Below are 57,671 nucleotides of genomic sequence, written 5' to 3' on the forward strand. Positions count from 1 at the left end.
ACGAGAAGTTAAGAAAACAGGGCCGTCCCTGCGTAGTTAAAAACTACTTATGGGATGGCCCCATTTACTTTACCCCATGTTATTTACCCTGCCTTGATTTGTTTGCTCCTTAACTGTCCGCAAGCGGCATCAATATCGGTTCCGTGTTCCAGCCGGACGCTGCAGCTCACGCCTTGTTTTTTCAGTGTGTCGTAGAACGCCCGTATCGATTCCCGCTCGCTTCTCTGATATTGACTGTGTTCATCCACCGGATTGTAAGGAATTAAATTCACATTCACGAGCTGCCGCCGATGTGCGATCAGGTCGGCCAGCTCCAGCGCATGCTCCGTCCGGTCGTTTACATCCTTGAGCAGAATATACTCCAGCGTAATCCGCCGTTTCGTTCTTTCCAGATAATAATCAATGGACTGCATTAATTTTTCGATCGGAACGGCGCGATTAATTTTCATGATCCGCGTCCGCAGCTCATTGTTTGGCGCATGCAGCGAGATCGCCAGGTTCACCTGCAACTGGGCATCGGTAAATTCGACAATCTTATCGGCAAGACCGCTGGTCGATACGGTAATATGTCTCGGGCCGATCGCCAGTCCCTTGTGATCTTTAATCACGGTCAAGAAATTCACCAGGTTTTTGAAATTGTCAAACGGCTCGCCAATGCCCATCACCACCACGTGGCTCACTCGTTCATCCCGCTTCGCCTGATCCAGATAAAGCTGCACCTTCATGATCTGTTCCACAATTTCGCCGCCGGAGAGATCGCGGCTTTTGGCCAATAGCCCGCTTGCACAAAAGCTGCATCCGATATTGCAGCCTACTTGGGTGGTGACGCAAACCGACAAACCGAATTTATGTCTCATCAATACCGTTTCAATCAGGTTGCCGTCGCTTAGCTTGAACAAAAACTTGACCGTTCCATCCGCTGATTCCTGCCTGGTATGTTCGGTTAAGGTTTGGATGACAAAATGATCCGCTAATAGTTGAATACACTCTTTATTGACATCTGTCATTTCTGAGAAGTCCGTTACCCGCTTCCTGTACAGCCAATCCCAGACCTGTGCCGCGCGAGACTTTTTGTGGCCGTGCTCCATAAGCCATGCCGTCAGTTGATCCAATGTCAAACCATATATGGATGCTTTATTCATTGCCTGCCCTCTTTTCAAAACGATAATTCAGCTCTCTTCTGCTTCAGCGGCCGAATGGCTTATAGCCTGTTTATTATTGTCCCAAATCTTTTTCATGAAAACAAGAGAGCCGGGCAGCAAATTTCTCCTTAACTGAATTGGCTTATATGACCGGGCCGTCGGAAGCTCAAGCCCGGCCGCTCAAATACCATTACGATGCGATTAAGATTGTACCTCTTTCAGCAGCGCCATGATTCCCTCAAACTGGGGCAACTCGCCGGGGATGATCTTCTTTAGCCGCCCCTCCCCGTCGATCAGAAAGGTAGCCGGCAATCCGACGACCCCGTAACGACCGGCAGCTTCACCGCCCGGATCCAGCAGGATAGGGAACTTTAACCCGTGCTTCGACACGAATTCGGCGGCGCTTCCTCTGGACTCGCCTACATTGACGGCAATCACCACGACGCCGGAAAGTCCGCTGAGATATGCGGTATTCATTCTTGGCATTTCACTTACGCAGGGTTCGCACCACGAACCCCAGAAATTCAGCAGGACGCCCTTGCCCCGGTAATCGGACAAGCTCACTGCGCTTCCGTCCAGAGTGGTGGCCGTGAAATCAGGAGCCATTTTTCCTATCCGTAATGACGAGGAGGATTCAGAGCGGTTCTGAAGCAGCGCATATACCAGGGCCAGTACAATAAGGACGATGACGGAAAAGCTGACCCATTTTCTCCACGCTGTTATCATGGGGCCCTCCTGCTTATTCATCGGGATTCCTGTTCGAATGGACATACAGGCTCGAAAATGCCGCTTGCAGGCTGGAGGAACCCGCCGCTCTCCCGAACGATACGGTCTTTTCTTCCTTTACGATGTGTCCATTTTTCAAAAATACGACGGAATCAGCCGCCAGCTCCGCTACCTGCAGCTGATGTGTGGAAAATACCACGGTATGTCCCTCCTGCTTGGCGAACCTCACCAGCTCAACGAACGAATCCATCCAGTAAGGGTCAAGACCGTTTGTAGGCTCATCCATAATCAGCAAAGGCGGCTTGGCGAGCAGGGCTTGCGCGAACAGTAACCGCTGACGCATTCCCTTAGAGAACGAGGAGACGGATTTGCGTCTCACCTCGATTAATCCCACGAGCTCAAGAACTTCCCTGACCCTGGACATCGGCACTTTGCGAAGCGACGCCCAGAAGGCTAAAGTTTCTTCGGCCGACAGCCCTTGACCGAATAAATAATCATCCGGCATATAACCGATTTGTTCCGCATATTTCAGGCGGTTGTGCCGCCATTGAAGACCGTTAACCTCAATCGTGCCGCGGGTCGGCTGAAGAATTCCCGTAATCATTCGCAGCAGGGTGCTTTTCCCTGCGCCATTGCCTCCGCACAGCGCGAGCACCTGCCCCTGGCGAAGCGACATATCGATCGAATGGATAATCGTTTGGCCTCCGATATCCTTACCAATCCCCTTCAGCTTCAATACGTCCTCACCCACGCGAGCGCCCCCTCTCCCAAATCAGGTTTGCCAGGCTTACAGATACGATAACCCAAGCTGTACATATCAGAATGAACACCCATGTGCCTGAAGGCTTCCCGATCCATCTCACCCATTGGTAATACTCGGGTCCCAGCGCCGCGCCTCCCCCGAGCTTAACGATAACGAACAGCCTCACGATTTCCGCCGGATTTACCAACGTCAGCGCCGTCAAAGCTGGCTTAATCCACAGATAAGGCAGCAATCCGAGTGCTGCGACCAGCAAGGTGGGCCAGCCTATGACGGCAAAGAACCAGATCGCCACGCCGATCGTTAGCGCCTGCCACCGGTTTTTGGCCACGGTACCTATACATATCGCAGCCGCTAAGAATAAGACCACTAGCCCAAAAGAGAAGGCCAAAAAAAGCCCGAAGGTGACAGCGTCCAGACCGTTTCCGAGCAGCGCGCCTATAATGCCCGTCACTCCGTACCCGAAAGCTACGATGGTCATCAGAACAGAGGTTAATCCGACATATTTACCCCACAGGAACGAAAACGTCGTGAGAGGATACGTGGACAAGAGCTGCCAGCTTCCTTCTTCTTTCTCCGCCGTTAGAGAGAACGAGCCGAGCAGCAGCGTCATGAGCGGCAGCAAATACAAAATCAGATTCAGCATGGAAGCCGTGGAGCTGGAATAGCCCTGCATGAAATTTTGCGTATTAATCAGAAGCAGAGATAAGCTGAAAAGAGTAAAAAGGGCCATAAAGGAGTAGGCCCAAGGGTTACGGAATCCAAGCTTTACTTCTCTCAAGGCGATATGAAGTACGTTCATTTGCCATGCATTCCTTTATCTCCGCCGCTCATGCCTCCGTTTGTCTCGGAATGGGCATTTTTGTTATGGTCTCCTCCCATATCCATCATTCCCTTGTTTCGCTCCCAGGAATGTGCGGCCAAATCGGCAGCGGACATTAGCTTGCCCTTTTTTTGACTGTCAATAAATTGCTGTGCTTCGGCTTTATCTTTAAATGAATAAATGCCATAGGCCATTGGCGACTTAAAGGAAGGATCGTACACATACGTGGCCTCTTCATATTTAATCCATTCTTTGTTATTGTAATCCCTGACAAATTGAGTACCGATCTCAGCATCGGCGTTTTGCTTCTTCCATTCGTTCATGCAGCCCAAATCATCGAATTTATAGGTTTTCCCTTCTTTGGTGATCAATTGCACGGCGAAGGCATCGTCTTTCACCTGCATATTGCAAATCGTGCATTTATCCGTCGCTTCATTAATCGGCTGCGCCTGGTACTTAGGTTGTCCGCAGCCGGACAGAACAGCTACAAGCATGAGTACAAAGATCAGAAATCCCGTTTTTTTCATCCTCTTCTAACCCCCAAATAATAAATAGTGAACACTGCCGCAAATAAAAGCATGATCCCCAGCGCAAGCGTATCGGACGAACCCGGGTAGGAAGAACGGGCAGCCTCGGTACGAAAATCCGGCTTGAGGTATGGTGCCTTGTCTTTCGTCCATTCTTCTTTGCCCGCCGTATTGAGGCTTTCCAGAAAAAGAAGACCCGGCGACTGGAAAAATAGCTGGAAGGCAGGCGTTGCCGATGTTAATCTTTGAAAAAACGGATTGATCGCATAAGCAAGATCGCTGAATCCGTCTCCGTTCGTATCGAGACCGCGGAACGCCTCCCAATAGTTTCCTTCAAAGGTGTTGTTCTTGCTCCCGTTCGCTTCCGCTTCAATCACATTGCCGACAAAACGGTTGGCTGTGAAACGATTCCCTTCCGACTCCAGAAATTGCACGCCAACGAAGTTTTGCAAAACGTCATTGTTCTGAAATTCATTGCGGTTCGATTTCTCCACATAAAGACCGACCCGGTTGCCCTCAACCTTATTGTTGAATATGCGGGACGTGTGAACATCGTAGAAAAGCAGCCCCTGCGAGTTGACGTTCTCACTTTGCTTCACGAAAGTGTTATCCCGAACTACGGCGTCCTTCACTCCCATGATCATGGCGCCCGTAACGTTGAAAGCTCCTTGGTTGCCGCTGATCTCCGTGCCGTCGATGTACATGCTGTGAATGCCGTATCTGGAGTGTTCGAAGCGGTTGCCGTTTATATAATTGCGGTGACTGTTTTCCATATAAATGCCGTCATTCATGCTGCTGATGACGTTCCCGACGATTCGGTTGTCATGGGAGTTGAGCAGATCGATGCCGTTTCGCCGATCCGACAGCTTGCCGCCGTCCGGCCGGTCACGGCCTGTCCAACGAATGCCGGAATCGAGAATCTCATGACGACCGCTGTCCCGGATGACGATTCCGTAGGACGCGGTTTGAATATCCAGACTTTCGAGGGTAGCGCCATTTGCTGTAATAAGCACGGCGGCCGTATCCTCCCTGCCATGGTGTACAATCCGCAGCCCTTGTAAAACAACGCCCTCAGCCTGTATCCTGATGGTCGGCACCGATGCATCGCTTCTCAGCTGAACATCGCCATCAGCTATAATCCGTATCGGTTTATTCAACGTTACCGGACCGTTATACATGCCTGCCGGCAGCTTAACCGTCCCGCCGCTTGGTGTCTCATCAATCCGTTGCTGCAGAGAATGTCCCTCCGTAAGAGCAGAGCTGTACGCTGAATCGATTCGAAAAAAAACGATACTAAGAACAGTGAAGATGGTCATCCCCAAGACAATCCCCTGCTTTAAGATCTTGGAGGGCATCATGACACGATTAGCTCCTTCTTCATCGTCATATGACACTCCCCTTGCTGCAGATGATTGTAAATGTTGTATGAACCAGCCCTTTCGAACGTTATCTCCATCTCTTCCATAACGTCCGACATCATTTTCCCCATCTCGCTTCCCCCTTTCCTGCGGATTTCCAACTTTATTGTATTCCTTTCTATTTTTTAAAGCATGACTCAACCGGGCTATTCGTATGAAACATTGTGTGAACAAACACAAGTCTATGAAAAAAAATAGCGATACCTAAGAACTCGGTATCGCTAATCCATCAGTGAGCTTCCGCACTATACTTTTTTGCTTTGGCCGACAAGCCTTTGATATCCCTGAACCCAACGTATTTCTTGCTGTCCTCGTCCCAGATTCGGAAACGAAGGGACCGCAAGCTGGTTCGTAAAGTGATCGTCTGTACATCTTGTAATCTGTGGTTTGAATGATGAGCCCGCTCCAAATAGTAGTTAGGCACCCTTGGGCTCAGGTGATGAATGTGATGAAAACCGATATTCCCGGTTATCCAGTGCAGGACTCTGGGAAGCTTGTAGAACGAACTGCCTTGTAAGGCTGCTTTTACATAATCCCAATTTTCATCGGTTTCATAATAGGCTTCCTCAAACTGGTGCTGTACATAGAAGAGCCAGATTCCGGCTATTCCTGATACAAGAAAAATCGGGCCTTGAACAAGGAGAAACTGCTGCCACCCAATAGTCCAGCAGAGCAAGCCTGCAAGCCCGGCAATGCTGATGTTCGTGATATACGTATTGAACCGTTCCTTCATCCCGGCGCGTTTGCGGTTAAAACGATAATCAATGAGGAAAATGTAGATCGGGCCGAGCCCAAACATGAAGAGAGGATTCCGGTACAAACGATAGACTAGGCGTTTTAGCCATGACGCGGACAAATACTCCGCCACCGTTAGCGTCCAAATATCTCCCGTTCCACGCTTACTCAAGTTGCCGCTGGTCGCATGATGGACCGTGTGAGTGTGTCTCCATTGGTAATAGGGGCAGCAGGTAAGGATACCGGTTATTGTTCCTACCATTTCATTAGCCATTCGGTTTTTGAAAAAGGATTTATGGCAGCAATCGTGAAAAATGATGAAAATCCGGACCAGAAATCCGCCGGCAACCACAGCCGCCGCAAGCGTAAGCCAATAAGAAATGGAAAGACTCCAATAAGCAAGGTACCAAAGCAGAAAAAACGGCCCCAGCGTATTGATGATCTGCCATACACTGTAATTCGTATGCGGTCTTTCGTAAGGTGCAATATCTTCCCGCCAACTTTGTCCCTCGTGTTGTGAGCTTGAAATAATGATCCCTCTCTCTTCATCTCAAAATGTCTATTTGTGATAGGGTTGAATTTCATTTCTTCAGGAGAATAATACAACCCCCAAACTACATAATACGCTAGATTTCGTATAAAGTTTCAACTTTTTTCTAATGCGGGCTTAAAAATATTGATTGGTGATTATTGGAAGAGATATAATTTTTATAAGAATCATTTGTTTTCTGCATCATTGGACAGGAGGGGATCTCCGTGGAGCTCCGGCAATTGCAATATTTTCTTACTGTAGCCGAAGAGCTGAATTTCAGTCGCGCGGCGGAACGTCTTCAAATCACGCAGCCACCCTTGAGCTTACAAATTCAACATTTGGAGAGGGAATTAGGCGTTCTGCTATTTTACCGAAATAATCGGCATGTGGAATTAACTGATGCCGGGAAAGTCTTTGCAGACGAGGTTCGCAAAATGCTGGACTACCTGCGGCGTGCCATAGAAAATACGAAACGTACCCATCACGGTGAAATCGGCAAGCTAACGGTTGGCTTTGTCGGTTCTGCCACTTACGACATTCTCCCCATGGTTCTGCGGGAGTTCCGCAGTCTGTACCCGGATGTCCAAGTGCATCTTCTTGAATTGCCGACACCTAAGCAAATCGAAGCGCTGCGAGAAGATGAAATCGATGTAGGGGTGTTAAGACCGCCCGTTCATGACGAAAACATACGTACCGAAATCGTTTCGTCCGTCCCCTGTGTGTTGGCCGTGCCAAAGCAGCATCCGCTGGTGAATAAAAAAGACATTTCACTTACTGATCTCGCCCCCTACCCCTTTGTCATGTTATCCAGAAAAACGTGGGCAGGTCTTTATGATGAAATTCTGGGTTTATGCAGCCCTACCATCCAGCAGGAAGCTTTTGAGTTTCAAACCGTGATCGGTTTAGTCGCAGCGGGTATGGGGATCGCCGTAGTTCCCCAATCGGCCATGAATTTGCATACTCAGGACGTGGAATACATTGATCTCAACAATCAATTTCCTGCAGCTTCCATGGGTGTGTCGTGGCGACGGAACGATCAATCCCCTTTGGTGAAGGCATTTATCAAGATCGCGATGGAAACGGGTTGAATTCTTTATTTTTGAATTTGAATATTTGCTGCCAGATATCTTCTGCTTTGGGCGGCATAGTGCTCGGCAGACGATCGCAATGACTTCCACTCCTGCTCCGTTAATTCCCGTACAACTTTACCCGGATTACCCATCACTAAGGTTCTTGGAGGGATGACTTTACCTTGCGTAATCAGGGTGTTTGCAGCGATCAAGACTTGTTCGCCGATCACCGCATGGTTCATAATCGTTGAACCCATGCCAATCAATGCGCCATCTTTAATCGTACATCCGTGCAGGATGACGTTGTGGCCAACAGTGACTTCATTACCCACGTTAAGGGGAACATTGGCGTCTACATGGAGAATGCTCCCGTCCTGAATATTGGACCTTTCTCCAATGACAATGGGGGCGTTGTCTCCCCTGATCACCGCATTAAACCATACGCTGGACTCTTTACCTATCTTGATATTCCCGATCAACTGCGCTCCAGGGGCAATATACACGGTTGAATCCAACTCGGGATGATGATTCTCCAACGGAAAAATCATAGGGTCCTCTCCCTCCTTATTTTAAAATTTGACTTCCTAAGCAGATTGATAAACGGCTTCAACCAAGTCAATACGATCAATGGAGGAAAACCCTTTTTACCGGGTTTCCCTCCGAGCCGTTTGGATAATTTTTTCCACCAAGGCTTTCGCATCATTGGCTTCAATGGTTGTTAATTGAATCCGGCAAAAGGGCTTCTCTCTGCATTGTAAACAACGTCTGAAGCAATCGACGACGGCAACGCTCACCTCATCCCGGTAATCCCGTTGAAGCATGTCTATGGCTTCGCCGCTCCCTGCCGATTTGATGTTCCGTTCACAAAACTTGGCCACCCTCATGCCCGCTGCTCCTGTCTGTTCCTGTTATAGAGGATTCACGGAAGGGGTTTCTCTTCCTCTTGATCGTAAAAGGTAAATTGGATATCCAGGGTGCGAAGGTAGGTTTGAAGACCGGCGTCCTGGATCGGGATGATATAGGCGGGCTCCCCGGATTCATTGTGATGGGAATGCCATAACCCCGGAGGCGTCACGAAAGCCTTTCCTGTTTCCCAATCCACACGAACGGGATCGATGATCTTGGCGGTAACGGGGTCAATCTTATCGCCGACCAGCGTATACGTCCCCGGGGCGGCATAAGCTACGAAGTCGAGAGCCACCGACTTATGACTGTGCGGAGCCTGATTGGCTCCCACGGGAACGATGCCAAACATGGCCCAAAGCACATGCGTAATCGTTAAAGTCTGGTCAAATTTCCGGTTGTTTAACAAAATGGAAATCCGGTTCTTTTCATGCGCGTCCGGTGCATCAGTCACTTCTTTCAATTTGGCATTGGCTTCTTCCGCCGTAAAGAGGACCGGCGTGAATCGCGGTTCCGTCGCTTTAGCCCCAAGATAATCGAGAAGCGGGGTATCGAGAATGTAATAGATCGTCGTATCTTCCGTCGCGGTATGCTGGCTGTTCGATCCGGAAGGAAGCGTCATGAAATCGCCTTTCTTCCAGCTGATCGTCTTCCCGTTTAACTCCGTTCTGCCGGCACCCGAAATCACATAGTATAATTCACTGGTTGCGTTGGGGTGTGTCGTGATGGAATCTCCAGCATTGATTCGAATGAAATGGGCGAGAAGCGACGGACTCGTTGCCGGATATTCCGTTCTCAATTCGCTGGAAAGATCCAGCTTAACGATACGGGTTGCGCCTGAGTTATGCAAGTCGGGAGGGAATTCTTTGACGGGTATCGGACTGATGATACCGCTTCCAATCGGGTCCGCCGCGGTACTATATTCATAGAACCGGGCATCCCCCGTCCAATTTTCATTCAAGGTACCGATGGATAAATTTCCTGGCTGTGCAGTTTTAGACATATACAAAACCTCCTGCCATTTTTTGATAATCCTATCGTACCTTTATTCAGAAAAATTGTACAATATATAATTTGTATCATGATGATATGCTTGCTGTATAACTCCGCAGCCGGAAGGCAGACGTTGTCCTTCAACCCCCTACCCTTTCCCTCGGAAAATGAAAGTCAAAATCGCAGCCTTGATCCGCTTGAAGAACATGCCGTCGATACAACCACTTATAACCCGTATCTGTAAATTGCGGCGGACTCCAGCTTTCTTTTCTCCTGGTCAGCTCTTCTTCTGAAACAAGCAGCTCGAGAGATCCTCTTTCCGCGTCCAGCTCGATCCAATCTCCATCCTTCACCAGCCCGATAGGCCCGCCTACCGCCGCTTCCGGTGCAATGTGGAGAACCACCGTGCCAAATGCCGTACCGCTCATTCTGCAATCCGACAGCCTCAGCATGTCTCTGACGCCTTGTTTGAGCAATTTCTGAGGGATAGGAAGCATCCCCGCCTCCGGCATACCCGGCGCCCCTACAGGACCGGCATGTTGAAGCACAAGGATGCTATCCGGAGTCACCTCTAAATCCGGATCATGGATGCGCTGTTCCATATCCTCGATGGATGTAAAGACGACAGCCTGACCCTTATGCTTCAGCAGCTTCTTGTCGATCACAGCCTTCGGCTTGATGATCGCTCCGTCGGGAGCCAGATTCCCCCGCAGCACGGCAATTCCGCCGTTAGGATGTAATGGCGCCTTCAAAGACTTGATAATATGACTATAGTGAGGCTTCGACTGTACATCCTTCAGATTGTCCTTAAGCGTTTTTCCGGTAACCGTCAATTCATCCAGATGCAAAAGAGGAGACAATTCTTTCAGAACTGCCGGAACCCCGCCGGCATAATAAAAATCCTGCATTTGATACTCGCCTGCCGGTCTTAAATTGGCGATAAACGGCGTGGTTTGACTCAACGCTTCAAAACGGTCCAATGTAAGTCCGATCCCCAGCCTTCTGGCGATCGCGATCAAATGAATAACGGCATTGGAAGATCCCCCGACAGCCATCAGGGTACGAATGGCATTATCGAAAGCTTTTTCCGTCATGATATCCGATGGCCGGATATGCTCTTGGACGAGCCGGACAATCGCCTTACCGGTTTCCTTGGCAAGTCTCATCCGCTCATGGACGGTGGCCGGGGCCGCCGCTCCACCCGGCAGCATCATTCCGAGCGCCTCGGAACAGGCCGCCATGGTGCTTGCCGATCCCATCACCATACAGTGTCCCGCTGTCGGAGCAAGCTGTGCATTGATTTCATTGATCTCTTCTTCACTGACGGTTCCGGCTTTATACTCCTGCCAAAAGAACCGGCAATCCGAGCAGGCGCCAAGCGTTTTTCCATTATACTCTCCATTGTTCATCGGACCGCCGGTAAACATAATGGCGGGCTTATTGGCACTGGCGGCTCCCATCAGCTGGGCGGGAGTCATTTTATCGCATCCGCCGATCAGCACTACTCCGTCAATAGGCTGAGCCGTGATCATCTCCTCGGTATCCATGGCCGCCAAGTTCCGATAAAGCATGGTCGTCGGACTCGTAAACATTTCTCCTATCGAAATCGTAGGGAACTCAAGCGGAATCCCCCCGGCCATAATGACACCTTGCTTTATTGCATCCACCATAGGCTGGATGTGACTGTGACACCGGTTAATCTCACTAAAGGTATTGCAAATGCCAATGACCGGTTTGTCAAAATCCTGTTCGTCATAACCCAGATGCCGCTGAAACGCCATTCGTATGAAATGACTGAAGCCGGAATCGCCATAAGATGTATTCGCTTTCACAAATGAATCCCTCCTCATGCAAACGAAAGTTTTATGATACGCGCCATGCCTTTATATCCTGAAAAGCCGGCCAGCAATATAAACTGGTCGGCTTCTATATCATTATTCATGGACTGATTATTTTATTATTCAACAAGCTTCACCCGCAGCCCATGTTCCCCAAGCACTTCAAGCATGGCGGCCTTCGCTTCTTCCTCATCCGGACCGTGGACATGAAGCTCATGTTCTCCGGAATCCGTAAGGGTGGTATACAATCCGAGAAGGCTTTTGGCATCGACAAATTTATTATTATACTTTAATACAATAGAAGATTTGAATTGATTTGCGGCTTGGACTATCCTAACAATAGTTTCTGTATGAGTCGCCATTACCGTTACCTCCCCAATAAAATGAAATTGATCAATCTTTCAAGACCTACCCTTCCACTCCCGTGCCTGTGTTCCGCTGAACAAATTGAAGCAGCTCACGATCCGGTCCGTAGAAGAAAATGGTCTTTCCCCCGTCTGGAGCAGGTTGAGGTTGTTCGCTGTTGAATTGAATGCCTTTTTGGCGGTAATAGTTCATCGCTTCTTCCATATTGTCCACCGTAAAAGCCAAATGATTGACGATTCCCTTGACGGAGTAATCCCCCTGCGGCTCGCGATCCTGAATCAGCTCGATCTCAAAGCCCGGCTGATTTTCGTGATATAGGAAAGCCATTTCCCGTACAGGGTTTTGTCCTTTGAGCCGCAGCTTATATCCGAACATATCCCTGTAATACGCGATGGACCTTTCCAGATCGGTAACGATAATCGCTACATGCTCCGCTTTTTTTATCATGTTCTTTTTTCTCCTTATCCAGTGTTTTGTGAATTGCTGCTCCAATGCTTTAAGACAGTTTAATCGTACAATCGCCGAGCGTTTGTTCTCCCCATAATAGAGCCAGCCGGTCGCCGTCGGAAACAGGCCCTACTCCCTCCGGGGTCCCGGTAAAAATAATATCCCCTTCACCAAGTCCAAAATGAAGCGCAGAATAATCGACGAGCGTCTGCAGATCAAAAATCATATTTTGAATATTGCCGACCTGAACCTGCTCCCCATTCTTCAAGAGAGCAAAATTGGTAGTTTTACACCCTTCTACACCCGGGAAAGCAATAAATTTAGTCAGCACCGCAGAATTGGGAAAGCCTTTGGCCAAGAGCCAAGGATAGCTTTTTTTCTTCAGCTCGTTTTGGACATCGCGCAAAGTAAAGTCGATGCCGACAGCCATGCCGTCCACAATATCGTCTACTTTGATGCCTTTTTCATAGGGTCTGCCTATTCGAATGACCAACTCGACTTCAAAATGAATGGATCCGCGGTCCCCCGGCAGGATGACCTCCTGTCCCTTCGCTTCTGCGAGTGCGTGCGTAGGTTTGGAAAACAGAAAAGGGGCTGTGGGGACTTCATTTTGTAATTCCTTTGCATGTAAAGCGTAATTGCGTCCGACACAATAAATGTTTCGAATCGAGTTCATATCGATTACACCTCTTCATCCTTTATAACTTCATTTATGATGGCGGCATCAATACATTCATACCAATGCTTTGAAACAGATGAAAGCATTTGGAAACGATAGTTCAACATTATCACAGGGTTCATTCGTTGTAAACGCTTGATTTCCCTTGAAAAACCAAACACAAAAATCCCCTTCAGGCAACCGAATCGCATCGTTCTGGGCGATGTCCTTCTTGGATGCCTCAAGGGGAATGAATCTACAGCGGATAGGAGCGGTTTATTTCACGAAACGGACGCGCGCTGTCAGCGGCTGGAATTCCTTATCTCCCGGTTCCGCCGTTTTCTTGCCGAAAGGCAGTTGTGCAATAAGATTCCATTGCTGCGGAATAGTCCATGTTTGTTTGACATCCCCGTCAATCAAGGGATTATAGTGCTGCAGACTGGCGCCGAGGCCTTCCGCATCCAGGGCGGTCCAGATCACGAATTGAAGCATACCTGATGACTGGTGAGACCAGAGAGGAAAGTTGTCTTTATAGGTTGGAAACTGATTTTGCAGCGAATCGATGACGGTCTGGTCCTCGAAGAAAAGGACGGTTCCATATCCGTTGCGGAACCCGTTGATCCGCTGCTCGGTTGCCGAGAAGTCTCCGGTCACGATTTTGCGCAGCGCTTCCTTCGTGATGTCCCAAAGCCTGTTATGATGGTCACCGAACAATACGACAACGCGGGCACTTTGGCTGTTGAACGCGGAGGGCGTATGTTTTACCGCTTCATTCACGATTTCCTGAATACGTACATCGGGTACGGGAGACGCTTTGCTAATGCCATAAATGCTCCGGCGATGTTGGACTGCCGTTAAAAATTCGTTCGCCTTGACTTCAAGGGCCATCGGTAAATTCCTCCTTGGTAGTTATCCTTCATAATCTGACCAAGCGCAGGCTTTACTATTCATCAAGATTTGGCAGTTCATCGTCACGCCGCAATGCTATTCCACCCCGTTAACCAAAGGAACGGAAGGCTTATTCAGGGCTTGTAAATCCAATCCTGAAGATCAAAATCCTTCTTGATAATCCCATTATCAAACAAATATTTTTTGGTGCCTTCAAGCAGCTTCAAGCCATCCTCGGGCAAATCCTCCACAGGCCATTCGCCAATGTCAAAGGAGGCTTTCACAACGTCGACCGGATAACCGGACGATTCGGCATAAAGCTGGTAAAACTCTTCGGCGTTCGACTGAACTTCTTTCGCCGCCCTTTGGCGAATCCCGTTCCACACTTTGACGAATTCAGGGTTTCTCGAAAGATAGTCCTCGCTGACAACACTGACGCTGGAACCGCGAAGATCCGGATGGTTCTTCGCTTCATCAATCGCTTTGTAGCCTTTGCTGATGACCAGCGGACCAAAGCCTGTCGGATAAGCATAGGCTTCAATATCGCCGCGGGCCAACGCCGCTTCGGCGTCCGCCGGAAGCAAATGAACGACCTTGATATCTTTATCCAGCCCTTTCTCAAGAAGCAGGCCTCTGACATAACGGCTCATATATGAACCGTCGGCGGTAGCAATTTTCTTGCCTTTCAGATCTTCCACGGTTTGAGGGCCATCCTTCTTGGCTACAAGCCAGGCATTCATGCCGGATTGACTAATATTAATCAGCTTGGTCTTCAGCCCGACGGAACGGGCATTAATCGCAGGCGTATCCCCATAAATGCCTACATCCAGTGCTCCAGAAGCAAGGGCTTCGTTCAGGTTCGGTCCGTTCGGAAACGATTTAATGGTAATCTCGGTCACACCGTGTTTTTTTAATTCCGATTCCAGATATCCTTTTTTCTGCGCCCAGCCTTCCACCCCGGTAATGGTTCCCTTGTTATTTGGAGAAATATAACCGATACGCAGCGTCGGTTCGAGCGAGGTCCCGGATTCCTTCGTTGAAGCTTGACCGGAGGTTCCGCCCGCCTCGGGCGCTTCCGGCGCTTTGGTGCCGGAAGTTCCGCATCCAACAAGGGCAAAAGCAAATACGGCAGTAAGAAGCAATGTAAAAGTCCATTGTTTACGGAATGGCTTCATTTTCATTTCGATAACCCCTTGTCTGTCTCTTTCTAATGGCTGTGCATACGTTTGAATAAAATATAAGATTCGTCTTCAGAAGCGGTGGATCTGGCTCCTTTATTCCAGCCCACGTCTTTACGATAGCTGCCTAACAAACCGCCATGGATCAGCTCCGATTCATTCAAATCGGCGTCCCGTTCCGCGAACGGCGCTACGTATAAAGCATCCGCGGGGCAGTACAATTCGCACATAAAGCAGCTTTGGCAATCGGATTTCCGTGCGATGACAGGGACGCCGTCCGGTTCGGTTGCCGGATCGAATACGTTCGTCGGGCAAACGGTTACGCACTGGTTGCAGTTGACGCAGCGGTCTTTATTCAGAATTTCGATCACTAGATCGCAGCCTCCTTTTTAGGGTATTGCGAATATTCGGATAATGGTTTGACCCACAGTTGGTCCAGGCCTCCACTGATCAAACGATAATGCTGATTGGGGTCGGAACCCGGATAATCCTCCCGCCGATGCATTCCGCGCGTCTCGCGGCGAACGCTCGCGCTGGCAAACATCCAGCGGGCCGTTGCTGTCATCGCTGCCGCCTCCCTGATCCGGACGATATCGCCAACGTCTGTTTGTACCCCGCGTTTCAATTCGTTCCAGACATGGTTGAGGCGCTGAAGTCCCTTCTCCAGGCCAGCTCCCGTTCTAAACCAATTACGGTCGTATGGAAACACTTCGTTCTGGACAGCCTGAATAATCTCTTGGGTATCCGCGGCTCCTTTTTGTCCCGTTGTAACGGTCACAACTCCTGTCCGTTCGGATACTCTTTGCGCATTGCGCCTGGAAGCGTGAATCCCCTGCTTCAGCGCATAGCGAGCCGCCCCCTCGCCCGACCAATATCCTGAAGACATAGCCCAAGCTGCATTATGGCTTCCGCCGCCGGTAAACCCTCCGCATATCAATTCACGCGTTGCCGCATCCCCGGCTGCATACAGTCCCGGCACTTTGGTCGCACAGGTTTCATCAACGACGTGAATCCCGCCCGTTCCGCGCACCGTTCCTTCGAATCTTAGCGAGACAGGAAACTTCTGTGTGAACGGATCAAGGCCAAGCCGGTCGAAGGAGAGAAAAAAGTTCGGCTGGGCCTTGCGCATCGTCCGCTTAAGCTCGTCATCCGCTTTATCCAGCCGCGCATAAACCGGCTGCGTGAGCAGTGTTCGCGCAATGACCGAACGGCCGCGCTGTGAACCTGCGCCTTCGATGACCCGGCCGTCTTCATAATAAAAGGTAGCCCAGGTATAGAAGGCTGACTTGGTCACCGGGGAGAACGCAGGGCACAAAGAGTAGGCCGTCGAGAACTCCATTCCTGAAAAATCGGCGCCCGCTTCACCAGCCATGAGGTACCCGTCCCCCGTCAGTACATTCGTACCCAGCGCCTTGCTCAGAAAAGCACAGCCGCCTGTAGCGATGATCACTGCCGCGGCGTCGACACGCCACGACTGCTTCGTCTGAATATGGGTTCCTACGGCTCCGGCAACGCCATGCTCATCGGCAAGAAGCTCTAACGCCGGGCTGTGATCGAGGATTCGCACCCCTGCCTTCTTCACCTGTTTTCTCATCAGCTTCATATATTCCGGCCCTTGAAGGCTATTGCGCTGGGAAACTCCCTTGTCATCGGTAGGGAACGGGTATCCCCAATCCGCAACTTGATTCATATTGATATACGTACGATCAAGCACCCGCTTCATCCAGCCTCGGTCGGCCAAATAGCCCCCCAGGGCTTCCCGGCTTTTCATCGCAGTCTCCTGCTCCTGAGGCGTCGGGTTCACATACCACACGCCTGTACCGGACGGGGCCGTAGCTCCGCTCGTTCCGCAGTACCCTTTGTCAACCAGTATGACCTTGGCTCCTTCTTTCGCTGCCGCAACCGCCGCCCATGTGCCGGCCGGTCCTCCGCCGATCACCAAAACATCAGCACTAAGATGGACATCATATCCGCTCATTGTAATCCCGCCTTTATTGTAATAAGATTTTTTATGTGAATAAAAAAGCCCGCAGTGAACTTCCAGCTCCCCTGGTTCTTTCAATTACAGCCGGTCTAACATCCGTTATTCCAAATGAGCGAACCTGCCGCTATCCGGCGGAGCAGGCGGATCTTGGCCTCCATGACCACGCTCTGGCGATCGGCACAACACGGCCCATTTCTTTCATGACCATCGCTTCTTCCTCCTGTTCTACGCTTTATTCGCGAAGTTATGGTGCCACTGAAGCAGCCGCCGTTCGAGAAACTTGGTTACAAGATCAGAGCATTTGCCCAGCAGTGCATATAAGATGACACACAAGACGACGACATCCATCCGCATGAACTCGCGGGCATGGGAGGCCATGTAGCCAATGCCGGAATCGGCGGCTATCGTCTCTGCAACAATCAGCGTGATCCACATGATGCCTAGAGAAAACCGCACGCCAAGCAAAATATGGGAGAGAGCCCCCGGCAGGATGACATGGGTGAACAAGGAGACTCCTTTTAAGCCGTAAACGCGTCCCATTTCGATTAACCCCGGATCTACGGAACGAATACCGTGAAAGGTGTTCAGGTAGATCGGAAAGGCGACGCCCAGGGATACAAGAAACAGCTTTGACGTTTCACCAATTCCAAACCAAAGAATGACCAAAGGAATAAGAGCCAAATGCGGAATGGTGCGGAGCATCTGGACGGTTGTATCGATAAACCGTTCCGCCACCGGAAACAGCCCGTTCAACAAACCGATAAGGAAAGCAATGCTTCCGCCGATGATAAATCCCAGAAAAGCCCTCTGGGTGCTGGAACCTACATATTCCAGCAGCGTTCCGTCCAGCACGACCTCGATCAGCGCCTCCACTACCTCAAGCGGAGTCGGAAGGATGCGCTGTGAAAGAAATCCTGTGACGCCGAGCACTTGCCATACGGCCAATATAAGAACCGGCAGTACCCAGGGCTGCCAGGCGGTTGTGAACTTGCGTTCTGTCATATTCCATCCTCTCCTGGTTTAAAATCGTGTTGATAAAAACAAAGCGACTTCCTACCTTTTTAGTAACAACCTAAAAAGGTGGAAGTCGCCTCTGTGTCGGGTGGACTTACTGATGTTGTCATATAATAAACAATTCTTATTGACTAACTCGGATTAATATGTTGACACTAATATATCACCCCGCTCACAGACAGTCAATATTTTTTTTACAGCAGCGGAATCCATCCGCTTCAATGCGGTACCGAAACCCTTTTAACACCTTACCGACGCCCTGCAGCCCGCCTTTATTTTCGATTCAGCAGATGGCTTGTTTCAGAATTCGTCAAAAAGTAGTAATATAGAACTTGGCAAGCATGACTTAGGAATGGATGAACAGGTTCAGACTAAGGAAAAGAGACTAGATTTTTTGGAGGGTAGTTCGTGAACAAGACGAATGATTTAATGACTGATGCCATGGAGATGCTGGCGGCAACCAGCCGGACCTTTTACATACCGATCAGCGGTTTGGTTCCCGGTTTAAAGGAAGCGGTAGCCTCTGCTTATTTATGTATGCGGGCAATTGATGAGATCGAAGACCATCCGGAGATGGCCCCTGATGTGAAAATCAAGCTGCTGCTCGGGATAAGCAAACACCTGCATGAGCCTGCCGAGCTGGAGTCTCTTTTCTCTCCATATCGTCATACTTTAGATGATGTTACTCTGCGTATTAGCGATTGGGTAAGTCTGTGCCCGCCTTCTATTGCGCCGCGCGTCCTGCAAGGTACGGCGACCATGTCGGAGCAAATGGCCGAGTGGGTGGGCAGAGATTGGAATATACGAACGGAAGAGGATTTGGATTACTACACATACTGCGTGGCCGGAGCGGTTGGGGAACTTCTTTCCGACCTGTGGATGTGGTATGACGGTACCGAAACGGATCGCGCCAAATCGGTAGCCTTCGGCCGCGGCCTTCAGGCTGTAAATATTCTTCGCAACCGTATTGAGGATTCCACCAGAGGCGTGAACTTTTTCCCCGATCATTGGGGCATGGATGAAATGTTCGTCTATACCAAGCGCAATCTGAAACTGGCCGATGAGTATATCGCAGATATTCAGCCCGGCCCGATTCTCAATTTTTGCAGTATTCCGCTGGCACTAGCCCATGCTACCGTCCAGGCTCTGAGCGCCGGTGAAAGCAAGCTGAACCGGGCCGCAGTATTGGAAATCGTAAGCAGGCTGACCGGAGGAGCAAAAGCCTAGAGACTCATTCATATCGGAGAACGGAAGAGCGCGGGCCCGAAGCCCGCACCCGCCATATAATGCTCCGGATGATATTTCCCGGTCAATATTCCCCTTAGGAAATTAACAGATAGAAAGCCATAAGATGGGATGCGGAATCCGAGCTGACACGCGGGTCGTCGGATTCCTGAATTTCCCCGGCAACGCTGCGTTCCGAATGTCGAACCGCACAGCCGCGGCCCATCTTTGGGAAACCGCCACCTGTCTCTTTTCCCTCTTATAATAAACGAGCAAGCTATGCCGTAAGGCCCACACAGAACCTCCGGACAAGTTCCCCCGGGACGTCCGCCACCGACGGATTGCCTCCGCTAATTATTCAACCGCTGTACAAAAACTTGAACGATGACCTCTCCAGCTGTACACCTGCGTAAACACCAATAACTCCCATAAATTGTTGAAGATGATGGCTTCACGATCAATTCCGCCCCTTGTCTCTTTAAATCTTTTTTATTTCAAGTTAACAATGTTATACATCTCCGTTAACAGCCTTCTGACAAATGCTATTTATAATATATAAAAAAAGTGTGGGAGAGAGTCAGATGAAAAAAGGATTCTTGATCATGAGTTTGGCGGCATTACTGATCTCCGGCGGCTGCGGCACAAGCGGACAGCCTTCCTCTGCGCAAGGAGCGCAAGCCACTCCGCAAACAGAGCCGGTTCCGGAAGCAACCAACCCGGTTTCCGGAAAGCTGTCGTTCTATACTTCCCAGCCGGAAGGCGATGTGACCAAGCTGATTGCCGAATTCAACAAGAAATACCCTGATGTTCAAGTCACAAGCTTCCGGTCCGGAACGGAAGAAGTGACTGCCAAAATTGCGGCGGAAAACCAAGCCGGAAAAGTGCAGGCGGACGTACTTTTGCTGGCCGATTCCGTAACCTTCGAAGGCTTAAAGAAGCAGGATCTGCTGTTATTCTACAAATCGCCGGAATTATCTAAAATTCCAAAGGATTTTACAGATCCGGATGGAATGTATTCCGGCACGAAGGTCATGGCCACCGTGCTTGCGATCAATACACAAAAGGCAGCAACCCCGCCGACCTCTTGGAAAGCGCTGGCTGCCGCCGAGACCAGGGATGCCGGCATCATGCCAAGTCCGCTCTATTCCGGCGCCGCCGCATATAATGTGGGCGTCTTTACCCGCACCGAAGGATTCGGATGGGATTATTTCAAAGGCTTGAAAGCAAACAACATTGCCGTTGTCAAAGGGAATGGAGCCGTTCTGAACGCCGTAGCGAGCGGTGAAAAATCGTACGGCATGGTCGTTGATTATCTTGTAGCCCGCGAGAAGGCCAAGGGTGCTCCCGTCGATTTGATCTACCCCGCGGAAGGTGTACCTGTGATTACCGAACCGATCGGAATTATGAAACAAACGGCAAACGAAAAGGCGGCCAAAGCTTTCGTCGATTTCGTTCTGTCCGAGGAAGGCCAAAAATTAGCCTCCGATATCGGATACACGCCGATTCGCGAAGGCATTCCGGCGCCGCAAGGATTAAAGAGCATCTCCGAACTTAAAGTCATCTCCTCGGATATTTCCCAATTGACCAACGACCGCGACTCGGATAAAAAACAGTTTACAGAATTGTTCGGACAATAAGAAGCGGAGATTATCCATCATGATCGATTCGAAAAACGTTCAGCTGGCAAGGGAGGAAATCGGGGAACCCTCCCCCCTCCTCTCTTCCTTCCTTTCACTTACTAAACGAGCGGCTGTTCTGCTGGCCATTCTTTCTCTTCTCGTGTTCTTTATCGTGCCTATAGCAAAATTAATAGGGTTAAGCGCGCAGAGCAGCACCGGTTTTTCGCTGGAACATTATGCGGATATTTTACGGCAGGAACGGTTATGGAAGACGTTGAAGGATACGTTTATTATCGTAGCAGGTTCCTCTTCGGTATCTATGCTGTTAGGCGTCCTAGCCGCGTGGGTGATGGCTTACACCGACCTAAGACATAAAAAAGCGCTGCATATGGCAATGATGCTTTCCTTTATACTTCCTTCCTACGTGTTGACGTTATCCTGGTCTTCCTTCATGGGCACCCAGGGGATCGCCGCACATGTACTGCAATGGTTTAACCCCAATGCCAAGCCATGGAGCATGTACAGCTACGGCGGAATTATTTTCGTCATGGGCATTCATCATTTTCCCCTGGTTTATCTTTTGACCGTTGACGTGCTGAAGAAAATTCCCCGTGATTTGGAGTGGGCGACAAGGGCCGGCGGCGCGGGAAAGCTAAAGACATTTTGTCTGATCACGCTTCCCTTGGCCTTACCCGGATTGACGGCGGGAGGACTGCTTGTATTCTTATCCTCTTTGGACAATTTCGGAATCCCGGCTTTTCTCGGCATTCCGAAAAACATATCCGTATTAAGCACGCTGATTTATGAGGAAATCGTCGGCTTTGGCCCCTCCGCCTTTGCAAGAGGAGCGGTATTATCCGTTATGCTGGGAATGATCGCCGTCATTGTCACCCTTCTGCAATGGCTTGCCGTCAGAAAAATCAAAACGGCGGATACCGTTATGATCGATAACCATCCGCGCTACTCGCTTGGAAAGCACCGGACATGGATAACTGCCGCCGTTTGGGCTTTTCTCGCCATGATAACGGTTGTCCCATTGGTTTCCATGGTCGCCACTTCCTTGAAAAAAGCATACGGGCTTCCTTTTCATCCGGCCAATTTGACGCTCTCCAACTACAGATACATTCTGTTTGAAAATCCAAAAGTATGGCAATCGATTCAAAACAGCCTGATGCTTTCCGTAACAACACTGGCCGTCTGCCTGGTGCTCGGCTCTCTGCTTGCTTATGCCCGGGTGCGCAAGCCTTCATGGATAACCAAATCGGCAGAGTTGGCGGTCGCCGTACCTTACACACTGCCCGGAATTGTATTTGGTTTAGCCATGATTTTTGCCTGGATGGAGCCGATTCCCGGATGGAATCCCGGCATTTACGGCTCGATCCGCATTTTGTTTATCGCTTATGTGTGCCGTTTTCTCATTTTGCAGGTGAGGGCGGGGATCGCTTCCTTTATGCAAATCGATGTTTCGATGGAAGAAGCGGCCCGCATTTTTGGCGCCGGTTTCTGGAAAAAATGGACTTCCATCCTGCTGCCGCTTCTGCTTCCGGGACTGCTTAGCGGCGCGTTTCTTGTCTTTTTGACGGCTTTTACCGAGCTTACCGTGTCTGCATTGTTATGGTCGACAGGCTCTCAAACCATCGGGGTGACCATATTCAGCTTTGAGCAGGCCGGCGATACGCTGTACTCAACCGCCCTGTCCAGCTTGATTGTCATCATGATCATTGTGGGAATGGCGGTTCTGCACACGCTGAACAAGCGTCAATCCAAAAAAGGAGTTCAGCAGCCATGAGCATTCAATTCATCGAAGTCAGCAAAGCGTTCGGCAGCTTTCAGGCCCTGAAATCTTTAAATTTAACGATAGACAAAGGCGAATTCCTCGCGATTCTGGGCCCTTCCGGCTGCGGGAAGACGACACTCCTGCGGCTGCTCGCAGGCTTTGAACAGCCTTCGACCGGAGAAATCTACATGAATCAGACACTCGTGGCAAAGCCGGGCTACAGCCTGCCACCGGAAAAAAGAAGAATCGGGATGGTTTTTCAAGCCTTTGCCCTGTGGCCGCACATGAACGTGGCGGAGCACGTCCGTTTTCCCATCCGTCATCACAAGGAGACACCATCCCATATCCGGAAAAATGAGCAGCACCGGATCGCCAGCGTCCTGCAAATGGTCGGCTTGCCGGAGCACGGTTCACGTATGCCGCATGAGCTGTCCGGAGGCCAAAAGCAGCGGGTCGCTATCGCAAGAGCCATTGCCGCAGAACCCTCGATTTTGTTGATGGACGAACCGCTCAGCAGTCTGGATGCGATGCTTCGCATGGATATGCGCCGTGAAATCCAGTCCGTCCACAGACAAACCGGAACGGCTGTCGTGTATGTAACGCACGACCAAGGCGAGGCCTTGGCGATGGCGGACCGGATTGTCGTCATGAAGGACGGGAATATCGAACAAGTCGGGACGCCGCAAGATATTTACCTGCGGCCGCAAACGGAATTTGTCGCCAAATTCGTATCCAAAGCCAATCTCATCCGAGGCCGGTGGCATAACGATACGTTCGTACCGGCAGGCTCCGACGGTACCGTGCAATGGAGCGGCAGCCGTGTGGCAAGCTATTTTAAATCGCGCGGTCTATATCCGGCAAGACCGGATCAATTGCTGCTGGGCCCGCCCAATCAGACAGGTATTCAGGGCAAGGTGATGAACGTGCAGTTTCAGGGCAAGGAATTTATTTATCATATTCGTTGCGAGGACGGACAATGGGAAATTTGCTCTCCGCTTCACTTTCAGCTGAACGACAAGGTGTCCATTCAATTAGCGGCCGGCGAACAGCATTTGAAATATAACCATATCGGGGTGTTTGCGTGACGAAAAGGCGAAGTTAATTTGTTCGCTGCAAGATGGGATGCCGTTAGTTCGTCCGGGCGATTCAAAAAATACGTTCTGGTCTTCGCGAGAGGAAGGGGCGACTTGTGCCGGCGAAGAACTCGGCGCTTCGGCATACCCTTGCGGCTTCACCGCTGCTCTTTGCCGGAAGCTCTCTTGCGAGATCTTCGGCTGTCTGTGCTCTTCGCGCGAACGCATCGGTTTCCTCTCTCCTTTCCCGCGACTACCCAAGTCTACAGCGTCAGCCCTTGGCGGCTTTGGATTTTGCCTTGGTGTGGAGGCTCATCCGACTAACACTGCCTCAAATTGGGCTCGTGTACCTTGGCCCGTGCTTTTGCCTCCGGCATCCTTCAGATTCCGCCTCGCGGCGGACGCCCTTGCCCTTGGCTAACGGTAGGCGCTCGCCAGCCCCCGTTCGGGACTCTCACCCTAAAGATGACGCCCATGCCATGCTGGGCGTACACAGCAATAAACCGGAGGCCGATGTCCTCCGGTTTATCATCATGGCGCACTATTTTCGACGACTTCCAAGTAAAAGCCATCCACCTCTTGTTCCGCTTCTCTTAGAAGATCAAGCAATTGATCCGCGTATTCACCCAGATGACGTCTGCTGGCTTCTGGATCTATCCATCGGATCGTCAAGGGGAGCCGTACCCATCCCGTCAGGCAATCCCACAAAGCGTCCAGATTGCTGCCATAGGTGTCGGGCAGCTGCAGTTCTTTTTTTAGAAAGTCGTGTAATTGCTGCCGTTCCTTTATGTGACTTCCTTCTAACTGTACCGTATGCACATGCGTCCTCCCCTTGTTATTTTATCCGGGTAAACGTTCGATAATGATCTGTAGTCTTATAGATGAGCCCATCGTTGGAAAAGACGATCCGGTCGCTGCCGCGGGCTCCCTTTTTATAATTGATATCGGCCTCATACCATATTCTCCCGTTCTTCTTGGGAAGCAAGCCTTCGCGGTTTTGAAATACATCGCCGCCTATGCTTTTGCCGGGCGCGACTTCCGCCAGATTGCCCTTTTGCGGATCCCATCCTAATTTTCTGGCTTCATTCTTGGTAATAAAATTATCCGGAAGCTTACCGTGCTTCGAGATGTATTCCGCAACCTCATCGAAACCGGTTAGTGCTGCAGTTTGCCCCGCATGATCTTCACGGTCAACTGCAGGTGCACAGCCGCTCAAACCTATGACGAATGAAACGATGAGCACTGTGCAAAGCCATTTCCATAACTTCATCACTTTCCTGCTTTCCCCCAAACTGATTTGATCTTCATTAATAATGTGGCATATTTTGATCATAAAAACAATTTGTGTTTCAAAGATGTCACATCATCATTAAGGATCGCAAAGTCAAAAATAATATTTGACAAAATTGTGAACAGGCGTAGAATGGAAATAAAGGAGTGAAGATCATGAACGAACCTCAACCGAAAGCGATGAAATTCACCAACACCGTTTCGGCCGCATCCGCCATTTTAGGGCTTATCGTTATTATTATGAGCTTCTTTGTAAGCGGTATCCAAACGGAATATCTTTTATTCAGCGGCATAGGCGTTATCGTCTCGTCTGTATTCGTGTATCTTTTCGGCTTAGTTCTGGGTCTGATGGAGAATGCGGCCCACGAAAGCAGCCGGAGCCTTTCCACCTCGAAAAAAAGGGCTACCCCAAGTCATTAAGACGGGGCGCCCTCTTTTCTTGTTAATGGATATGGTCTCCAAACGACATGACCCATATGGTCCCGAGTACAATGATAATGGCCATGAAAATACCATAAAAAATATTAATGAGCTGCGATTTTCGATCCTCACCCTCATTGACATGCATGAACATGAATAATTGAAGTCCGGCTTGGATTACCGCCAAAGTGCCGATAATCCACATAATGGTATGAAACGGCAAGGATGTTTTTAAGGCCACGCCGGCTGCGGCAAAGGTGAGCACCAAGGATAATATAAATCCAAAGACATGCCCCAAGGGAAAGCCTTTCGCTTTGTTATCCATTTAAGCCACCATCCCTTTTAAATACACGAATGTAAAGATAAAGATCCAGACGACATCCAGAAAATGCCAGTACAAGCCGATAATAAATGTTTTTCGAGCCGTTACCGGAGTCAAGCCTCTTTGCAGAAGCTGAATAATGATCATGATCCCCCAGCCGATCCCCAAGGTCACGTGCGCACCGTGGGTTCCGAGCAGAACGAAAAAGCTGGACAGGAAGGCGCTCGTTTGCATGGTGGCGCCCAAATGAACGTAGTGGATGAATTCGTTCACTTCCATATAGAGAAACCCGATCCCCAGCAGGAAAGTAACTGCCAGCCAACCGATCAAGCCTTTGAGATGATTTCGGCGCATTTCGAAGATAGCTAAACCGCAGGTAAAGCTGCTGGTCAACAGCAATAGGGTTTGAATCATGACTTCTTTGATCATAATAATGTCCTGATGGGTCGGACCCCCTGCATACCGTTCGTAAAGCACGCCGTACACACCGAAAAGCGTCGAGAACAAGACGATCTCAGCCCCGAGGAAAATCCAGAATCCGAGAACATTCATCCGGTTTTGTGCGGTTTGATATTCCAAAGGCTGCGTTGTGTTGACATTAGCCGACATACCGGTTCACCTCTCCTTCCCTGTTTCTCCAAGCCTGCTCCGTCATTTCAATTTCTTCCTTATGCACGTGATAACCGTCGTCGTAGTCGAAAGAGCGGACGATCATTCCGACAATAATGCCTACAGCCGCAACTGCCGCCGCCATGTGCCATTCGAATACCAGAAAGAATCCGGTAATGCCGAACACCACGCACATGATAAACGGAAGTCCCGTATTGCTGGGCATATGAATCTCTTCAATATCCTCTTTTTTAAGTGTCAGGCCTACGTTGTTCTTTTTCATATGCCAGAAGGCATCCTGTGTCGTTACTTCCGGAAGCTTGGTGAAATTATAATGCTGAACCGGCGAAGCGGTAGCCCACTCCAGCGTTCTCGCATCCCATGGGTCACTGGATACGTTGCGGTCCGCATAGCGAATACTCCAGTAAATGTTATAACAGAAGACGGCAAAACCTATCGCCAGGATCACGGAGCCGATCGCCGACACCAGGAACAGCGGAGCGAAGCCCGATTCCGCCGAGTAAGTGTAAGCCCGTCTTACCGCACCGTCCAAACCAAGGAAGAACATCGGAAAGAACGTAATATTGAAGCCGATGACAAACAGCCAGAAGTGCCATTTGCCGATTTTTTCATTCAGCATGTGACCGAACATTTTGGGCCACCAGTAGTATAGGCCGGCAAATACGGCAAATACTACACCTGGAATCAGAACGTAATGGAAATGCGCGACCAGAAAAAGCGTATTATGATACTGATAGTCGGCCGCACCCATGCCCAGCATCACGCCTGTGACCCCGCCGATCACAAAGCAGGGCACAAAAGCCAGCGCCCACAGCATCGCGGTCGTCATTTTGATGCGGCCTTTGCGCATCGTAAACAACCAGTTAAACATTTTGACGCCTGTCGGAACGGCAATCAGCATCGTCGTAATCGAGAAAAACGAGTTGACCAACGCTCCCGCGCCCATGGTGTAAAAGTGGTGCACCCACACGACCATACTGAGAATGGCAATCCCCAGAATGGAAAATACCATCGATTTATAGCCATAAAGCGTTTTGCGGGAGAAGGTCGCAATGACTTCGGAGAAGATTCCGAACGCCGGGAGTATGACAATATATACTTCCGGGTGAGCCCAAAGCCAGAACAGGTTCGCCCACAGCATATCCAGACCGCCGCCGGATAAGGTAAAGAAATGGGTGCCGTACAACCGGTCGAACGTCATCAGGGCAAGCGCCACCGTAAAGATCGGAAAGGCAGCCACAATGATCACGGATGTGATTAATGTCGTCCAGGTGAACATCGGCATTTTCATTAAAGTCATGCCTTTGGTTCTCATTTTGAGAATGGTGACGATAAAATTGATCCCTGTCATCAGCGTGCCGATCCCTGCGATCTGCAGAGCAATGGCATAATAGTTGTTGCCTATGCCGGGACTGAATTCTTTACCCGCAAGGGGGAAGTAGGAAGTCCATCCCGCATCGGGAGATCCGCCGATTACAAACGAGATGTTAAACAGCATCGCACCGCTGAAGAACAGCCAGAAGCTCCAGGCGTTCAATTGCGGGAAAGCCACATCCCTCGCTCCGATTTGCAGAGGAATAATGACGTTCATCAATCCGATCAGGAACGGCATCGCCATGAATAGAATCATAATCACGCCGTGCGTCGTAAAAATTTCGTTGTAATGCTGAGCGTTCAAAAACTGCAATTCCGGCCTGGACGTTTGCGCCTTCATTAACAAGCCGTCCATGCCTCCGCGGAAAAACATCAGAACAGCGGAGATGATATACATAATTCCGATCCGTTTATGGTCGACGGTGGTCAGCCATTCCTTCCACAGCCATCTCCACCTTTTGAGATAAGTCAGTGTTGCGACAATCCCGATTATGGTCAAAAGAATGGCAATCTGAGAACCTAGAATTAACGGATCCCCCGTTATAAAAAACTCATCCCATTTAATGCCCATGATGCCCACCTCCGTCGGTGTTACTCTGTTCTTTCTGCTCTACAGGACTGGTTTCTTTGTTCCCGGGATTACCTTTGTTCCCGGTGTTATCTATGTTCCCTGCGTTCCCTTTGCCTTTGTTCTGATAATTATCTTCTTCCTCAAACACTTTGCCCTGATAACCGTGATACCTGTACAGCTCAGGATGGGTGTACGTCAAGGAATCGGGCTCCGCATGGTTAACCCATTCCAGATGCGTATTGGAAAAAGTCAATCGTCCCAAATGAGTCGGTCTCAACAGCTCTTCATATTTTTCTTCCGTCAGCTTCGGAGCGGTATTGGCGACATCCTTTACCCATTGGTCAAAATCCTCTTGGGTTTGAGCCAACACCTCAAATTCCATATCCGCATATCCCCGGCCGTTGAAGTTGGTGTTCCGGCCTAAATACGAACCGGGATGATCCGCGACAAGATACAATTGCGTCTGCATTTTGCCCATCGTATATTTTTGTCCGCCTAAAGCCGGAACCCAGAAAGACTGCATGGTGCTGGCCGACGTTAATTTAAACAAAATAGGCGTATCCTCCGGTATATTGACATAGTTGACGGTCTCGATCCCCTGCTCCGGATAGCTGAAGATCCATTTCCAATCCGCCGAGGTGACATGAATCGTAATCGGCTTTTTTTCCTCATAGCCCTTGGGGACTTCCTCCAAATCATACAGCGTTGTTACCGTAGGGATCGTCAAGGCGACAACGATGAGGATCGGAATCGCGGTCCAAATGACCTCAAGCAGCGTACTGCCGTGCTCCTCCGGCGGCTCATAATCTTTATTTTCAGGCCTCTCGCGATATTTCCACACAATATAACCGAACAGCCCGAACACGACGACAACGACAAGCAGCATCCAAATCAATGACCAGTTAATCAGCTCCATAATGCTTCTGGCCACAGGTCCCTGGGGTTGAAAAACAACCAGATTCGGTTCGCAGCCGCTTAGCAGCACAACCAAAATGATTGCCAGTGGAGAAAATAGTAGCTTGCGGTAATTCATGGTGGCTCATCTCCTTTCAGAAACAGAGATTGCGAAAAATTTCACAATCTGTTCAAAATCTTTGTGATTCATTTCACTTGATAACTAGATCATAGCACGGCCTTTTCAAGGAAAGTGTTACAGATCGGTTAAAACTGTGACAAATCCGGGAATTTACTTGTTTCATAAAAATTCTGAAGGGAGCCAAACCGATCGAGAAAATGCCGTGTTCATGCGGATCTCCAAAACGGCAAAAAGACATCCTCTCAGGGATGCCTTTATTCTCAAATAGCCATATTAATCTACAGGTGTATATAACCCGGATCGTTCCTTCATCCATTCGAACAAGTGAGAAACAATGACTTTCAATACGGCATAGCCGGGAACGGCCAAGATCACGCCAAGCACTCCGAATAAGTTGCCTGCCGTTAAAATAACAAAAATGATCGTAATCGGATGAATCTGCAGCGTTTTGCCCATAATTTGCGGCGAGATGAATTTGCCTTCAATTAACTGAACAATGGTCCAGATCACGATCATTTTCAGCAGCATGACCGGTGAAGTCACCGTGGCCACGATCAGAGCCGGTGTGATGGCAATCGCCGGACCCAAATAAGGTACGATACTCGTACAGGCCGCTACGATCGCCAGGACAAGGGAATATTCCAAACCGATAATGCGGTAGCCCACGTATAATAAGAAGCCGATGCAGCAGCTGACGATGATCTGTCCCCGGATATAAGAACTGATCTGATTATTCATCTCGATCATCACCCGGTGCGTTTCATCGCGAAGCGCTGTAGGTATGAAGCCCAAAATATATTGTGGGAGCTTTCGTCCGTCCTTCAGCAGATAAAACAATATAAACGGTACGATAATGACAGCCAGAATGGTTTCCGTTACAGCCCCCACAAAGCTTCCGATACTCGCTCCCGCACGATTCACAATTGCGGAAACTCTGGATGACAGGCCGTTCATCCAGTCGGTTGAGCTCGTACCCAGCGTTTGCTGAAGCTGATTGAAAATCGGACTGCCTATGAGCTGCCTGAACCTGGTTTCGAACTCTTTGCTGTATCTGGGGATGTTATCCATCAGCCCGAGTACTTGTTCGCGGATAAGCGGTACAACCGTCACCAGGAGCAGGGTAATCCCACAAATAATGACCAGATACAGAAGGAAGATCGCATAAACCCGTTTGATCCTCTTTCTCTCCATCCAATTGACAATAGGATTGAGTAAATAAAAGGCGATTCCTGTGAGGAGAAGCGGAAGCAGCACGGTCTTGACCAGCACAACGAGAGGCGCGAATACGTAAGGGATTTTGTTTAGTACCAAAATGTTTAAGCCGATCAAAAGCAAGATCATTAAAAACAAGACGAATTTATTATTTAGAAAGAAACGTCTAAACGTATTCGTCCTATGACGCGGATCCCCCATGCGGTTTAATCCTCCTGACTATTCGGCAATGGTTAACTGCGGCATTCACTTTCTACATAGAATAACTTTTATTTGAGGAAAGAACAAGCGACAATTCACAAGAGCCGGAAAGCAGCATGAAATGTGCATAACTTCCATTGTGGATATGTTAGTATGTTTCAAAAAAACGAACCACAGCCTCTATAGATAAGATGTTAATTTTGTGGATAAGCCTGTGGATAATGCAGCTTAAAACCCGTTATTTCTCCATAAAACAAACAGACCGCCCCAAAAGGGACGGCCTCGACAGCTATCATTTTAGACCAATGGGTTTATATGCTCACGACCGGGCCTGATCCGATGATTCCATCGGCTGCCGGATCAATCGAGCGGTTTGGTTGGGCATTTGGGCATCGCCTGATTACCCCGACTTCCTCTCGGTTTTCCATTTCCATTTATCGAGGGTCATCGCGGAACCCGACATGGAAGGAACCATATGAAAGCGAACGGCCAGCATAGTCCCGAACACAATCAAAATCATGCCCGTCGCGACAAAAATCCAATGAATATTAACGAACATCCCCATGCCGCCTCCAAGCAGCGGTCCGATCATCGATCCCAATTGATTCGCGCTCTGGGTAAAACCGAACGACCTTCCACGAAAGTCCGGGTCCGTACTGCGAACAGCAAGAGTATTGACCGAAGGCACCACCGCAGCGATAAATAAGCCGAACAGGAACTGAATAACCGTAAAAAGCCATAACTGCTGGACGAAATATTGCAGGCAGACGACCCCGCCTCCGATAATCAAGCCCAGATGCAGCACCGTCCGGTAGCCGTATTTCTCTCCAACCTTCCCCCAATACGGTGAAGCGATAATACCTGCAATCCCAATAAGAGAAAAAATAATGCCGGAGGTCAGTACGGTGCCTTGCAAGTTGCCTTGAAGATCGGCAATATGAAGCGCCAGCATAGGCTGGATCATATTGATGCATAACTGAAAAACGACAAGCACGGACAACAATTGAAGAAATGTGCGGTTGCGCACAGCCATTCTGAAGCTGTCGGCCAGTTTGACACTTTCACCGGGAGCCGCTTTGCCTGTTTCCTTTATCCAGATGAGCACCGCTACCGTTGCGAGGAAGATGATGGAGGCGGAAACGACAAATGACATCCGCATTCCAAACCAGTTGGCAAGCAGCCCGCCGAACAAGGGACCGATAATCCCTCCCGTCATCGTTCCCGCCTGCATCAAACCAAGAGAGAAGCCCATCTTGTTCTCCGGAACGCTTGAAGCTACGATAGCCATGGAAGCCGGGACGAACCCTCCCACAAAACCGTGTAATAAACGGGCTCCCATAAGCTCCCATGGATTGGTTACGAGCGCGAACAGCGCATAAACGATTGCAAGAGAGAAGCCTGCCCGTATGACCATTCGCCGTTTTCCGTATTTATCCGCCATGGAGCCCCAGAACGGAGCCATGACCGCACCTACCAGGAACGATGATGAATAGATCACACCGGCCCACAAATGAACATTGCCCTGCTCCACACCCAAATCAAACAGAAACAAAGGCAGGAACGGCACCGCCATCGTATAGCTGGAACTGCAAAAAAGCACTCCTATCCACAAAATGATTAACGTTCGTTTCCATGATTCCAACATACTTCACTTCCGATTTTATAAATTGATGGACTATAATGCAAAACCCAAACCAACAGATCCAGCGATGGTTTTTGGAACTGGATCAGTATATTCCCCTCTATATTTCTATATCTTTTCAAAAGAAATTGCGTTTCTATAGTTTATGCTAACTCGAACTGTAAAAAGAAGCCATGGATATCCTTACTATGAATCATGGACAATATTACTTTTTGTAGGTAAATGCAAAAAAACCGAAAGAGACCACCTTTATCCAGGTGTTTCATCTTTCGGCTCATCAGAAATTCGTTGATGTATTTTTTTCAACCCCTTCGGAAAGTATAAAAACAGCACTTGAGGAATACGCCGCTTTTCGGGCATATTGCTAAAATAAGGTCAGGCCTGGTGAACGCTCCGTCAAATTACGCTCCAGCCTCACTCATTTTTGCCAAATGCGCAAACCGGACGCAGTTTCACGCCTATGACACTGCCGAGCATGGCGCCAATCATCCACTCCCAGCCATGCAGGCTGAAGGAAGCAATTCCTCCGAAATAGGCTCCAATATTGCAGCCGAACGCGATCCGCGCCCCATACCCCATCATAATACCGCCGATCAATAAACCTGCAATCATTCGCGGAGGAATGTTTCGGAGAAACCGATTTGGTTTGCCGCTTAGACCCAGGGCAAGCAAAGCGCCCAGCATGAGTCCAATATCCATTACGGACGTCACATCTTTGAATATACTACTGTTCAATGCCGCAGCATTGGCCGGGGTCTGCCAGTAGCCCCAATCCGTAACCTGAATACCCAGCGCCTGCGATATTTTGGCTCCCCACAAAGCAAAAGCCGATGTCACACCCCAGGGCTTGCCGGAAATATACAGCACGACGGCGTTTCCGACCGCAAGCACAACGCTCCCGATAATCAAAGGCCAAGGCCCTCTATAGACCGTCTTCCATCCGCTTTTCCAATCCAGGCGAAGCGATTCTACATTTCCATTCCGGCGTCTCTCAATATAGATCGTTGCCATAAATACAAACGCAAGCAGCGCTAAATTCAGTAAAAAGCCTCCAAGGGCGCCGAATGTTTCAATGAAAGACACAGGACCGATATTCGGAGTAGCCATCCACCATGTGAAATGAGCACTGCCTATGACCGATCCGGCCACAAAGCCGATTAAGGTCAAAATACCGCGGGAGTCTCCTCCGCCTATGTGGTAGAGTGTGCCTGATGCACATCCATCCCCCATTTGCATCCCTATGCCAAAGATAAAAGCGCCGATCAAAACGGACATGCCAACAGGAGATACATATCCCGCAACCGGATTGTCAGTCACCCCCAACAGCAGCGGCAGGAACAAAAGATTTGCAATGAAAAACAAAATCATCTGGGCCCGGATTCCAAGTCCGCGACCCGAGACAAGAAAAATGCGAAATGAGCTTGTAAAACCATAGTGGGCATGATATAAAGCCAATCCCAACACGCCTGCAATTAAATATAATGAAGCCTGCTTATAGGAAACCGTACTGCCAAGAAATACGAATCCAAGCGCGAACAGCATCAAGGCAATCATCGTGATCCGACGATTCACGCCTGGTTTTTCTATCTTGCCAGCTGGATTAAGGTTTATAATATTTGCTTCTGACGTACTCATCTGTCATTCCCTCCTGTAATGATTCCCTCCTGTAATGTAGTATTTTATACTATCACTATCCGATCGGATTTGTAAACTTTTTAAACGGCAATTCCATATTTTGATTAAACTCCAAATGAAAAAAGCTCAAGCTCCTCATCCAAGAAGTGCTTAAGCTTTTTTATGCTCGTCTTTTAAGAAAAACCCGGCTGCCTTCCCTTATCTAAACTGCATTGGGAGAGAGGGGCATGGGTTCCAGCCGCTAAGCCGCTTACAGATCACGACCCTCGGTTCGAGCCGCACACTGGCCACTGCGCTGAAAATCAACCTTACAAGTGGCCATTTTACTTTGCTGCTGGCTGTTACGCTGAAATTCAACTTATCAGCCGATGATTTTACTTTTTCGCTCTCTGCTGCGCTGATTTTCAGCTTTACAGCACGTTAATGTCCCGCCATCCAGGGACGGTTTGCTGTGTGATGATGGCCTCCTTGGCGATGCGGGGAATGGTTGTGGCTGTGTCCATGGTGATGAGCGGCCTGTTCCCGCCTGACCACCTTCGGTACTGCGCTTTGTTCCACACGGCGGCGCAGCGCATAAGGCGTCAGAATAACACCGGGCGGCGTATACATCCGATTGGCTGGATTGTCGCAGGTGACACAAGGAATACTTTCCTTGACGCTGCTCATGCTCATCCACTGTACGAACGGTCCACAGTTTTGACATACAAACTCATATTGCGGCATATCGTCATCTCCTCTTCAGCCTGTTCATCGGTGGAGCCAAGGGGCTACCCATCGGATGGTGCCCCGCGCATTCACGATTGGTTTTGCTTTCCTCCTACAACCTTACTAACTGGGGAGAATATCCCTGTCAAAGATGGAGGTCGGTATCCAAAGGGTGCAGCAGGCATTCGGAACATCGACGATACCGCTGATCCGGCCTTCAACCGGGGCCGTACTGAGCAGCATGTAAGCTTGTTCGCCAGTTAAGCCCATTGTCGTTTTCAGATAGTCGATAGCGTTCAAGCACGCTCGGCGGTACGCGATGTGGGCGTCAAGGTAATGCTGCTCCCCCGTTGTCTCATGGACGGAAATGCCCTCAAATACGAGAAACTCCGAGTAATGAGGATCAACCGGCCCAGGCTTAAATACGGGATTTTCGATGATATTGTATTTGGCCATCCCTCCTTTGATGAGATCGACATGGAGATCCACCCAACCGGCCATTTCGATGCCGCCGCAGAAGGAGATCTCACCATCCCCTTGTGAAAAATGAAGATCGCCTAGTGAAAGCTTGGCACCGTCAACGAAGACGGGGAAATAAATTCGCGTGCCCTTGGACAGATTTTTAATGTCACAGTTGCCGCCATGCTCCCGAGGCGGAACCGTACGCGCCGCTTCCCGGGCAATCCGGTTGAATTTCTCCCCCTTCAGCGAGCCGAGTACAGCGCTATCCGGTGAAGGCAGGTTAGCTAATCCGGGCACTCGGTCAGGATTCTTAGCAACAAGCTCCTTTTCCCGTTTGTTCCATTTATCCAGCAAGGCATGGGAAGGGGCGGTTCCGATTAATCCGGGATGTAAAATTCCGGCAAACTTAACGCCCGGTATATGGCGGGAGGTAGCGTAAATCCCGTGGAAATCCCATATCGATTTTGCCGCATCAGGGTAATGATCCGTCAGAAACCCGCCGCCGTTTTGCTTGGCAAAAATGCCGTTAAATCCCCATTGCGACTCCGCAAAGGTACCTATATCCAGAATGTCCACAACAAGCAAATCTCCCGGCTCCGCACCGTTGACCCAGACCGGTCCGCTTAACACGTGTACGCGATGCAAATTCACATCCCGAATATCAGACGGATCGTCGTTGTTCTGAATTTGACCATCCGTCCAGTCTTTGCACTCCATACGAAATTCCGTTCCCGGATTGACTGACACGGTGGCCGGGATATCGGGATGCCAGCGGTTATGCCCGGGAGTCTCCTGCTCCTCCATCGGTTTGTTTAAATCTACACGAAACAATACATCAGCCATTCAAATCTCCTCCTTAACGAATGAAGTCAATGAAAGGGAACGATACCATGATCAAAAAGGGGCAGGTCGAAATGAAAAGTTCGTCTGCCCCTTATATCGATCAACTCATACAAGCCCCTCTTGCCTTTCCGACATTCTCGCCCCTCAAACTATATATAGAGAATGACGGAGATATTATTTCTGTCCAATCAAATTTGTTTTTTCGTTAGGAAGTCCTTCGATTGGACATTCTTCGGTTCCAATGGTTGATCTAGTGATCGCTTCTACTTGTTCACGGGCTTTTACAGGGTCGGATACCCATGTTTTATAGAATTCGAACGGGCATTCCGCAACCCCTTTGTCTCCTTCTCCGGAATGAATGATCCCTGTATATCCTCTGTGCAGAAGTTTAAAGAGATGGTTTTGAGATTGAGCCGTTTTCCTGAAATCCCGGATCTGGGACATCGAGATCTCTGCATATTGAATACCATTTTCTTCGGTACCGCACTCTCCCAGCGTACGGCCGTCAAAGCCAATGATCGATGAATGGCCAAAATAAGAATATACTCCATCAAATCCGGAAGCATTGGCTACGGCTACATAGGTGTTGTTAGCCCAAGCCATGGACTTGGCGATCAAAATTTGTTGTTCTTTGGCAGGATACATATATCCCTGGCATCTTACGATGAGTTCCGCTCCCTTTACGGCACAATCACGCCAAATTTCCGGATAATTTCCATCATCGCAAACAATTAAACTGACCTTAAGCCCTTTAGGTCCCTCGCTTACATAGGTCTTATCTCCAGGGTACCAGCCCTCGATCGGAGTCCACGGTATAATTTTTCTATACTTTTGGACAATCTCTCCCTTGTTGTTCATAAGAATAAGTGTATTGTACGGTCTTTTATTCGGATGCTCTTCGTGTCTTTCTCCTGTTAATGAGAACACTCCCCATACATTGGCTTTTCTGCAAGCTTCCGCAAAGATTGCCGTTTCTTCGCCGGGAATCATCGATGCCGTTTCATACATTTCTTTCTCGTCATACATAATGCCATGCGTGCTGTATTCCGGAAAAATGACAAGATCCATACCGGGCAAGCCCTGCTTCATACCAACGATCATTTCTGCGATTTTCTTGCAATTCTCCAATACCTCAGATCGGGTATGCAAACGCGGCATTTTGTAATTCACAACCGCTACCCCTACTGTGTCATGACTGCTGGAAATATCCCCATGTCTCATACTGAAAAACCCCTCTCATCGTTTGAAATTTAATTGGGACCTGCTTTAAGGAACAGCTCATGCATGCAAAAACTTTTTTTTCATTTCAAAAGCTCTTCAAAGGAAAAGCTGTCCCGTTCAAGTTTTGTTCGGGTAAGAAGCTGAACGGCATTCCATGCTTCATCAAGCGACTGTACCCACACCACATGAATCGTCGGAGGAACCTCGATATGCTTGTTGGCAAGCGGGGCAAGTATCGTGCGAATGCCTCCATGCTTGGCGGTCAGCATTTTCCGACCAAAAAAGGCGCATTCTCCGACCATTCCCGCGACATTCAAACTTCCGCATACCGCTATATCCTCGGGTATGAAAACCCCGTGTTTAGCCGACAACGCCGATAGGGCCATGGCCAGGGTAAAGTCCTCCGTCCTTTCGCCGGCTGCCGCACCCTCGGTTTCAAAATAATACCGGCCCGATAAGCAATAACGATTCAAGGCTGCTTCTATAGGCAGCACATTCCATTCCCCAGACTCCATTTGAGGTACTCTGATTTCGACTTCTGCAGCGGGAACAACGGCAGTCCAGATCTGTATGATTTGACCGGCGGTTTCCTTATAATTCGACAGGACTTTGATCTTGCCCGGGGATGGCTGACGAAGCAAAGGCTTTAATCCGTTTCGTTCACGCCATACCCTCTGTTCTTCAATAGAGCGGGAAAAATGTCCGGCTCTCTTCACATGTTCCGCAAGCACAAGCGCTGCTCCTGACTGTACGGCCAAATCCCCGGCCGAACGGATCCGCCCGCCCAATTCACGGAATCGGGTGGACAAACGGTCGGGACATTCCGCTATTCGCCTCGCACACTCGATCACGGCCTCGACGGCCTCCCGTGTAAAATGCGGAATTTTGCCATCCCTTCGAATTTCCTGGGCGACAAACAAAGCCAGCTTATACCGGTTCTCCTCCGTATCCGACATCGTCTCATTCATATAGACCTCGTACCCATAACCGCGGATTCTTGACCGCAATGCGGGATGGATCTTGTCGACATCAGGCACATTTCCGGCAATCACCATCACAAAATCACTGGGAACGGGCTCCGTGCGAACCATGGTTCCGCTGGAACCGGGGGAACGCCCGGTAATGGCCAGCTTCTTTTCCTGAAACGCCGTAAGCAAAGCCTGCTGCGATTCTAACGAGAGCATCGCGACCTCATCGATGAACAGCACACCTTTATGGGCAAGATGAATGGCTCCAGGCTCAACCAAGTGATGGGGCTTGGATTCCAAGCCGCCGGATTGATACGGGTCATGGCGAACATCTCCAAGCAGCGCTCCTGCATGCAGTCCCGTTGCATCGATAAATGGCGCTTTAACCTTGCCGGAGTTATTCACCAGATAGTTGGGAATTTGCTCCGAAGGCTTAGCCTTCAGCGATTTTGCAAACCAAACGATCATGACCGTCAGAATCAGGCTGCCCATGATGTAGACGGGATTTTCCCTGGTATAAGCATAAAAGGCACCCACAATCAACGTAACGGCCCCGGCAAAGCCTAATATCCAGCGCAGAGAAGAAACATTCGTCCGAAATTCCCGTTCCCGCTGCCTGACTACCGCTTCTCCATGTCCCGCCGACAAGACCCTTACCTTGGGCATGTTGTTCGCTTTTCCCCTTGCCTCCACGATGATGTCCTCTAAGTTGGAGGCCGGCAAAAGCTCAGCCATCGCCTGCCCCAGCATACTTTTACCCGTTCCGGGTTCGCCGATGAGCAAAACCGACCGTTTTTGCCGTGCCGCCAGCCGAATGATGGCTACGGCTTCATCCTGGCCAACCACTTGATCGATCAAACGGCTGGCAACGGGGAGATCGGCAGTTGTCTTGAAATCCATGGCGGGTACAGGGAACGGTTCCTCTTCGAGTAAATGAGGAGAGAGATAGCGTTCGAACAAGGCTTTTACTTTCGGCGAAGCATCCCTGCCCATGGGTTTGACCAACGGCAGCAGCCGCTTGCGCAAAACAGGATTTTGCAACAAAGGGATTAACGTCATGGCGGCCGTCTGGCGGACTTCAGCCGAATCATCGTGAAAGGCGCTTTCCCAAAAACGCCACACCCGATCAAAATCTGCCTCCATAGCCGAGACCATTCCCTTTGCCGTTGCCTCTCTTACATAAAGGTGTTTATCCGCCGCAAGCCGCATCCAGATCCGGATCACTTCTTCCGCTTCATCATCCAGAAAACGGCCGATTTCCCTCCCCACAACATAACGAAGCACCCAGCGCGGATCATTGGCAAAATGGCGCAGCGTTTGGTACAATTGGCCCCGTTTTTCCTGATAACGGATGAATGATGAAATGGTATGTTCCAGCTGCGCGACTTTTCGTGCTTTAGCAAATCGGTCCATGACAGCAGCAAACAGATGATTGACGAAATCGCCCACGGGTAAAACCACCTTAATGGCAGGGAATAAACATTAACGCATGCCGCAATTCATGGAGCGCATCATGGACGGGAGCATATCCGGATAAGAGTGCGGTATAAAGCACCATCCCGGCCAAGAAGGCAACGGCGGTCAATTGTGCCGGAAGGGACAAAAATACCTTTTCGAAGGCATGCTTCTTTTCATGCGTGTAGCTCTGTGACATGGGAATCCCCTCCTTTGGATAAACGTTGGGCTTTCCATATGGCGGATAAGCCTACACCCGCTGCCATCCCGATGGCAATCGTCGCCAGCAGAAAAATCATGGTTTTGATTTTGACCGACATCGGAGGATGAAACGCCTCCACTCCCACGGTTGTTTTCTTTTCAGCCAGCACGGAACCATTCGCCGGATGGATCGCCTGAACGGTTATTTCATGTTCGGTGCCGTCGAAAAATTGCATCCCGAATTTATAGCTGCCATCATTCGAGCGATTTTGGAGAGACAGGATGTGCGCCCCATCTTCGAGTTTGACGGCCTGAAAACGAACTTCAACGGGGTCACTGCCGATATGATCAAAGGTGCCTTCCAAATAAAAGAGTTGACCGACCCGGGCATCATGCTCGCTCGCATGTGTCTCTTGGGATTCATGGGTGAGGACGGTTGCAGACATGAGCATCATCAATAAAACGGAACTCAAACCGAACCAATGCCTACGCCGCATGGATACCCCTCCTTCTTCTCGATAGTCCAAAACCGGCGAGCAATCCGAAGAATGCTAACATCGCCATGAAGATCAAAGCATTTTGAACCTCTTTGGGATTTTCCTCAATGGTGACGGCAAATTGACGACTGCCTTCAGGATGACCGTTCTCATCGAACCATTCGACCGATAAAGGATACTCCCCGCGAATCGGAAACATATATTGAAACGACGCCTTTCCATCCCGGATGGCCACCGTAGAATCGATTAATTCCGTCCCTTCCACCCAAGGAAAATCGGTTGAGACAAACTTCTTCTCCGGACTCCGCAGGCGAATATGCGCTGAACCGTCCCGAATGGCCGGTATGCTCAGTTCTACTGTGGCATTATCCAAATCCGGACGAACCGCTCCCGCCGGTCCATTTTTCACTTCTACATTGACTTCCTGCTCTGCAAATGCCGATGATAAGGAAATCATTCCAACCGCCAGCACCGCCAGGCATCCCACGATTAAGCCTTTTTTCATCCGCCTCAGCCCCTATAAGTCATGATTTGAGTGACATCATTAGAAAGAGAACTAGCCCATTACAGTGGCGGAACCGTTCAACATTTGCGCCTGATCCCCCGTTATGCAGCTTTCTCATTCAACACGCTCGCAAGCGATCTCCCGGAGTCTGGCTGCAGCTTGGTCGGCGCCCACAGGCTGCTCGCAGGCAAACCCCCGGCAAAGATAAACGGTCGTTCGCCCGTTTTGCAGCCGGTACTCCTTTAACCAGGGGATGGCCTCCGCCATGCGCTCGCCCTCCGCGTCCGCGGGCTTTGCAATCCACACGGCCCGGGGCAAAAACAGCGAACGCACCTCTGCCAGCAGCCTCTCTTGCTCCGGATCTTCCCGCTCGCCGACCACCACGACCTCCTGGGATGGCCCGAGAGCGATATCCCAAGCCGATAAGAGAAAGGTGTGAGCTGCGGGGAACCGTTCCACCTCCCCGGCCAAGGCCTTCAATTGCGCATCCGCCCTCTCTTCCCACCGCGTATTCCCGGTCATCCGGGCGAGCCACAACATATCCATTGCAAAGACAGCGTTGCCGGACGGCATCATCCCGTCATGACTTACCTTCGGCCGGGCCCAAAGAGACTCCGCGTCCGAACCGGTCAGAAAACAACCGCCGCTCTCGTCATCCCAGAAAAGCCCCCAGACATCTTCCGCCAGCTCCTCCGCCTTTACAACCCATTCCACCTCCCCGGACGCCTGATAAAGCTCAAGAAGCCCCCAGATATAAAAGGCATAGTCGTCCAAATAGCCGGGAATCCCTGCATCGCCGTCCCGATACCGGGCCAACAGTCGACCGTCGTTCCGACGCATCGCCTTCCACAGCCACGAGGCCGCACGGCAAGCCGCCGACAGATACCGGGGATCGCCCAACACCCGGTACCCCCGCGAAAAGGCGGCGATCATCAATCCGTTCCAGGCCGTGAGGATTTTGTCGTCCTTGTGCGGGCGCTCCCGCCCCTCGCGTGCCTCCCACAGCTTCCGCCGCGCTTGTTCCATCCGCTCCTCCAGGACTTCCGGCGCCAGCCCGAATTCCCGCGCCACCGCCTCCGAATCCGTGTCGATCGTGTGAAGCACCGAAGTGCCGCGCTCAAAATTCCCCTCCTCGGTCACGCCGTAATACCGGCAGGCCATCCGGCCCGCCTCCTCTCCCAGCACGCGGCAGATATCATCCGGCGTCCAAACATAAAACTGGCCCTCCTTGCCCTCTGTATCGGCATCCTCCGCCGAATAAAACCCTCCTTCCGGGCTCGTCATGTCCCGCAGCACATAGCTGAAAATCTCCTGTGCTACCTGAGCCCAACGGGACGTTCCTGCCGCCTGATACCCTTCCAAATAGGCCAGCGCCAATAGGGCGTTATCATAGAGCATCTTCTCAAAATGCGGGATCAGCCACAGCTTGTCGGTGGCGTAACGGGAAAATCCGTAGCCCAGATGGTCATAAATGCCTCCCCGCCACATTCCCCGCAGATTGCCCTCCACCATGTTCAATGCATCCTCACGCCCGGTTCTGGCGTAAAACCGGAGCAGAAACATCAACTCGTGGGGACGCGGAAATTTCGGCGCCCCGCCGAACCCGCCGTAAGTCTCGTCATACCTGGAACGAACGTAATCGAAGGCCAAAGCCATCGCCCCGTTGTTTACCTCTCCGCGAGCCGCCGGATGCATCCCCGTGGTCAGCTTGCGCACAACGTCACGACCGGTCTGCCGCAGGCGATCCCGATCGGTCTTCCACAGGTCGGCCGTCCTCTGCAGCAGATCCATTAACCCATGCCGCCCGTGCCGGCTCTGTTTCGGAAAATAGGTCCCGCTGAAAAAAGGTTCCTTCTCCGGGGTCATGAACACGGTCAAAGGCCAGCCTCCCTGCCCGGTCATCCCCTGGCATACTCTCATATAGAGATGGTCCACGTCCGGCCGTTCCTCCCGGTCCACTTTGATCGACACGAAATGGCGGTTGAGCAGCTCCGCCACCTCCGGGTCTTCGAAGGACTCCCGCTCCATCACGTGACACCAGTGGCACGTACTGTACCCGATGCTGAGGAAAACGGGCCGATCCTCATCCTTCGCCTTCTCAAAGGCCTCTTCCCCCCATGGATACCAATCTACGGGGTTATGCGCATGCTGCAGCAGATACGGGCTTTTTTCACGAATCAAAGGGTTCGTGTACCGGTGTTTGCGGCTGTCTTGAGCCATCTTGGTCTGCCACCTCCCTGAACGCTTTTCTTATATTCCGGCACCCGCTTGCCAAAAGAGCCATGTCTTCCACCAAAGCGAAGACGGAGCTTATCGATCCGGACAGCGGTCCTTCATTCGCTGGACACAACGCATTGGGCAAAGCCCTGCATAAACTTATCCCGGTCCAGATTGCGCCCGATGACCACGTACTCGCTATGCCGGGGTTCTTCCGGCTCCCGGTTCTCTTCCCGGCGCAGAGACGTCAGCATACGTACACTCTGGAAGACCAGCCGCTCCGAATATCCCCGGGCCCGGAAGATGCCTTTTGTACGATAGACATCCTCGCCGTGTTCCAGAAGAACCCCGTTGAACCATTCCATGAACCGGTTCATATCGACGGGACGGTCCGTCCGCAGAACAAAAGACGCCACTTCATCGTCGTGCTCGTGTTCCACATCGTCCAAAAACGCGGGATCGACCTCCAGCTTGGCGGCCAACTCGAAGGCGCTGACCCCGAGAATCTTGTCGAGTTCGATATTCGCGAATTGAGTGTGATACAGTCTGGCCATCGGATTAAGGGCTCGGATCCGCTGTTCCACGCGCTCTAATTGGGGTTTCGGCACCAGATCGGTCTTGTTCAGCAGGATGATGTCGGCGAAGGCCGACTGTTCCCGGGCCTCGACGCTGTCTTCCAAATTGCGCTCCAGGTTGACTGCGTCGGCTACCGTAATAAACGAGTCCAGTTGAAACCGGGACTTGATCTCATCGACAATAAAGAACGCAGAAGCGACCGGGGCGGGGTCCGCCAGACCCGTCGTTTCGATCAACACGGCATCGAGTTCGGAGCGCCGGGCCAGATCCGTCAGGGTCCGGACCAGGTCCTCCCGAACGGTACAACACAGACAACCGTTATTAAATTCCACCAGCTCCTCGTTATCCTCGGTGACCACCAGCTGTCCATCTATGCTGATCTCACCGAACTCATTGACGATAACCGCCACTTTGTACCCGTGCCGACCATGCAGGATATGATTGAGAAGGGTTGTTTTTCCCGACCCCAGGAATCCCGTCACTACGGTAACCGGAATCCGCTCCGGTGAATATAGCTGTTGTACCATTATCGCCACCGCCTCCATTAGCTCATTAACTTGCCTCTATCCGCCGCCACGACGCTTCCCCAAGCGGAATGGAGGATAAGCGCCGGACACGCGGGCGGCATAGGTTAGCCGCCTGCGTATCCAGCCGTTTCGGTTTACATCTCCCTGTGGGGCTAAGGGGTAGGAACCACCGTCTTGGTCATGGCCGCAATGCCCTGCTGCAGAATCTCCCTGCGGGTTGCCGGCGGAAGGACGTCGCCCTGCAATTGATCGTAAGGCACGGCAACCCAACTGTCGTCGCCCCACAGGCGCTCCCCCGCCATATCTTTCATCTGGCTGGATCGCTCCGACAGCAGAACGCCCAAGTCCAGCAGCCACGAGTGATTAAGCAGCTTTTCCTCCCTTGCCGCATTGGCGTACCGCTTGCGGGACTCCCAGAACAGACGCAAGTCTGTCTTCGCAAGACCTGGCAGAAGGATGTCAAGATAGCTGGTCAAGTGATCGAAAAATTCATGATGAAAAGTCCGCAATGTGGCTTCATCCGAGTCGAGGAGGTGCTTGTTCATCGTATCCGCCAGCTTTCGGTCCACGGACTCATTCCATACGTATCGCGGCGCGTGAATATGGACCTCGGCGTAATCCGTCTTGAACCCTTCCACGAGCCCCGACCATTCTTCCGTATGGTCAAGCCAGTCGGATAAGATCTGACGCCACTTGTTAAGCGGCTCACCCGGCAGTACCTGCACCCCGGGATGGGTCAGCTTGGCTAGATTGTAAAGCGTAAAATTCCGGGCCTTCGAACTGACGGTTTCGTGCGGCGCCCCCGTGAATCCGCACGGACGCAGAGCCCTGAATAAAGTCCGCCCCGAGTCGTGAGCGGCAAAGCGTACGAAGGAGTCGGCCAGAAACTTGTTGGTCACCTGCAGCCGCAGCCCTTGCCGCACCGCCGGCACGCCCAAGTCTGTATACCGGCTGATTCGCTGCCAGACGTGCTCCATATTGGCTACGAAGAAGCCTCCGGTGAAAGGGTTGGCGTACAAGTCTCCCCACACTTGCGTGACGCCTTTATTCTTGTCATCGTCAATCATGCAGTCGAGCTCGTTAAGGGTGGCGAATAGGCTCGCACCCCGGTACTTCTCGTCGTCGGCGCTGCACGGCATCACGCCAACGCCAATGACAGGCACACGCCGGCCGAAGTGAACCGTAGAGAGGTGCCGTGCCAAATCTACAGCGATTCCGCTGCCGGTGCCGCCTCCCATGGAAAAGCAGACCAGCACCATCGACGGCAACCGCGTCTGGTCCACACTCTGGACGAAGTCCTTCAGCTCCCGCTTAAGAAGCTGCGGACCATCATAGTAGTTTTTACCGTAAATGGCTTTGGCCAATGCCCTCGGAAAATGCTCGCCGGGCTTAGGAATCTCGATGTTATCCGGAAGCCAGGGTTCGTAGTCGGGATTCCAATCATACCGGAGAAATTCGCGCTTGAGAAATTCAGGATAGCGCGCCAGCGAGCCGAATAATTCCTCTTTGCTTGGTACCTCGAGCGAAACCGTGCGGATACGGGCGCGATCCCGCGGAATGTTGCGCTCCTCCAGGCGTTCCAGAAAGCCTTGGGCATAGTCCCGGGCCCGAACCATGTCCTGCTCGCCGATATCGATGGCCAGCGCCGAAAAACGGGCGCGGGGATCCTCCAGAAGATCCTCGACCTCCCCCTCGCGCAGCATCGCGTCCACAAAACCTACCCCCGTTCGACCGATTCCCACGACGTGTATGCTGTGAGGGGACTGCATACCGGAAGCACTGTGATACATTGAAAAACTCATCGTTTAACCTCTCCTTTCGTTCCTGTGGTACAGCGTTGAGAAACTCATGATTTCGCATCTCCTGTCCATTGGCGAACGGGCGGCAGCTTTCGTTGTCTCAGCACCACGCGCTCCTGGAGGTAAAGCCCGTATCCTCATCGAGAAACCCGAGGTCGTGAAGGATATGGGCAGCGGAGGTCGCACGGTCATCCACGATGTACACCCGGTAATCCTCAACAAACAGGCCCGGATCTCTTGAAATGACGCCTTCCTCGATTAACCTCACGCCTTCCTCCAGGTGGCTGCGCTTCACAGCGGATGTCCACAGGGGGGTTCGAATGTAAATTTGTTCATCGTCCACGCCCGTCACCTGCAGCGTCTTCCTCCCCGCGACGGTGGGAACCTGGGCTCCCTTGCCGTACTTTTGCTTCACCAACGACCAGTTTAGCGGCATGGCAGATACCTCCTTACAAGATGGCCTGGGGCAATTCTTCTCCCCGAATGGCTTCGTAGGGCACGACAATCCAGCAGGCGCAGCCCCAAAGACACTCACCGGCCATGCCTTCAAACCGCAGCGCCGGCTCGCACAGGAGCACCCCCAGGTCCAATAGCCAGGAATGAACCATGAGCTTATCTGTCCATGACAGCTGATCGTAGTCTTTCCGGGCGGCATGGAAGACCTGCAGATCCGTTTTCCTGACCCTCGGAAGCACGTACTGAACGAACGTGCCGCCCTTGCTCTTCGACCGCACCATTTCCGGCGGGTTCACAGGCGCGAAGACTTCGTTTAGCTTTCCGGCGACAGCGGCCAGTTCACTATCCAGATTCGCACCCTCCGGGGCAGCCACCCGCATTTCCAGAAAATCCGCCTTGTAACTATCCTTCAGGCCCAGTTGAGAGGCCGATACCCCTTTTTCCGGATCTCCATATCCAAGCACGTGTATCCAGCGCTCGCCATATTGCGTGCGTGCTGCCGCGTGTTGGGTTGGCGGCGCCCCGATCCAGTTGAGCAGACGGAGCGTTTCCCAGAGGTCGGTACCCTTATTCCGGGTAAGAAAACTGGCGATTTCCCGGTCTACCCGCTGGTGGGTTGCCTGAAGATTCCCGGTGCTTTCCCAAGCCGGCTGCTGCGGCACCATAATAAACCCGGCGGTAAAGGGGTTTCGATACAGGTCGCCCCAAACCTGAATAACCCCTTCGTTCTTATCCTGATCCAGCATGCAATCCAGCTCATTGAGCGCCGGAAAGAGCTGGCTGCCGCGAACTTCTTCGGGATCGCCTTCGCACGGCGCAATGCCTACACCCAGCACGAGGCTGCGGCGTCCGAATCGGACGTTGGACAAATGGCGGGCAAGATCCACTACGATACCGCTGCCTGTACCGCCGCCCAGTCCAAATACAACGCACACGACAGATTTACTGTCGGCGGCCTCCACGCTCTGCGCAAAGAGGTTGAGTTCTTCCAGCAGGGGCCGTGACTCATTGTAATAGCCATGTCCATAAATAGCCTTGGCCAATGCCCGCGGAACGTGCTCTCCGGGCTTGGGCATCTCGATGTCCGCCGGAAGCCAGGGTTCATAGTTGGGATTCCAGTAATACCGTGGATATTCCAGCTTCAGATACTCCCGATAGCGGCGCAGCATGGCAAAAAGTTCGTCCCGGGAGGGAACCTGCAGGGCGCATGTCCGCACCTGCACCTGGTCTTGCGGCAGCTTGCCGGCCAGTTCCCGGATGGGCGCCAGGTTCTCGTCACTTGTGTCGACAGCCAGAGCCGTAAAGCGTACACGACTGTCTTCAAGCAAGTCGTCGACGCCATCATGGAGCATCTCCCCGATGACGTCGGCGCCGGCCTTACCCAGGCCGATGACATGTACGGCTACGGGAGTAGAGTCCTCCTTGGCAATCCGGTGAAAGCCGCGCTTGAGCGCATCGAATCGCCGCTTCTCTACTTGAGAGATTTGTCGTTTTTCCATGGTATCTCCTCCTGAATCTTTCGTTTAAAATTTGAGTTCATCCGATCGAATAAACACCAGCCCCCGCAACCTCCATGCATCACCCCATTTCGAGTTCGTGTTCGGGTTCTGCCGCGTCTACTGGATCATAGTATGGTCCCCCTCCTCCGGCATCGACAATGAAAGACCGGTATTTAGGCTTTCAGTATATTTATATAGCAATTTTCATGCCAAACTTTTTGAAATCCCTTGTTTTCAAATCTTTTTTTGAAAAAAACAAAAAAAGAAATCTTAAAATACGCCATTTTCGAGATAATTTTTATAACATATAACGTTATATATTTATTATTTTTTCTTTTTTACATCCTATAAAAAACAAAAACCTATGTATTGGACAATTTTATGTTATAATAACTGACAAAGTGTTCCGTTGTTGTTCTAAATGATGATACACAGTTAATACAATGAATGGACACTTCCGACTATATCTGCACACTTTAAACCACTTTATATTTTTAAAGGAGCGTGAATAGATATGGACACAAAGGGTAAGGAACTAAAGGTTGGCATTCTATTCTCCCTCACAGGGCCTACGAGCATAACAGAGCGGGGCCAATGCCAGGCCAGTTTGCTGGCGATCAGACAAATCAATGAACAAGGCGGTATTCATGGCAAGCGGCTGGTCCCTATCGTTGAAGATATTGCGTCCGATCCTTACCTTGCAGCGCAAAAAGCGGAAAAATTAATCTTGTCGGACCAAGTCATCGCCATTATCGGATTATATACCTCTGCTTGCCGTAAAATGGTCATTCCCGTTTTGGAAAAATATGATAGACTGCTTTTTTATCCAACCCTATACGAAGGAGCGGAACAACACCGGAACATCTTCTACTGCGGTCCACTTCCCAATCAACAGCTGCTTCACTTCATCCCCTGGATTATCACCCACTTGGGCAAAACGTTTTATTTAATCGGTTCGGATTATATATACCCAAGGGAAACCAACCGGTATATCAGAAACTTGGTCCAAAGCTATGGAGGCACCATATTGGATGAAAAATATGTCGGCTTGGGCGATCAAAAATTCAGTCCGCATATGCAGCAAATCCGCCGGATCAATCCGGATGTCATCTTTTCGACTCTCGTTGGAAACAGTGCAGGCGCTTTTTATCAACAGCACCATCAATACGCTTTAAAACAGCACATTGCCAGCTCCATTACGGCCGAAACCGAAATTACCGCCATCCAGCCTTCCTATACGGTCGGTCTTTTTTCAAGCTTCCCTTACTTTAATACGGTTGAAAACCCGGTCAATCAACAGTTTGTCGCGGAATATCGCCGCACTTACGGTACAGATACGATAAGCTCCGTTATGGAAAACGCCTATAACTCTGTTTTTTTGCTGGCAAAAGCACTGCGCAGCACCCGGACGGTTTCCACCGACGCGATCCGTCGTTCATTATCCGGTCTCGCTCTCGAAGCGCCGCAAGGCCAAATTATAGTCGATGAGAAAAATCAGCATTTATGGTTGAACTCGCGAATAGGCCGGGTCGATGAAAAATGCCGGTTTCAAATTGTGTGGGAATCCGATTCCCCCCTGCCCCCCGTTCCGTTTTTTGAAATAGAGGAAAAGAAAACGAAAACCGTTCCGAACGAGCTGCCCAAGGACATGCTGGAGAAACGGCTAACCCGGAATGAATTTCTTTTGAAAGAGTTAAAAAAGGCTACCCATTTCTATCCTTTTACTTTTGCTTTTTTTGATTCCGAAGGCGTTCTGTTGGATGTATTCCAAAACGGAGCGTCAAAGCATTCGGCAGCCGTTCCGCAGCTGAAAATCGGCAGCAGCAATTGGATACGCCATCCGCTTAACAAATCAGGCATTGGCCTCGCCCTGACTGGACATACGCTGTCTTATGCATGCTCGGATGAGCACGAAATACAGGAACTTCAAGATTGGATTACCACAGGGCTGCCCGTGAAAAGTAAATCAGATTCCAGCCGCATGGGGGTACTCGGTGTCTTTATACATAAAAACAAGGAAAATGCCATCCCTTTCCTGCTTGAGAGCATGTCCCGTTTAGCGGCCTATTGCGCCGAGCTTACCCATAAACACAACGATTACCTTTCCTTATCCACGATTCTGCAGGACATATCCGGTCAGCTTTCCAAAAGCTTGTTCGTACTCAAACAGGGGAAAATCCTGTTCCATAATGCATCGGCACAGGATTTGCTTGCAAGAAAAGGGGATCTTGTGCACATGTCGCTGGCGGAAATCTCATCGGACAACCGGGAAGAGGCCAACTATATCATGAGGACGGAAGACTCCGACAGCTTATTCGAAATCGAAATCACCAAAAGCCTCGATTGTCACTATGTTTATTTTAAGCAGCTGGCCCACCGCACTTCCGCCGGTCGAAAGGATAAAACCAAAATGACGACAAAGGATCTTATCGGTTCCAATGAACATTTTCTTCGAACCGTATCATTGGCCAAATCCGCTTCCAAAACCAACGCGAACGTACTGCTTCTCGGAGAAAGCGGAACCGGCAAAGAGTTGTTTGCACGCGCCATTCATAATGAAAGTTCAAGAAAGGAAAAGCCCTTTGTGGCTATTAACTGCGCCGCCATTCCAAAAGAGCTTATCAACGCCGAGCTATTCGGATATATGGAGGGGGCTTTTACCGGGGCGAAAAAAGGGGGAAATCCCGGCAAATTTGAAGCCGCGAACGGAGGAACTCTATTTCTTGATGAAATAGGAGACATGCCTTTTGAACTTCAGGCTACTCTGCTGCGTGTTCTTCAAGAGAAAGAGGTGATCCGGGTAGGAGGACATAAACCGATTCCGATCGATGTCCGCATTATTGCGGCAACCAATAAAAATTTGAATCAGGAAATTGCCTATAACGGTTCATTCCGTAGTGATTTGTTCTACAGATTGAACGTTTTTACCATCGAGCTTGTCCCTCTGCGCGAACGACTGCAGGATGTCGCCGAACTCTCATCCTATTACATTCATGAACTATCCCTGGATAACGGGGTGCCGGTTAAAGAAATTTCTCCGGAAGCATTAAAGGTGCTTACGCAGTACAAATGGCAGGGTAACATCAGGGAACTGAACAATGTCATGGAGAGAGCCTTCTATTTATCCGACAGATCTGCGTACATTACGGTCGAGCACCTGCCCTCATATATTGTGCATAATCTGCAGAACGAATTTCCTCATCAACCGAATTCGGTAGAAACCTTTCAAAACCTGGAACATATCAAGGAAATCAAGCAAAGAGAAAGAGACCGCGAACGGAATTTTTATATCCAGGCCTTGATCCAAAGAAAAGGAAATATCAGCCGGACCGCCAAAGAGCTGGGCATCTCCCGAACAACCCTTTATCGAAAACTGGATGAAAATAATATCAAATTCGATAAATAATCAAGCTGCGGCTCTGCAAAAAAACACCGTCCTTTACAAAGAGCATCGGGACGGTGCTTACAGGGATTAGATTTCCATTTTATTCATTAAAAGTCACTTAATTACTTCTTATAATAGCCTCTTTGCTCCAATAAATCCTGGATCGATCGGTTCGCTATATCCAATGCCTCTTTCGGCGACTTTTCGCCGGCCAATGCTAAAGAGATGGCTTCAGAGATCGATTCATGAATTCTCGGCCATTCCGGCAGGTTCGGTTCCGTTTTGGCTTTTTCGACGGACTTGATAATGTCCGGGAATTCCGGACGGGCTTTGACCACCTCACTATCCTCCAGGACGCTTTTCACTGCAGGAATGCCTCCGGCAAGAGCATACTTTTTGGCTCCTTCCCCTGTCACCCAGTCCACAAACTTGAAGGCCGCTTCCTTGTTTTTGGAAACCGAATTGATGGCCAGCGTCCAAGTGTGCGTGAACGAAACGCCGCCCGGTACCTCGGCGATGCCGAATTTATCCGAAACCTTGGGCGATTTGGCTGCATCGGCCAACTGCGGGTAAGCGGCATTCCAGTTAATCGCCATTGCCACCTTCTCATTTTGGAATGCGGACAGCACTTCCGGGAATTCATAAGTCGTGATGTCCGGCGGCATCAGCTTGTTCGTACGGAAGTTATTCACCACGTAAGTCAAGGCTTTTACCCCCGCTTCGCTGTTCACGGTCGGCTTCATATCCTGATCAAAGAAGCTGCCGCCCATGGACCAGAAATATTGGTACCAATCTTTCGGCTGGGTTTCCCCGCGCTTGCCTTGGAAGGCGATACCGAATTCCGTCGGAGATTGAGGGTTCTTGCTTTTGGTGAACTTCTCCGCTAATTGTCTATACTCTTCCCATGTGGTTGGTGGCGTAGGAATGAGATCCTTCCGGTAAATCAGGAACATCGTGCTCACGTCAAACGGCATGGCATAAATTTTGTCCCCGTATTTCACGGATTCGGCGGATGCCGGAAGGAAGCGGTCCATCGACGAATTGCTTTTCTTCAAATAATCGTCGAGCGGCTCGAACTGGCCCCCGGCGCCGAATTGTCCAATGTAGTTGTTGAGCATCAGCACCACGTCCATGCCTTCGCCTTGGCCCAGAAGCTGAGTCGACACTTTCTGCAAATAGCCGTCGCGTCCGATTTCCTGAACGGTAACCTTAATCCCGGTTTCCTTCTCGAATTCCGGCGCGATTTGGCTCAGCGCATTGTAATAAATCCCGGAACGGGCCGCTACCGTAATGGCCTCCTGCTTGTTCTCTCCCTGGCCGTTCGCGCCGCCTGCGGATTGCTGTTCCGGCGCCGGTGCGCAGCCAGCGGCACTCAAAACGAGCGCCAGCAAACTTGCTATGGTTCGTTTACGCATGAATAAATTCCCCCTGTTTCATTAATTTTATGTTATTTCACGGCACCCATCGCAAGGCCTGAAACAATATGCCTTTGCACAAGCAGCGTGAAGATAAACATCGGAATCATCAGCATCGTGCCCGTTGCCGTAACCGGTCCCCACAGGATCGCGTCCTGCGTGACAAAGTTGGCGGCCATCACCGGAAGTGTTTTGGCCTTGATCCCGGTTAAGCTTAACGCAAATAAAAACTCGTTCCATGAATTCATCGCCGCGAAAATGGCCGACACCGCTAGCCCCGGCTTAGCCAAGGGAAGCACAATACGGCACATCGCTCCAAATCGGGACATTCCGTCGATCAGGGCGGCTTCCTCCAGGCTCTCAGGCAGCTCCCTCAAGAACCCCCACATTAACCAGGTTACGAACGGCAGGTTAAATGCGATGTACGCCAGCGTTAGTGAATACAAGGAATCGGTCGCGCCGATGCTGCGGAACATAATAAAGAACGGTACGACCAGAACGACCGGCGGAAACATCTTGGTGAAAAATACTGAAAAGCTGATCCACTTCTGCCCCTTGATCCGAAAACGGGCGAGACTATATCCGGTTAAGGTACCAATCAGAAGCGATAATCCGGTAGAGAGCACGGTGACAATCAAAGAGTTCAACAAATAATAGAAAAAGGGCTGCGAACGAAATACATACACATAATTCTCGAACGTCGGCTTAAAAATCCATACGGGAGGAATTTGAAAAGCCTGTGTCGATGTTTTAATCGATGTGAACATCACCCAAAAAATAGGGAACAAAAATAATACCAGCGCAGCGTAGACAAAGCCGTTGATCCATATCTTTTTACCGGGCATTTCGATTTCCCCCTATTTTTCCGAATACAATGCGCGAATGGCAAACCAGCACAATATCCCCACAACGACCGTCAGTACAATGGCCAATGCCGCCGCGTATCCGAAATCAAATTCGACAAACGCTTTCTTATGCAGGATCATGGAGATCGTTTCCGTCGCTGTTCCCGGACCGCCGCCGGTCAGAACGAAAATCTGGTCGAACACTTTGACCGCCCCTGCAATCCTCATCACCAAAGCCACGATAATCACGGATTTCATCAGCGGAAGCGTGACATGAAGCAAGGTTTGCCACTTGCTCGCGCCGTCCATTTCAGCAGCCTCGAACGGCTCGCTCGGAAGCGATTTCAATCCCGCCAGCAGTACAATAAACATAAATGGCGTCCACTGCCAGGTATCTACCAAAATCGTGGCCGGGAGCGCGAACGCGTTGGATGTGAGCAGCGCTATTTTCTCCAGACCCAATACCGTCAGAAAATAATTGAAAATCCCGAAGTTATAATCGAAAATAAACTTCCACATCAAGCCCACGACGACCGGAGTAACCATCATCGGGAAGACAAATAATGTGGTGATGGAACCGTGCCCCCGCCGGATTCGGTTGACGGCCAAAGCCAGCGCGAAGCCGAGCACAAACTGCAGACCCACACCGCCTGCAACAAAGAGAGCCGACAAATACATCGAATGGTAAAAGCCCGCATCGCCAAGCACATGCATAATATGCCTCAAGCCCACAAAAGGAGGATCATGAAGCGTCAGGAAGGTCCAATCGTGAACGCTCAGGTAAACGTTGTATAAAACAGGATAAAGAAAAACAAGCGTCATTAGCAGTAAAGATGGAATCAGCAGAATAAACTGCAGCCGGTCATCGAGCCAGACGAGGATGCTTTTCTTTTTTTGGGTTGACGGTCGATGAGCTGCATGTTCCAATGTTTGCAGGTTCAAATTGATCACTCCTTTATTCCAGATTGCTGTGCCGATGGAAAGCAGAGCTGTGATCCTCGAGCTTCGAAGCAGCATAGCCTAGACAAATCGCATCGAAAACAATATGTGCGCACTGGTCGAATAGCGAACCCAACGGTTGGATGCTGGCACTTTCATTGGCCCTGCGGTATTTGGTTGCCGCCGGGATATGAAGAAGCAAGCTGGCCAGGGCGCCTAACTCCGATGAAGGCTCGGTCGTGACTGCAATCACCGTACAACCCAGTTCCTTGGCTTTCCTCGCTGCCCAAACCACGCTTTGGGTCGTACCGGAGCCGGAAACCGCAACCAGCACATCCTCTCTGCCGATGGAAGGCGTGATGGTCTCCCCGACAACATACACGTCGGCGCCCAAATGCATCAAACGCATGGCAAACGATTTGCCCATCAAACCCGATCTTCCTTCGCCTATAACGAAAATCCGTTTATTTTGAAGAGCGGCGACAATCCGTTCCATCCCGCCCTCTTCCTGGCGCTCCAGGACTGTTCCTATTTCCTCGAGAATGGACCTAATATAACTCATCCAGGTTTACTCCTTTTTCAATTGATAGAATGTCTTTGCCGCTGCCGCCGGATCCTTCGCCTTCGTGATCGCAGAACCGATAATCATCACATGCGGATAGATTCGAGTCAGCGCCTGAGCCATATCAACGGTAATTCCACCGGCGAAGGCCAGCTTTCGCCCTTCCCCAGATAAACTAGGAGGCACATAAAAACCTTCCGTCCCTTGGGTACTTCCCTGCATTTCCTGCTGATCCTTGCTCACGTGAAGGCAAAAGATCGCATCGGAATACATTTGCAAGGCTTCCAGCTGCTCCTCCGATGTGTGAAGCAGGTCAATCATCACCTTCTTTCCCGCTTTGGCAGCCGTATTCATGCAAGCTTCAATCGTGACAAGCGGTGCCGCCCCCATCACAGTAGCTATATCGGCCCCTGCAGAGAAGCACATTTCAAATTCATAAACGGCATTGTCAAATGTTTTCATGTCCGCTACGATGACATGATCGGGATACGCATTCCGCAAAGCTCTCACGCTGTCCATCCCGAATTCCTTAATTAAAGAGGTTCCCACTTCAATCCAATCGATATATGGAGAGACCGGCCTCGTGACAGCGACCGCCTGCTCGATGGTCAACCGGTCCAACGCTAACTGAATCTTCATTTCTGCTGAAAGCCCCCCTTCATCTATGTAGGAATTCAATAACTGCAAGGTTCCATGCCCTTTTGCTCATCCATAAACGCTTCCAATTGAGCTTTGCTCGGTAATCCGTCGGAATCGCCGGGGGACATGACCGCAAGGGCGCCGATGGCGTTAGCCCGGGTTACAGCTTCCTCGATCGTTAAGCCGTCCAGCATGCCGCTGACAAAGCCGACTGCAAAACCGTCGCCCGCTCCTACCGTGTCGACTACCTTCGCCACCTTAAACCCGGGGATACACCCTTCAATTTCCGCAGTCCGGTAGTAGGCGCCCTCCGCGCCAAGCTTTACAACGACCACCTTTACCCCTTGTTCCAGGTAAAAAGCAGCGATATCCTCGGGACTGTCGTATCCGGTAAGTATTTTGCCTTCCGAAATGCCGGGAAGCACCCAATCGGCTTGTACCGCAAACTTGTTAATCTCCCGTACCATCCGATCTTGGCTGCTCCATAGCTTTGGCCGCAAATTCGGGTCAAAGGAAACCGTCCGGTTCGCCGATTTCATCACGGACAGCGCTTTTTCGGCGAAACCGTACATGCTTGACGATAAAGCAGGAGGAATTCCTGTCATATGCAGATGGGCGGCGGACAGAAAACGTTCCGGCAGCAGATAGTCCACTCCTATTGTGCTTGCCGCGGAATGCTTCCGAAAATATTGGACCTGCGGATCGCCCGCCAATACCTTCGATTTCATTTGAAAGCCCGTCGGATGATTGGGATCGCTGCCGATATAGGAAATATCGACTCCTTCTTGCTGCAAAGCGTATTTGATGTATTCCCCGAGCGCATCCTCGCCTACTTTGCTTACCCAGCATACATCGTAACCTAGACGGGCTAACCCGACTGCAACATTCGTTTCCGCCCCTGCCAAACCTCGGGTAAAACGCTTCACTTTGTAGAGCGGTCCGACCTCATCGGCAATAAACATCCCCATGGCTTCTCCGAATGTAATCACATCCAAAGTCTTCATCTGCTTCGTTACTCCCATCTTTCGATATTACAAAGCTTTCATTATACCTGGGCTATAAGCTTGATATAACCTGCCGCGGTTTCCGTTAGGTTATCACCTTCAATAGGGAACTCTATGGCCCGCGGGATATCTTTATCGAACATGAACAGCAGCGCTCTCCAATCCTCGCCCGGGTCCGATGGAAGAGGCACCGTATGAAGCTCTCCCCGTAAGCTCTCCACATGCTTGCAGTGAACATACACCACACTGTCTTTCAGCTTCTCTGCGGCTTCGAACCGATCCGATCGCGTCCAATGCCAATTGCCGATATCAAAGGTCATCCCTACCGGAACATGATGGGAACGGCAGCTTGTAAAAAAGCGGTGAAGGTTTTCTATCGTTCCTCCCCAAGGGGTTTGGTCATTCTCTACTGTAAACTGAATGCCACGATGTCCGAGATCGAATTCCTCCAGTAAGTGTTTCAGTTGGAGGATATCGGATTGCTGCGGGTTGTAATGTCCCAGCGATACTTTGATATATTGAGCGCCGAGAGTAACCCCCTCCTCCAAGATGACCGGCAAGTCAAGGACATTCAACTGGCCGTCACTGTTCCATAGGGGTACCGGTGCCGAATAAACGGTTATGAGCGGGTACTGCCGAAGCATTTCCCTAAGCTCTTGCAAAGGATACGGAGGATTGGCAAAAAACTCCCTGCGAATTTCAATACCGCTTCCGCCCGCCTGGGCGACGACTGGAATAAAATAATGCTGTCCTAGCGACTTTACCTTATCCGCACCGAAAGCGGAGGTTGTTACAATCACTGATGTCATCGGTTTTCCCTTTCTCTGTACATATACGGTATCGGTTTCGGGAACCGGTAAACGGAACCGGTTCCACAAGAGTTCAAAAATAAACTCTCTAAAGTGAGAGAGTCCGCTTCCAAA

The 57,671-nt window shown here is 50.5% G+C and carries 56 protein-coding genes; 7 read left to right on the forward strand and 49 right to left on the reverse strand.

The features are described 5' to 3' along the window. Nucleotides 1-83: 83 nt before the first annotated feature. The 8 genes from rlmN to desA all read right to left on the reverse strand — a co-directional run bounded on the left by rlmN (nucleotide 84) and on the right by desA (nucleotide 6,660). Nucleotides 84-1,142 carry a dual-specificity RNA methyltransferase RlmN gene (gene rlmN / locus NR121_RS18990; protein ID WP_054819280.1) on the reverse strand — a complete coding sequence of 353 codons (1,059 nt, stop codon included), beginning with the start codon at nucleotides 1,140-1,142 and terminating at the stop codon, nucleotides 84-86. A gap of 201 nt (nucleotides 1,143-1,343) precedes the next feature. Further along, complete coding sequence (locus NR121_RS18995) at nucleotides 1,344-1,868, reverse strand: redoxin domain-containing protein (RefSeq protein ID WP_256831771.1); 525 nt, start codon at nucleotides 1,866-1,868, stop codon at nucleotides 1,344-1,346. Nucleotides 1,869-1,881: 13 nt separating this feature from the next. Next, a complete protein-coding gene (locus tag NR121_RS19000) occupies nucleotides 1,882-2,619 on the reverse strand; it encodes an ABC transporter ATP-binding protein (protein ID WP_174350522.1) in 738 nt (245 codons plus the stop codon). After that, nucleotides 2,612-3,430, reverse strand: coding sequence for an ABC transporter permease (locus tag NR121_RS19005; protein ID WP_256831773.1), 819 nt, complete (start codon nucleotides 3,428-3,430; stop codon nucleotides 2,612-2,614). The genes NR121_RS19000 and NR121_RS19005 overlap by 8 nt, the downstream gene beginning before the upstream one ends. After that, nucleotides 3,427-3,978, reverse strand: coding sequence for a nitrous oxide reductase accessory protein NosL (locus NR121_RS19010; RefSeq protein ID WP_074730121.1), 552 nt, complete (start codon nucleotides 3,976-3,978; stop codon nucleotides 3,427-3,429). The genes NR121_RS19005 and NR121_RS19010 overlap by 4 nt, the downstream gene beginning before the upstream one ends. Continuing rightward, complete coding sequence (locus NR121_RS19015; RefSeq protein WP_256831774.1) at nucleotides 3,975-5,336, reverse strand: right-handed parallel beta-helix repeat-containing protein; 1,362 nt, start codon at nucleotides 5,334-5,336, stop codon at nucleotides 3,975-3,977. Before NR121_RS19015 ends, NR121_RS19010 begins: the two co-directional genes overlap by 4 nt. Next, a complete protein-coding gene (locus NR121_RS19020; protein ID WP_256380581.1) occupies nucleotides 5,333-5,467 on the reverse strand; it encodes a hypothetical protein in 135 nt (44 codons plus the stop codon). Before NR121_RS19020 ends, NR121_RS19015 begins: the two co-directional genes overlap by 4 nt. Nucleotides 5,468-5,625: 158 nt before the next feature. Beyond that, entirely contained in the window at nucleotides 5,626-6,660 is a 1,035-nt protein-coding gene (gene desA, locus NR121_RS19025; RefSeq protein ID WP_256831797.1) for a Delta(5) desaturase DesA, read from the reverse strand. 227 nt (nucleotides 6,661-6,887) lie between these two features. Between desA and NR121_RS19030 the strand changes: the two genes are divergently transcribed. Continuing rightward, a complete protein-coding gene (locus NR121_RS19030) occupies nucleotides 6,888-7,751 on the forward strand; it encodes a LysR family transcriptional regulator (RefSeq protein WP_074727952.1) in 864 nt (287 codons plus the stop codon). A gap of 5 nt (nucleotides 7,752-7,756) precedes the next feature. Here NR121_RS19030 and NR121_RS19035 read toward each other — a convergent pair whose 3' ends face one another. The 12 genes from NR121_RS19035 to NR121_RS19090 form a co-directional block, all read right to left on the reverse strand. Next, nucleotides 7,757-8,281 carry a gamma carbonic anhydrase family protein gene (locus tag NR121_RS19035; protein ID WP_054819277.1) on the reverse strand — a complete coding sequence of 175 codons (525 nt, stop codon included), beginning with the start codon at nucleotides 8,279-8,281 and terminating at the stop codon, nucleotides 7,757-7,759. Nucleotides 8,282-8,377: 96 nt separating this feature from the next. Beyond that, complete coding sequence (locus NR121_RS19040; protein ID WP_054819276.1) at nucleotides 8,378-8,617, reverse strand: DUF1450 domain-containing protein; 240 nt, start codon at nucleotides 8,615-8,617, stop codon at nucleotides 8,378-8,380. Nucleotides 8,618-8,652: 35 nt separating this feature from the next. Beyond that, the gene (locus NR121_RS19045; RefSeq protein WP_054819282.1) at nucleotides 8,653-9,639 is read right to left on the reverse strand and encodes a cupin domain-containing protein; all 987 of its coding nucleotides are present in this window, start codon (nucleotides 9,637-9,639) and stop codon (nucleotides 8,653-8,655) included. Between the two features lie 130 nt (nucleotides 9,640-9,769). Further along, nucleotides 9,770-11,461, reverse strand: coding sequence for a dihydroxy-acid dehydratase (locus tag NR121_RS19050; RefSeq protein ID WP_256831777.1), 1,692 nt, complete (start codon nucleotides 11,459-11,461; stop codon nucleotides 9,770-9,772). Between the two features lie 125 nt (nucleotides 11,462-11,586). Next, the gene (locus NR121_RS19055) at nucleotides 11,587-11,829 is read right to left on the reverse strand and encodes an HPr family phosphocarrier protein (protein ID WP_054819275.1); all 243 of its coding nucleotides are present in this window, start codon (nucleotides 11,827-11,829) and stop codon (nucleotides 11,587-11,589) included. A gap of 46 nt (nucleotides 11,830-11,875) precedes the next feature. Then, nucleotides 11,876-12,280 carry a VOC family protein gene (locus NR121_RS19060; protein ID WP_062406535.1) on the reverse strand — a complete coding sequence of 135 codons (405 nt, stop codon included), beginning with the start codon at nucleotides 12,278-12,280 and terminating at the stop codon, nucleotides 11,876-11,878. A gap of 49 nt (nucleotides 12,281-12,329) precedes the next feature. Next, nucleotides 12,330-12,956, reverse strand: coding sequence for a fumarylacetoacetate hydrolase family protein (locus tag NR121_RS19065; RefSeq protein ID WP_062406532.1), 627 nt, complete (start codon nucleotides 12,954-12,956; stop codon nucleotides 12,330-12,332). A gap of 258 nt (nucleotides 12,957-13,214) precedes the next feature. After that, complete coding sequence (locus NR121_RS19070) at nucleotides 13,215-13,826, reverse strand: nitroreductase family protein (protein WP_054819273.1); 612 nt, start codon at nucleotides 13,824-13,826, stop codon at nucleotides 13,215-13,217. A 134-nt stretch (nucleotides 13,827-13,960) separates the two neighbouring features. Continuing rightward, nucleotides 13,961-15,007 (reverse strand): ABC transporter substrate-binding protein, encoded by a 1,047-nt coding sequence (locus tag NR121_RS19075; RefSeq protein WP_083351273.1) that lies wholly within the window; start codon nucleotides 15,005-15,007, stop codon nucleotides 13,961-13,963. A gap of 26 nt (nucleotides 15,008-15,033) precedes the next feature. Beyond that, nucleotides 15,034-15,375, reverse strand: a complete 342-nt coding sequence (locus tag NR121_RS19080) for a 4Fe-4S dicluster domain-containing protein (protein ID WP_054819270.1) — start codon at nucleotides 15,373-15,375, stop codon at nucleotides 15,034-15,036. After that, nucleotides 15,375-16,982, reverse strand: coding sequence for an FAD-dependent oxidoreductase (locus tag NR121_RS19085; RefSeq protein WP_256831782.1), 1,608 nt, complete (start codon nucleotides 16,980-16,982; stop codon nucleotides 15,375-15,377). Before NR121_RS19085 ends, NR121_RS19080 begins: the two co-directional genes overlap by 1 nt. A 231-nt stretch (nucleotides 16,983-17,213) precedes the next feature. Beyond that, nucleotides 17,214-17,990 carry an ABC transporter permease subunit gene (locus tag NR121_RS19090; RefSeq protein ID WP_062406519.1) on the reverse strand — a complete coding sequence of 259 codons (777 nt, stop codon included), beginning with the start codon at nucleotides 17,988-17,990 and terminating at the stop codon, nucleotides 17,214-17,216. A gap of 453 nt (nucleotides 17,991-18,443) precedes the next feature. On the opposite strand from NR121_RS19090, the gene NR121_RS19095 reads away from it, so the two are divergent. The 4 genes from NR121_RS19095 (at nucleotide 18,444) to NR121_RS19110 (ending at nucleotide 23,707) form a co-directional block, all read left to right on the forward strand. Then, the gene (locus NR121_RS19095) at nucleotides 18,444-19,229 is read left to right on the forward strand and encodes a squalene/phytoene synthase family protein (protein ID WP_256831798.1); all 786 of its coding nucleotides are present in this window, start codon (nucleotides 18,444-18,446) and stop codon (nucleotides 19,227-19,229) included. 578 nt (nucleotides 19,230-19,807) lie between these two features. After that, nucleotides 19,808-20,863 (forward strand): ABC transporter substrate-binding protein, encoded by a 1,056-nt coding sequence (locus NR121_RS19100; protein ID WP_083351274.1) that lies wholly within the window; start codon nucleotides 19,808-19,810, stop codon nucleotides 20,861-20,863. A gap of 19 nt (nucleotides 20,864-20,882) precedes the next feature. Further along, nucleotides 20,883-22,634 (forward strand): ABC transporter permease, encoded by a 1,752-nt coding sequence (locus NR121_RS19105; RefSeq protein ID WP_074727965.1) that lies wholly within the window; start codon nucleotides 20,883-20,885, stop codon nucleotides 22,632-22,634. After that, entirely contained in the window at nucleotides 22,631-23,707 is a 1,077-nt protein-coding gene (locus tag NR121_RS19110) for an ABC transporter ATP-binding protein (RefSeq protein ID WP_256831783.1), read from the forward strand. The genes NR121_RS19105 and NR121_RS19110 overlap by 4 nt, the downstream gene beginning before the upstream one ends. Here NR121_RS19110 and NR121_RS19115 read toward each other — a convergent pair. The 3 genes from NR121_RS19115 to NR121_RS19125 all read right to left on the reverse strand — a co-directional run bounded on the left by NR121_RS19115 (nucleotide 23,654) and on the right by NR121_RS19125 (nucleotide 24,965). After that, complete coding sequence (locus NR121_RS19115) at nucleotides 23,654-23,923, reverse strand: hypothetical protein (protein ID WP_074727969.1); 270 nt, start codon at nucleotides 23,921-23,923, stop codon at nucleotides 23,654-23,656. The two genes, NR121_RS19110 and NR121_RS19115, sit on opposite strands and share 54 nt — an antisense overlap. A gap of 303 nt (nucleotides 23,924-24,226) precedes the next feature. Further along, nucleotides 24,227-24,514, reverse strand: coding sequence for a barstar family protein (locus NR121_RS19120; protein WP_062406510.1), 288 nt, complete (start codon nucleotides 24,512-24,514; stop codon nucleotides 24,227-24,229). 16 nt (nucleotides 24,515-24,530) lie between these two features. Then, a complete protein-coding gene (locus tag NR121_RS19125; RefSeq protein WP_054819281.1) occupies nucleotides 24,531-24,965 on the reverse strand; it encodes a ribonuclease domain-containing protein in 435 nt (144 codons plus the stop codon). Nucleotides 24,966-25,141: 176 nt separating this feature from the next. Here NR121_RS19125 and NR121_RS19130 point away from each other — a divergent pair, with 176 nt between their 5' ends. Further along, nucleotides 25,142-25,405 carry a thioredoxin domain-containing protein gene (locus tag NR121_RS19130; RefSeq protein WP_054819268.1) on the forward strand — a complete coding sequence of 88 codons (264 nt, stop codon included), beginning with the start codon at nucleotides 25,142-25,144 and terminating at the stop codon, nucleotides 25,403-25,405. A gap of 22 nt (nucleotides 25,406-25,427) precedes the next feature. Here the strand turns inward: NR121_RS19130 and qoxD are convergent, their stop codons facing one another. The 19 genes from qoxD to NR121_RS19225 all read right to left on the reverse strand — a co-directional run bounded on the left by qoxD (nucleotide 25,428) and on the right by NR121_RS19225 (nucleotide 47,959). Further along, nucleotides 25,428-25,730, reverse strand: a complete 303-nt coding sequence (gene qoxD / locus NR121_RS19135) for a cytochrome aa3 quinol oxidase subunit IV (protein WP_054819267.1) — start codon at nucleotides 25,728-25,730, stop codon at nucleotides 25,428-25,430. Continuing rightward, complete coding sequence (gene qoxC, locus NR121_RS19140) at nucleotides 25,731-26,336, reverse strand: cytochrome aa3 quinol oxidase subunit III (RefSeq protein WP_054819266.1); 606 nt, start codon at nucleotides 26,334-26,336, stop codon at nucleotides 25,731-25,733. Next, nucleotides 26,326-28,302: a cytochrome aa3 quinol oxidase subunit I gene (gene qoxB, locus NR121_RS19145; RefSeq protein WP_062406504.1), complete on the reverse strand. Its 1,977-nt coding sequence runs from the start codon at nucleotides 28,300-28,302 to the stop codon at nucleotides 26,326-26,328. Before qoxB ends, qoxC begins: the two co-directional genes overlap by 11 nt. Beyond that, on the reverse strand, nucleotides 28,292-29,335 hold the full coding sequence (gene qoxA / locus NR121_RS19150; protein ID WP_062406501.1) for a cytochrome aa3 quinol oxidase subunit II: 1,044 nt from the start codon (nucleotides 29,333-29,335) through the stop codon (nucleotides 28,292-28,294). The genes qoxB and qoxA overlap by 11 nt, the downstream gene beginning before the upstream one ends. A 276-nt stretch (nucleotides 29,336-29,611) precedes the next feature. Then, nucleotides 29,612-30,751, reverse strand: a complete 1,140-nt coding sequence (locus NR121_RS19155; protein ID WP_054819265.1) for an AI-2E family transporter — start codon at nucleotides 30,749-30,751, stop codon at nucleotides 29,612-29,614. Between the two features lie 400 nt (nucleotides 30,752-31,151). Then, entirely contained in the window at nucleotides 31,152-32,396 is a 1,245-nt protein-coding gene (locus NR121_RS19160) for an MFS transporter (protein WP_137670673.1), read from the reverse strand. Nucleotides 32,397-32,807: 411 nt separating this feature from the next. Further along, nucleotides 32,808-34,028 (reverse strand): YeeE/YedE family protein, encoded by a 1,221-nt coding sequence (locus NR121_RS19165; RefSeq protein ID WP_054819264.1) that lies wholly within the window; start codon nucleotides 34,026-34,028, stop codon nucleotides 32,808-32,810. A gap of 420 nt (nucleotides 34,029-34,448) precedes the next feature. Beyond that, the gene (locus NR121_RS19170) at nucleotides 34,449-34,751 is read right to left on the reverse strand and encodes an FmdB family zinc ribbon protein (protein ID WP_054819263.1); all 303 of its coding nucleotides are present in this window, start codon (nucleotides 34,749-34,751) and stop codon (nucleotides 34,449-34,451) included. Nucleotides 34,752-34,856: 105 nt separating this feature from the next. Next, nucleotides 34,857-36,038 (reverse strand): formamidase, encoded by a 1,182-nt coding sequence (gene fmdA / locus NR121_RS19175; RefSeq protein ID WP_062406489.1) that lies wholly within the window; start codon nucleotides 36,036-36,038, stop codon nucleotides 34,857-34,859. Between the two features lie 174 nt (nucleotides 36,039-36,212). Further along, on the reverse strand, nucleotides 36,213-37,259 hold the full coding sequence (locus NR121_RS19180) for an aliphatic amidase (protein WP_062406487.1): 1,047 nt from the start codon (nucleotides 37,257-37,259) through the stop codon (nucleotides 36,213-36,215). An 80-nt stretch (nucleotides 37,260-37,339) separates the two neighbouring features. Beyond that, the gene (gene lonB / locus NR121_RS19185) at nucleotides 37,340-39,676 is read right to left on the reverse strand and encodes an ATP-dependent protease LonB (RefSeq protein ID WP_062406485.1); all 2,337 of its coding nucleotides are present in this window, start codon (nucleotides 39,674-39,676) and stop codon (nucleotides 37,340-37,342) included. Nucleotides 39,677-39,689: 13 nt separating this feature from the next. Next, nucleotides 39,690-39,881 carry a CbtB domain-containing protein gene (locus NR121_RS19190; protein ID WP_062406482.1) on the reverse strand — a complete coding sequence of 64 codons (192 nt, stop codon included), beginning with the start codon at nucleotides 39,879-39,881 and terminating at the stop codon, nucleotides 39,690-39,692. Beyond that, on the reverse strand, nucleotides 39,859-40,380 hold the full coding sequence (locus tag NR121_RS19195) for a hypothetical protein (RefSeq protein WP_256831789.1): 522 nt from the start codon (nucleotides 40,378-40,380) through the stop codon (nucleotides 39,859-39,861). Before NR121_RS19195 ends, NR121_RS19190 begins: the two co-directional genes overlap by 23 nt. Beyond that, nucleotides 40,370-40,885: a hypothetical protein gene (locus tag NR121_RS19200; protein WP_054817646.1), complete on the reverse strand. Its 516-nt coding sequence runs from the start codon at nucleotides 40,883-40,885 to the stop codon at nucleotides 40,370-40,372. The genes NR121_RS19195 and NR121_RS19200 overlap by 11 nt, the downstream gene beginning before the upstream one ends. Nucleotides 40,886-40,999: 114 nt before the next feature. Next, nucleotides 41,000-43,105 carry a thioredoxin domain-containing protein gene (locus NR121_RS19205; protein ID WP_256831791.1) on the reverse strand — a complete coding sequence of 702 codons (2,106 nt, stop codon included), beginning with the start codon at nucleotides 43,103-43,105 and terminating at the stop codon, nucleotides 41,000-41,002. A 113-nt stretch (nucleotides 43,106-43,218) separates the two neighbouring features. Next, complete coding sequence (locus NR121_RS19210; protein ID WP_054817645.1) at nucleotides 43,219-44,205, reverse strand: CobW family GTP-binding protein; 987 nt, start codon at nucleotides 44,203-44,205, stop codon at nucleotides 43,219-43,221. A 152-nt stretch (nucleotides 44,206-44,357) separates the two neighbouring features. Continuing rightward, nucleotides 44,358-46,007, reverse strand: a complete 1,650-nt coding sequence (locus NR121_RS19215; RefSeq protein ID WP_137670670.1) for a tubulin-like doman-containing protein — start codon at nucleotides 46,005-46,007, stop codon at nucleotides 44,358-44,360. Between the two features lie 97 nt (nucleotides 46,008-46,104). After that, nucleotides 46,105-46,440, reverse strand: coding sequence for a hypothetical protein (locus tag NR121_RS19220; RefSeq protein ID WP_054817644.1), 336 nt, complete (start codon nucleotides 46,438-46,440; stop codon nucleotides 46,105-46,107). 13 nt (nucleotides 46,441-46,453) lie between these two features. After that, on the reverse strand, nucleotides 46,454-47,959 hold the full coding sequence (locus NR121_RS19225) for a tubulin-like doman-containing protein (protein WP_054817643.1): 1,506 nt from the start codon (nucleotides 47,957-47,959) through the stop codon (nucleotides 46,454-46,456). Between the two features lie 514 nt (nucleotides 47,960-48,473). Here NR121_RS19225 and NR121_RS19230 point away from each other — a divergent pair. Then, nucleotides 48,474-51,365: a transporter substrate-binding protein gene (locus NR121_RS19230; RefSeq protein ID WP_137670669.1), complete on the forward strand. Its 2,892-nt coding sequence runs from the start codon at nucleotides 48,474-48,476 to the stop codon at nucleotides 51,363-51,365. 101 nt (nucleotides 51,366-51,466) lie between these two features. Here NR121_RS19230 and NR121_RS19235 read toward each other — a convergent pair whose 3' ends face one another. Genes NR121_RS19235 through NR121_RS19265 form a run of 7 tightly spaced genes read right to left on the reverse strand, consistent with a single transcriptional unit; the run spans nucleotide 51,467 to nucleotide 57,557 of the window. Next, complete coding sequence (locus NR121_RS19235; RefSeq protein ID WP_062406468.1) at nucleotides 51,467-52,759, reverse strand: sugar ABC transporter substrate-binding protein; 1,293 nt, start codon at nucleotides 52,757-52,759, stop codon at nucleotides 51,467-51,469. 32 nt (nucleotides 52,760-52,791) lie between these two features. Beyond that, a complete protein-coding gene (locus NR121_RS19240) occupies nucleotides 52,792-53,604 on the reverse strand; it encodes a carbohydrate ABC transporter permease (RefSeq protein WP_062406465.1) in 813 nt (270 codons plus the stop codon). A gap of 12 nt (nucleotides 53,605-53,616) precedes the next feature. After that, on the reverse strand, nucleotides 53,617-54,546 hold the full coding sequence (locus tag NR121_RS19245; protein WP_062406462.1) for a carbohydrate ABC transporter permease: 930 nt from the start codon (nucleotides 54,544-54,546) through the stop codon (nucleotides 53,617-53,619). A 13-nt stretch (nucleotides 54,547-54,559) separates the two neighbouring features. Continuing rightward, on the reverse strand, nucleotides 54,560-55,105 hold the full coding sequence (hxlB, locus tag NR121_RS19250) for a 6-phospho-3-hexuloisomerase (protein ID WP_256831793.1): 546 nt from the start codon (nucleotides 55,103-55,105) through the stop codon (nucleotides 54,560-54,562). 6 nt (nucleotides 55,106-55,111) lie between these two features. Then, the gene (hxlA, locus tag NR121_RS19255) at nucleotides 55,112-55,744 is read right to left on the reverse strand and encodes a 3-hexulose-6-phosphate synthase (protein WP_054817651.1); all 633 of its coding nucleotides are present in this window, start codon (nucleotides 55,742-55,744) and stop codon (nucleotides 55,112-55,114) included. Between the two features lie 35 nt (nucleotides 55,745-55,779). After that, on the reverse strand, nucleotides 55,780-56,748 hold the full coding sequence (locus tag NR121_RS19260) for a sugar kinase (RefSeq protein WP_062406457.1): 969 nt from the start codon (nucleotides 56,746-56,748) through the stop codon (nucleotides 55,780-55,782). Between the two features lie 41 nt (nucleotides 56,749-56,789). Continuing rightward, nucleotides 56,790-57,557 carry a sugar phosphate isomerase/epimerase family protein gene (locus NR121_RS19265; RefSeq protein ID WP_137670666.1) on the reverse strand — a complete coding sequence of 256 codons (768 nt, stop codon included), beginning with the start codon at nucleotides 57,555-57,557 and terminating at the stop codon, nucleotides 56,790-56,792. Nucleotides 57,558-57,671 lie beyond the last annotated feature (114 nt).

The organism is Paenibacillus sp. Pae15 (assembly GCF_024519685.1).
In the GTDB taxonomy this organism is placed as follows: Bacteria; Bacillota; Bacilli; order Paenibacillales; family NBRC-103111; genus Paenibacillus_G; species Paenibacillus_G naphthalenovorans.

What these genes read in the sequence shown, in the direction of transcription:
- rlmN (WP_054819280.1), bottom strand. Translation starts at nt 1,142, where the DNA reads ATGAATAAAGCATCCATATATGGTTTGACATTGGATCAACTGACGGCA.
- NR121_RS18995 (WP_256831771.1), bottom strand. Translation starts at nt 1,868, where the DNA reads ATGATAACAGCGTGGAGAAAATGGGTCAGCTTTTCCGTCATCGTCCTT.
- NR121_RS19005 (WP_256831773.1), bottom strand. Translation starts at nt 3,430, where the DNA reads ATGAACGTACTTCATATCGCCTTGAGAGAAGTAAAGCTTGGATTCCGT.
- NR121_RS19010 (WP_074730121.1), bottom strand. Translation starts at nt 3,978, where the DNA reads ATGAAAAAAACGGGATTTCTGATCTTTGTACTCATGCTTGTAGCTGTT.
- NR121_RS19015 (WP_256831774.1), bottom strand. Translation starts at nt 5,336, where the DNA reads ATGATGCCCTCCAAGATCTTAAAGCAGGGGATTGTCTTGGGGATGACC.
- NR121_RS19020 (WP_256380581.1), bottom strand. Translation starts at nt 5,467, where the DNA reads ATGGGGAAAATGATGTCGGACGTTATGGAAGAGATGGAGATAACGTTC.
- NR121_RS19035 (WP_054819277.1), bottom strand. Translation starts at nt 8,281, where the DNA reads ATGATTTTTCCGTTGGAGAATCATCATCCCGAGTTGGATTCAACCGTG.
- NR121_RS19040 (WP_054819276.1), bottom strand. Translation starts at nt 8,617, where the DNA reads ATGAGGGTGGCCAAGTTTTGTGAACGGAACATCAAATCGGCAGGGAGC.
- NR121_RS19045 (WP_054819282.1), bottom strand. Translation starts at nt 9,639, where the DNA reads ATGTCTAAAACTGCACAGCCAGGAAATTTATCCATCGGTACCTTGAAT.
- NR121_RS19055 (WP_054819275.1), bottom strand. Translation starts at nt 11,829, where the DNA reads ATGGCGACTCATACAGAAACTATTGTTAGGATAGTCCAAGCCGCAAAT.
- NR121_RS19060 (WP_062406535.1), bottom strand. Translation starts at nt 12,280, where the DNA reads ATGATAAAAAAAGCGGAGCATGTAGCGATTATCGTTACCGATCTGGAA.
- NR121_RS19065 (WP_062406532.1), bottom strand. Translation starts at nt 12,956, where the DNA reads ATGAACTCGATTCGAAACATTTATTGTGTCGGACGCAATTACGCTTTA.
- NR121_RS19070 (WP_054819273.1), bottom strand. Translation starts at nt 13,826, where the DNA reads ATGGCCCTTGAAGTCAAGGCGAACGAATTTTTAACGGCAGTCCAACAT.
- NR121_RS19075 (WP_083351273.1), bottom strand. Translation starts at nt 15,007, where the DNA reads ATGAAAATGAAGCCATTCCGTAAACAATGGACTTTTACATTGCTTCTT.
- NR121_RS19085 (WP_256831782.1), bottom strand. Translation starts at nt 16,982, where the DNA reads ATGAGCGGATATGATGTCCATCTTAGTGCTGATGTTTTGGTGATCGGC.
- NR121_RS19090 (WP_062406519.1), bottom strand. Translation starts at nt 17,990, where the DNA reads ATGACAGAACGCAAGTTCACAACCGCCTGGCAGCCCTGGGTACTGCCG.
- NR121_RS19095 (WP_256831798.1), top strand. Translation starts at nt 18,444, where the DNA reads ATGGAGATGCTGGCGGCAACCAGCCGGACCTTTTACATACCGATCAGC.
- NR121_RS19100 (WP_083351274.1), top strand. Translation starts at nt 19,808, where the DNA reads ATGAAAAAAGGATTCTTGATCATGAGTTTGGCGGCATTACTGATCTCC.
- NR121_RS19105 (WP_074727965.1), top strand. Translation starts at nt 20,883, where the DNA reads ATGATCGATTCGAAAAACGTTCAGCTGGCAAGGGAGGAAATCGGGGAA.
- NR121_RS19110 (WP_256831783.1), top strand. Translation starts at nt 22,631, where the DNA reads ATGAGCATTCAATTCATCGAAGTCAGCAAAGCGTTCGGCAGCTTTCAG.
- NR121_RS19115 (WP_074727969.1), bottom strand. Translation starts at nt 23,923, where the DNA reads ATGCGTTCGCGCGAAGAGCACAGACAGCCGAAGATCTCGCAAGAGAGC.
- NR121_RS19125 (WP_054819281.1), bottom strand. Translation starts at nt 24,965, where the DNA reads ATGAAGTTATGGAAATGGCTTTGCACAGTGCTCATCGTTTCATTCGTC.
- NR121_RS19130 (WP_054819268.1), top strand. Translation starts at nt 25,142, where the DNA reads ATGAACGAACCTCAACCGAAAGCGATGAAATTCACCAACACCGTTTCG.
- qoxD (WP_054819267.1), bottom strand. Translation starts at nt 25,730, where the DNA reads ATGGATAACAAAGCGAAAGGCTTTCCCTTGGGGCATGTCTTTGGATTT.
- qoxC (WP_054819266.1), bottom strand. Translation starts at nt 26,336, where the DNA reads ATGTCGGCTAATGTCAACACAACGCAGCCTTTGGAATATCAAACCGCA.
- qoxB (WP_062406504.1), bottom strand. Translation starts at nt 28,302, where the DNA reads ATGGGCATTAAATGGGATGAGTTTTTTATAACGGGGGATCCGTTAATT.
- qoxA (WP_062406501.1), bottom strand. Translation starts at nt 29,335, where the DNA reads ATGAATTACCGCAAGCTACTATTTTCTCCACTGGCAATCATTTTGGTT.
- NR121_RS19155 (WP_054819265.1), bottom strand. Translation starts at nt 30,751, where the DNA reads ATGGGGGATCCGCGTCATAGGACGAATACGTTTAGACGTTTCTTTCTA.
- NR121_RS19160 (WP_137670673.1), bottom strand. Translation starts at nt 32,396, where the DNA reads ATGTTGGAATCATGGAAACGAACGTTAATCATTTTGTGGATAGGAGTG.
- NR121_RS19165 (WP_054819264.1), bottom strand. Translation starts at nt 34,028, where the DNA reads ATGAGTACGTCAGAAGCAAATATTATAAACCTTAATCCAGCTGGCAAG.
- NR121_RS19170 (WP_054819263.1), bottom strand. Translation starts at nt 34,751, where the DNA reads ATGCCGCAATATGAGTTTGTATGTCAAAACTGTGGACCGTTCGTACAG.
- fmdA (WP_062406489.1), bottom strand. Translation starts at nt 36,038, where the DNA reads ATGGCTGATGTATTGTTTCGTGTAGATTTAAACAAACCGATGGAGGAG.
- NR121_RS19180 (WP_062406487.1), bottom strand. Translation starts at nt 37,259, where the DNA reads ATGAGACATGGGGATATTTCCAGCAGTCATGACACAGTAGGGGTAGCG.
- NR121_RS19190 (WP_062406482.1), bottom strand. Translation starts at nt 39,881, where the DNA reads ATGTCACAGAGCTACACGCATGAAAAGAAGCATGCCTTCGAAAAGGTA.
- NR121_RS19195 (WP_256831789.1), bottom strand. Translation starts at nt 40,380, where the DNA reads ATGCGGCGTAGGCATTGGTTCGGTTTGAGTTCCGTTTTATTGATGATG.
- NR121_RS19200 (WP_054817646.1), bottom strand. Translation starts at nt 40,885, where the DNA reads ATGAAAAAAGGCTTAATCGTGGGATGCCTGGCGGTGCTGGCGGTTGGA.
- NR121_RS19205 (WP_256831791.1), bottom strand. Translation starts at nt 43,105, where the DNA reads ATGGCTCAAGACAGCCGCAAACACCGGTACACGAACCCTTTGATTCGT.
- NR121_RS19210 (WP_054817645.1), bottom strand. Translation starts at nt 44,205, where the DNA reads ATGGTACAACAGCTATATTCACCGGAGCGGATTCCGGTTACCGTAGTG.
- NR121_RS19215 (WP_137670670.1), bottom strand. Translation starts at nt 46,007, where the DNA reads ATGAGTTTTTCAATGTATCACAGTGCTTCCGGTATGCAGTCCCCTCAC.
- NR121_RS19220 (WP_054817644.1), bottom strand. Translation starts at nt 46,440, where the DNA reads ATGCCGCTAAACTGGTCGTTGGTGAAGCAAAAGTACGGCAAGGGAGCC.
- NR121_RS19225 (WP_054817643.1), bottom strand. Translation starts at nt 47,959, where the DNA reads ATGGAAAAACGACAAATCTCTCAAGTAGAGAAGCGGCGATTCGATGCG.
- NR121_RS19230 (WP_137670669.1), top strand. Translation starts at nt 48,474, where the DNA reads ATGGACACAAAGGGTAAGGAACTAAAGGTTGGCATTCTATTCTCCCTC.
- NR121_RS19235 (WP_062406468.1), bottom strand. Translation starts at nt 52,759, where the DNA reads ATGCGTAAACGAACCATAGCAAGTTTGCTGGCGCTCGTTTTGAGTGCC.
- NR121_RS19240 (WP_062406465.1), bottom strand. Translation starts at nt 53,604, where the DNA reads ATGCCCGGTAAAAAGATATGGATCAACGGCTTTGTCTACGCTGCGCTG.
- hxlB (WP_256831793.1), bottom strand. Translation starts at nt 55,105, where the DNA reads ATGAGTTATATTAGGTCCATTCTCGAGGAAATAGGAACAGTCCTGGAG.
- hxlA (WP_054817651.1), bottom strand. Translation starts at nt 55,744, where the DNA reads ATGAAGATTCAGTTAGCGTTGGACCGGTTGACCATCGAGCAGGCGGTC.
- NR121_RS19260 (WP_062406457.1), bottom strand. Translation starts at nt 56,748, where the DNA reads ATGAAGACTTTGGATGTGATTACATTCGGAGAAGCCATGGGGATGTTT.
- NR121_RS19265 (WP_137670666.1), bottom strand. Translation starts at nt 57,557, where the DNA reads ATGACATCAGTGATTGTAACAACCTCCGCTTTCGGTGCGGATAAGGTA.